The following is a 57671-nucleotide window of genomic DNA, read 5'->3' as shown; positions in this document are numbered from 1 at the left end:
CAAATAAAGAATCTAAATAAGCAGTTAAATGATCAAACGCATCATCGTTAACTTCAATAGGTTTAAAATGAGTATGTAAGTGTTCACTATAAAGCGCAAAAATATGCCGAATAATGTCTTCTTTATTTTTAAAATGATAGTAAAGGTTACCCGGGCTCATCCCTAAATGTGATGCAATGTGATTGGTTGATATTGCACGCTCACCGTGTTCGTTAAATAACGAAATACTGGTGTGTATTATTTTATCCTTAGTATTCATATGCGACGACTCAAATTAACTTATAAACTACTTTACACTAAATAACAGTCCTGCAGTATAAACAAATCAGGTTGGTTTAAATACCATCATAATTTACTATTTTAAAAACACGCTTAGCTGATTTGTGCCACAAACACTGATAGACTACTTAAAAAATAATAGTTAGTGAAATCTATGAACGTTACGGCAATCTACCCGGGTACATTCGACCCCTTAACTAATGGTCATACCGACCTCATTCAGCGTGCAGCTAAAATGTTTAGCACGGTTATTGTTGCTATTGCACATAACCCCACTAAAAAGCCGTGTTTTAGTCTAGAAGAGCGAGTTAGCTTAGCCAACAGCATTTTAGGGCATTTGAGTAATGTAAAAGTGATTGGTTTTTCAGGTTTACTTGCCGATTTAGCTTTTGAGCATAAAGCCGATGTACTTATTCGCGGTATTAGAGCAGTGTCTGACTTTGATTACGAATTTCAGCTTGCGAACATGAACCGCCGCCTGAACCCCGATTTAGAAAGTGTATTTTTAACACCTTCTGAGCGTAATTCGTTTATATCATCCACCTTAGTTAAAGAAGTGGCTCGCCATAATGGCGATGTAAGCGAGTTTGTAAGCCCACTTGTAGTGGATGCTTTAAAACAAAGATTAGGTGGCGAGGTAAGCTAAATAAACACAATGAGCGCACGTTGGTGCGCTAATATACCTAACTACTTTTTAGCCATAGCGTGTAATTCATTGCGGTTAAACAAAGCGCGTTTAAGCTTTATCAAGCCTAAAATATCTTTATTTATAATTAATACAAGTGCCATTGTGAAATCGCTAAAATACATACCAAAAGTATATACGGTCCAAAACCACCAATAGTAAAGTGTACCCTGTATAACAATGTCGTAATGCATACCTAAAAATAAGCAGGCATTACAGCTTAGTCCTATAATTAAATAATAAAAGGACGTAAGTATGGTTTGCTTGGTGAAATTACGCCACAAAAGTAAAACGAGGAGAGTTACAGCATCATAATAAAAATAATTTAAGTGTGGCGTTGCAACAAGTGGGTCCATGAGCAAACTAGCTGTGTAGGATGCCATCATAATAAATGAAAGCTGTGCCCTGCTTTTATCTGGCTTATTAATACTTGCCGATAAATTGTACAAAAAGGCAATAAGAAAAAACCACGTAAACAAAACAGCTACGTTGTACCCTAAATCAACAAGCTCCCAAAGGATATCAGCCACCTTGCTTCGCCCTCATAATAAAGCCTGTTAATTTATCCATAACATACACAAACCTTAAAAAATCCTTTTTTACGAAAAAAATACTAATCATAATGATATCCATCATATTAATAACAATTGTATAAACAGACCAAAACCACCACGGTTCGTAGTTACCACGTACAAACACATCTATATTCATAGCTAAAAACAATAACGAATTGATGCTCAAGCCAAATAATAAGTAAGTAGATATGCATTTTTCAGGTAAGTAATACCGCAGAAAAAAAATAAAAAATAACGTGACTACGTCATAACAAAATAACTCTATGTAAGTAATATCATAAATATCAATAAAGAAGCTAAAGCAATAAGATATGGCCATAACTAAAGATAGCCATACAGCCTGTTTCGATGGATTGTTAATGCTAGTTGTTAATGAATATAAAAAGGCCATTAAAAAGCCCCACTGTACTAACACACCGATATAAACTGAAATCTCTGGAGGGATTAGAACATTATTCACTATCGCGGTTTCTTAGCACATAGCGAGCAAATAAGGTTTTTGAAAAAAATAATTTTTAAGAAATCTCTATTGATAAACAACACTAAAATCATGCTTAGATCTAATACTAATACTACCGTCACATAAAAATCATAAAACCACCAATGAGTGTAGTTCTGTAAAATATGACGATCTAAATACATACCCAGAGCTAAACACATATTTATACTAAGCCCAAATATAAGGTAGTCATAAGCAATTGTTTTTTCTTTAATATATAGGTTCTGCACAAGTAGCAAAATAACAAGGGTTATAGCATCTAATGAAGCAATATCAAAATAAGTAACTGTTTGAAAGTTGAAGAACATTCCTGGAAAATATGAAACAGCCATTATAAGCGAAAGAACAACTAATGCCTTAAAGCGTGAGTTAATAGACGAAACTAACGAGTATAAAAATGCCATGAGAAAACCCCATTGCATGATAATACTTAAAGTATGTGCAAAGCTTATATCTGAGATAAAAGAAATAAACCCCATCTTACAAGCAAGCTCGGTGAATAAAGCTCTCGAAATTCATTAAAACAACCATTTACTGCACAACCTGACTTAACATTAAACTTTTTAACAATTCTAATTAATTACAAAACTCTATTGAAGATCCGACTTTTTAAATTAACAAGACCTAAAAAATCTCGATTTATAAAGCACGCTATGATCATGCAAATATTTGCACACCCTACCACAACCGTAAATACTGACCAAAACCACCAATATTCATAATATTTTGATAAGGTCATATCTAGATGCATTAAAAAACTAAAAATAACATTAATGCATAGCCCTGTAGTGACATAATAATACGCTACCGGGTATGATTTAAATTTGAAACGCTTTAAAAAGAGTAGAGCAAGTAATGTACATGCATCTAATAAAATAAAATCTAAATAAGTAGTTTGCCCATAATCAGTAAACAAACTTCCCGAATAGCAAATACACATAACAAGTGAGATATACACAAGCTCTTTATCTGACTTGTTAATCGAGTTTGCTAATGCATGCAAAAATGCAAACAAAAAACCCCACTGTACAATTGCTCCAAGATAAATTGCGTAATTATAACTTACTGTCATTTTCCCCTCTATTTAAAATAACGGGTTGAGGGGGATTTACCATTCGGTGGTTAATCACTAATGAAAGTATCATTAATACATCGATAACATTTACACCAATGGAGTAGACACTCCAGTACCACCATGGCTCAAAGTTATACAAAATGTATATGTCATAATACAGAATCATTGTAAGTACAGCGTTACTTGTTAACGCCAGAACGAGAAACAGAAAAACTTTAGTACGGTTAAAAGCATTAAAAAATTGTAATGTGAACAGCGCCAAAATCGTAATAAAATCGTATAAAGCCCAATTAAGATATAAATTGTCTAACAGTTTTAGATAGCTGCTGAAAATATATGAACAGAGCATTAGCGCAGATAGATAAACTGGAGATTTATATTCTTTATTTATGCTAGAAACTAAACAATAGAGGAAGGCCATTAAAAAGCCCCACTGGGAGAAAGCCGCTACATAATCCATTAGGGCTTCGGATAAGTACATTTAAGCTATATTATGGGCTGCGGTTTTGAAGATTTAAACAAACCAAATAGCTTATTTTTGAGCCTGTGGAGGCCTAAGAAGTCTCTATCTACAATTAAGGCAACTATCATTAATATATCTATGATACTAACAGCAAAACCATATATATCCCATAAGAGCCATGTATCGCGATTATTAAATATAAACACATCTAAATGCATAGCTAACAGTAGACACATGTTTATACTTAAACCAGTGATTAAATAAGCAAAAGAAATGGTTACTTTTTTAATTATTTTATATGTAGTAAGTAGAAGTGCTATTGTAATGGCATCATAGAGAGCCCAATCGAGGTAAGTAAGTTCATTTATAGATATCCATGTTAAGGAATAATCAGATACGCCATAGGAGACCATCATGATAAATGAACTTATTAGCAATGTTGTTTCTCTTTTTACTCCTAAGCTGTAAACAAATAGGTTGAATAAAAAAGCCATAGAGAATGCCCAAAAATTTAGGGCAGATAGAGAAAAGTATCCAAAGAAATCAGTTAAAAACATTAAAATCCCATAGTCATTACTTCGGGCGTGGATTTCCACCCGGTAAAATTATTCCTGATCTCTGTAGATCATTACTAGAAGCACTCATCGCCTCTTGAGAGAAACTTACTGTATCAGATTGTAGGGTTTTAGGGCTAGCAATTTGTTCCGCTGCAGGCTGTAATTGTTGTGTTTTATTGTATGCTTGCATTTGTAATTGGCTATTAGCTGAAACTTGCATGTGATTGATCCTTGTAAAAGTTTTAATATTTTTTGGCGCAACTTATAATCACACCATCATGTAGGTAATTGCATTACCTGTTTTAAGCAGTGATAGCTATTTTGCTATCTGACTTATACAAAGCAACCAGCGTGCCAATATTTTTTGACATCTATAAAATATGTGCTACTAACACGCATTTATCAAAACTAAACTGAAATCCTTATTAAACATCAAGCTCATCTGACCAGTGTATTATACACATAAAAAAACGCACAGGGGTAACCGTACGTTTTTTATATCCAGGGAATTTAAGCCACGTATTTACACGGGATCTCCGCACGTGTACTTGGCTTTAAAATATATTCCATTGCTACTTCGTCGCAGTTTTCTTTACGAAGGCAAAGCTCGCAATCTTTCATTACTTTTTCTGGTAACGATTCTTTGCTACAAAAAGTAAAACGTTGCTGTTCAAAAAAATCTGGCACGCGGGTTAATACAATCACGCGATTAAGCGCCAATTTTTTGGCTTTTGCTAATAAGTGCTCTACAAGCTGCCTACCCTGCCCCGTTACCACACTTTGTGGATCTATGCCTAAAGAACGAATTTCAGCAAGCCCCGTATCGTAAATGTACAGTGATGCACAGCCCGACACTTTGCCGTCTATTTCTGTTACTGCAAATTCGTTAATTGAATGGACCATGTCGCTTTTTGCACGCGGCAAGTTTTCGCCAACGGTTGCCCAGTGCTGTATAAGCCGAGCAATATCTTCAACATCATCTAAATTTGCATCACGAACCGTTATTTGCAGTTTTTTTTTGGCGTCTTTTACTGCTTTAGTCACTTGTTCAACAGAGGTGCCGCCAAGGGCTTGACGCGCTTTAATACAGGCATCTATTTCAAGTACCGGGTAAACGTCATCTTCAAATACGTCATTAACTGATTTGTACTGCTCAAGCGAAAGCTCCTCTAGGGTTTTACCTTCGCTTATAGCAAGCTGCACAAGTACACCCACTATGTGGTGGCCTTCTCTAAATGGCACACCTTTAGCTACTAAATAGTCTGCAAGCTCAGTTGCATTAGCATGGCCACCTTTTGCCGCTGCGAGTGTTTTATCGCCGTTTACTTTTACGCCTTTAATACACGCTTGCGCCATGTGAATACAGGCAAGCCATGTTGGCATGGCGTCAAAAAGGCCTTCTTTGTCTTCTTGCATATCTTTATTGTACGCAAGAGGAAGTGCTTTTAAGGTCATCATCATGGCGCTAAATGCGCCAAATACACGGCCAGTTTTACCACGAATAAGCTCTAGCGCATCAGGGTTCTTTTTTTGCGGCATTAACGATGAGCCAGAGGTAACATTATCAGCAAGCTCTATAAATCCGGCTTCACCAGAATTATAAAATATTAAATCTTCAGCCATACGCGATAAATGAATCATCGAAATAGACGCACAGCTTAAAAGCTCTACTACAAAATCACGGTCAGATACGCCATCAAGGCTGTTTTTAGTTGCGCCAGTAAAGCCTAGGCCTTGCGCCAACGCTTGGCGATCAATTGGGTATGCAGTACCAGCGAGTGCACCACTGCCTAGAGGGCAAAAATTAAAACGCGCTTTGGCATCTTGTAGGCGGCTTTCATCACGCTCTAGCATTTCTACGTAAGCCATACACCAGTGGCTAAACAATACCGGTTGGGCACGTTGTAAGTGAGTGTAGCCTGGCAATATAGTGCCCAACTCGCGCTCAGCTAACGCCACAAACTCAGCTTTTAGTGCAGCAATAGCACCCAGTAGATGATCGGCAGTATCGCGGCACCATAATCTAAAGTCGGTGGCTACTTGGTCATTACGGCTTCGGCCTGTGTGTAGCTTTTTAGCTAAATCGCCTACTTTTTCGATAAGTGCAGCTTCTACGTGCGAGTGAATGTCTTCTGCGCCTGAGGTTGCTACTGCTTGTGGATCTGCTTTTACTTCTTCAAGCAGTTCATTAAGTGCTGCAACTAACTGTGTGTGCTCATCGCTTGTAAGTACATTTACTTGCTCAAGCGCACCTGCCCATGCCACAGAGCCAATAATATCTTGCTCTGCTAACTGATAATCGAACGGAAGTGAGTCGTTAAATTGTTTAAACGCCTCATCTGGACCCGTAGAAAAACGTCCGCCCCATAATGCCATGAAATCTCTCCAAACCCTGTAATGCCCCTTATACAAGGGGCTATAAATAATTTACTTTTTAGCCATTGCTGAAATTCTGCTCGAAAGCGAGAATAAACGAATAAAGCCTTCAGCATGTGACTGATCATATACGTCGTCTTCACCAAAGGTAGCAAAGTCTTCGCTGTATAAGCTATTAGGTGATTTTTTCTGAACGGCGGTTACTTGGCCTTTGTAAAGCTTAAGTACAACTTCACCTGTTGCTAGTGTAGAAAGCGCTTCTGCACCGGCTAAAATAGAGTCTTTTAGTGGTGTAAACCAACGACCGTCATAAACTAAATGCGAAAATTCACCGCCCAGTACTTCTTTCCACTTACGGCTTGATTTATCAAGCACTAGCTCGTCAATGGCTTGCAGTGCCGCCATAATCACGGTACCGCCTGGTGTTTCGTAACAGCCGCGCGATTTCATGCCCACTAAACGGTTTTCTACAATATCTACACGGCCAACACCATGTGGCGCAGCAATGTTGTTTAATTTAACTAAACAGTCGTAAGGTTTAAGCTGCTCACCATTTACCGCAACCACTTCGCCTTCAACAACTTTTAGAGTTACTAGCTCTGATTTATCGGGTGCTTGCTCTGGTGAGTTAGTCCACGTCCACACTTGGTCGCTCGGCTCACACCATGGGTCTTCAAGCTCGCCACCTTCGTGCGAAATATGCCACGCATTAGCATCACGGCTGTAAATTTTTGTTGCAGAAGCAGAACACGGAATATCACGCTCAGCTAAGTAATCTAATAATGATTCACGGCTTGATAAGCCCCACTCACGCCACGGTGCAATAACTTTTAAATCAGGTGCAAGCGCTGCAAAGCACGACTCAAAACGAACTTGGTCGTTACCCTTACCAGTACAACCATGCGAAAGTGCATCAGCACCTACTTTACGTGCAATTTCAACTTGCGCTTTAGCAATAATAGGACGCGCCATTGACGTACCTAATAAATACGTACCTTCGTAAATAGAACCCGTTTTAAGCGTTGGGTAAATGTAGTCACTTACCATTTCATCTTTTAAGTCAACTACGTAACACTCTGATGCACCTGATGCGATAGCTTTTTCTTCTACGCCTTCAAGCTCTTCAGCGCCTTGGCCTACATCGGCAACAAAGGCAATAACCTCACAACCGTAGTTTTCTTTTAACCATGGCACGATAGCTGAAGTATCAAGACCACCTGAATAGGCTAAAACGACTTTTTTAATTGAACTCATAGGTGTTCCTTAACAAAATTTGGATTTAGTAATGTAACTAGCAGAGCATTTTGCGCATGCATGCGATTTTCTGCTTGTTGAATAATTTTTGATGCTGGGCCATCCATTACCTCAGAGGTAATTTCAAACTCACGGTGTGCCGGTTGGCAATGTAATACCGTAGTCGCACCTGTTTGTTCTAGCAATGCTTGGTTTAGCTGATATGGCATGTATTTTTCTTTAACTTGCTCAAGCGGCGTATCATCGCCCATAGACACCCAGGTATCTGCATATACAACGTTTGCGCCTACAGCCGCCTCTACACGGTCGCTTACCATGACTGATGCACCGTTCATTGCCGCTATTTGCTCGGCCTTTTTAAGAATTTGCGAATCAGGCGAGCTGCCTTTTGGTGTAACAGCAACAAAATCAGTACCTAGCGTTGCCGCTAATAACATAAGTGAATGAGTAACGTTGTTACCTTCACCTAAGTAAGCCACTTTAAGCTCACTCACATCGCCATGTACTTCTTGTAGTGTTAAAAAGTCAGCCAATACTTGGCACGGGTGATATAAATCACACAAGCTATTAACCACAGGCACAGAAGAGTACTCACCTAGCGTTGTTAATGTGCTGTGCTGATTAACACGCGCTACAATCCCATCAGCCCATGTAGAAATATTCAGCGCGAAGTCTTTTACCGATTCACGTGCACCCATAGCGCCATTTTGCTGGTCTAAATATACAGCGTGACCACCTAAGCGATTAATACCAATATCAAACGATAAACGCGTACGTAAGCTTTGCTTTTCAAATAAGGTAACAACTGACTTGCCTGCTAGTACTTGGCTGTATTTCTCTGGATTTGCTTTTAAATCACGCGCAAGCTTTAATAAATTAAGTGCGCCTTGTTGGTCTAATTCTAGACCCGTTAAAAAATTCTCTAACATGGTAACCCTATGGTGTAATCTTTGTTCCGACATGCTCGCCTTGTAGCAAAGCAGTTAAGTTTTCTGGCTTTTGCCAGCTGGAAATATACACACCTCGTCGTAAATGTTGGGCAGCGTGTAGGCTGGTCTTCACTTTGACCTCCATCCCGCCCAAAATCACTCCTTCATCAATTAAAGTATCAATGTGTTTTGTGTCAAGTTGATGTAGCGGTTGTTTATTTGCATCAAGTACCGCCTCTACATCGGTCATAAATATAAGTTCTGCGTTTAAGTTGCTCGCAATCGCTGCCGCAGCTTCATCGGCATTGACGTTGTACCAATTGCCTTGCTCATCAAAGCCGATTGAGCTCACAATAGGTAAGCGACCAAGCTTAAGTAAATCATTCACTATTGAATCATCATTACTTGTGCATTTACCTACTTGACCAAGTGCTTTTAGTTTTTGCGACGCCATCACACCGGCTTCATAAAGGCTTAAACCAACAGGTTTATGCCCTGCATTAATAGCTTGGCTTACCAGCTGCTTATTTGCACAGCCAGCCAACGCCCCCACTATGTAAGGCATTTGCTCACTTGGGCTAATACGTAAGCCTTGGTGTTTTGCACTAGCAAATCCAGCTTGTTGTAGCCAGGTATCAACTAACGAGCCGCCACCATGCACTATTACAAACTGATTATTTTGATCTGTGCTTAATACATCAAACAACGCTTTTGCTGCGTTTTCAGAGTTAAGTACAGCACCACCTAATTTAATTACCCACGTTTTAGTGCTCATTAAAAGGCTCCCTTTAAACCCGTTGTATGATCTAAATTCATAGATAAGTTAATGCACTGCAATGCTTGGCCTGCAGCGCCTTTTAATAAATTATCTATGGCTGCCATAACAATTAACTGCGAGCCTTGTTGCTGCCAACCAATATCAACGTACGGCTGTTTAGCTACACCTTTAATAGAGGGTATTTTATCGCCTAGCAAACGAATCAATGGCTCGTTTTCAAGTACTTTATAAGCATCAGAAACGTTTTCCTTGGTAACGTTTGGCTTAAGCTGTACATAGATAGTTTCTAAAATCCCACGCGGAAAATTACCTAAGTGCGGTGTAAATAACACCTTGTGTCCCAGGTGCTGTTCGATTTCTGGTCCATGGCGGTGGTTAAATAAACCATACGGGGCAAGCGATACTTCACAAAAGTGAGTACCTACGCTGGCTTTGCGCCCAGCACCAGTTACACCAGAAACCGCATTAATAATTACTTTTTCATCACTTAACAATCCAGCCTGCTGCAGTGGTTTTAACGCATTAAGTGCGGCTGTAGGGTAACAACCTGCCACAGCAACAAGTTGTGCGCTTGCTATGGCATCACTATTCCACTCAGCTAACCCGTAAGCCGCTTCACTTAATAGCTCAGGGTGTTGGTGCTCAAAGCCATAGTAAGTGACGTAGTCGTCATTACTAGCAAGGCGGTAGCCGCCAGATAAATCAAATACTTTTTTACCCATGGCTAAAAATTGTGGGGCTAAATCAACACTTACTTTATGATCAGTACATAAACAGATGAAATCAGCGCTTGCGCTAATATCATCAAACGCAGAGTCACTTAGAGGTAATAATGGCAAGTCCAGTAATCCGTTATGCTCTGGGTATAAATCACTTAATAATTTATGTTTATCTAAACTTCCCTCAGACACATAACAACCTGATAAAGTTAAATTAGGATGCTTAGCAACTAAACTTGCTAATTCTGCGCCGCTGTAACCGCTTGCGCCAATAATCACTACATTCATTTGTTACTCGATTATAAATTTACTACTAAATAGGGATGGTGTTCGCTTACACTAGCTTAGATGCTAGCTAATACTTTTCTTAATGAATTGTTGATTATCGTCGCATTATCTTCATGGCTATACTTAATATATTTATGCTTAAAAAGTGAATTGATATTCATCATAAATACTTTTATATTGTTATGCAATTAAATTGAATAATTATTTTGGATTTTTTTATGTCTTTGCCGTCATTTATCTCAATGTACCAACAACTCATTGCTGCCCCCTCTATTAGTGCAATAGAGGATGATCTTTGTATGAGTAATAAAGGGGTAATAGAGTTACTTGCACAGTGGTGTGAAAGCCTTGGTTTTACATGCGAAATTATAGAATTAGAAGGCGGTAAAGGCCGATACAATTTATTAGCTAAACGCGGCCAAGGTGATGGCGGTTTAATGCTTGCAGGGCACACCGATACTGTACCGTTTGATGATAGCCGCTGGAACCACAACCCGTTTAAACTAACAGAGCACAATAATAAATTGTATGGATTAGGCAGCATTGATATGAAAGGCTTTTTTGCTTTTGTGCTGCAAGCAATTAGTGAACTTGATGAAAAGCAACAATCTCAGCCTATTTTAATACTTGCCACTGCCGATGAAGAAACCACCATGGCGGGTGCACAGCAAATTTGCAAGCACCCTAATTTAAAACCTGCTCGCTGTATAATTGGCGAACCTACTGATATGACTCCTGTATTTACCCACAAGGGGCATATGAGTACCGCTATAAGAGTGGTAGGCCGTTCAGGTCATAGCTCCGATCCCGAACGTGGACTTAACGCCATCGAAGTCATGCATAAAGTGATTACAAAATTGCTGATCTTAAAAGAGCAGTTAAAGAATAAATATTCAATTGAACATTTTGAAATACCTTACCCTACTTTAAACTTAGGCAATATTCATGGTGGAGATAACGCAAACCGCATTTGTGGGTGCTGCGAAATGCACATAGATATGCGCCCACTCCCGGGGTTAAGCATTAAAGACCTACAAGCTTTGCTTATTGATGCCACCCGCGATATAAACGCGCAATACCCAAACGCAGTAAGTGTGATTGATTTACACGACCCCATTCCTGCTTTTAGTGGTAGCACCGACAGCGCACTCGTTAAAATGGCAGAAAAAATTGCAGGAGAGAAAGCTGTTGCCGTTAACTATTGCACGGAGGCGCCGTTTATCCAGCAACTTGGCTGTGAAACAATAGTCATGGGGCCTGGCTCTATTAATCAAGCTCACCAACCCGATGAGTTTTTAGCAATGGAGAAAATAAACCCATCGCAAAAAATTATAACTGACATTATTAAAGCAAACTGCTTTAACGCTTAAAAAAGACTGTATTAAAAACTAATAGCAAAAATAACAAAGGCGCCCAATGGCGCCTTTGCTTTAGTAATACCTATGCGTTACTGCATATACTTACTTAAGTACTTTTTAAATACAGGGTCTGTTTTTGCAAGCTCTTTTTGCTCAGCTAAAATCTCTTTTAATATAACCCCCGATGTTAGCGGGTTAGCCAATACAACTCTAAATACCACTGTCGGTTGATTGTCATACTTTGAAGGTGTTAAACGAGTCCGCGATACAAACGAGCGCCCTGATTCACGTTGGCGTTTTTGCATACTGGCAGTGAAGCGGTTAAGCGACGCGAAAATTTCTAATCGTGTTGCGGCATCCGCTTGGGCTATAGCCTGCTTAATTTGTTTAGGCACATAACGGTATGTAAGTAAACACAACTCAGGCTCAGAAATCAGCTCAAAGTCTTCATCGGCTTTAATTAAATCTGCAAAGTAATGTGCTTTTTTGATACTACGATCAATCAGCATTTCGTACCCTTTACGACCAATTACACGTAAGCAAGCATGTACTAACATAGCCATACCAGGGCGGCTGCCTTCGAGTGTATGGCTTCCCAAATCTTTTGAGCCCTTACGTAATATGTACTCTGCATGGTGCTCTATTGCATCCGTAGCGGTTGGGTCTTTAAATAACACCAAGCCTGCGCCCATTGGCACATACATTTGTTTGTGCGCATCAATGGTGATTGAATCTGCGCGCTCAATTCCTTTTAGTAAAGGGCGATGCGTTTGCGATAAAAGCGTAGCCCCACCCCACGCGGCATCTACATGAAAGTGGCAATTTATTTCTTGCGCTAAGTCGGCCATATCATCAAGAGGGTCGATATTGCCGGTTTCGGTAGTCCCTGCAACCCCAACAATGGCCATAACTTTTATGCCTTGCGATTCAAGCTCTAAGGCTTTTTCGCGCATGGCATTCACATCAACCTTGTTATTTTCGCAGGTTTTTACACCCATTAAGTTTTCACGGCCGATGCCTAGTAAGTCAATTGATTTACCTAAAGAATAATGCCCTCGCTCAGACACTAAAACCGCTAGCCCTTTGTAGCCATAATGCAGCATACCGGCTACGAGCCCTTGAGCGGCAATGCCTTTAAAGCTGCCGTCGGGTTTTAATAAGCGGTTACGTGCAATCCACAGGGCCGTTATGTTTGCAACTGTTCCACCGGAGCAAAAAGCGCCGAGTGATGTTTTAGCGCTGTGCATCCATTTAGAATAAAACGACTCATCTTGCGAGTAAGCTAAATGATGCATCATGCCTAGTACTTGGCGCTCTAGCGGGGTAAATGCTTTTGAGGTTTCTATTTTTACTAGGTTTTGATTAAGCCCCACCATTAACTTTGACAGCGGCAGTAAAAAATGCGGAAGCGCCGATGTCATATGACCAATAAAGCTAGGCGCAGCCGTGTGCACCGAATGGGCAACTAGCTGCTCCATAATATCTTGGGCGTAAGCAGATACAAACGTTGGGTTTTCTGGGATCACCGCAGCCTGAAAATCTTTTTCAATTTCATGTAATGGTTTTTCAATTGCCGCTATATTTTCGTTTAAAAACCCTGCTAAATTACTCGAAATTTCAAGCTCAATTTTGCTTAAAGTTGAGTCTGGCGCTTCAGGTACAGTAAATATACGCTTAAGGCTTTCTTTAGAGGCGACGGCACAACGCTTTTGATCCATCTTTATACCTAGTGTGTGTAGCTAAAACACGCGTTTAACAGTTAAAAATGCCAAACTATGGCGCTATTATAAGCAGCGTGCTTCTTTTAAAAATTGCGCTAACTTTACTGCAATATAAGTAAAATGTCTCCCTTTAAGCCATAAAAGCGGCAAAACGGATGACAAATATTGTAAAAAAATTTCAATAATAGGATTTTATTAAAAAGTCACATTTTAGTTTTGGGCAAATTACATTTATGCGTATACTTAACATGTGTAACAATAAGGGACAAGTATGCTCACAGGGAAATTAAAAGGGAAGTGGTTTATAGCTGGCTTTACATTGTTTTTGGTCAGTTTATTAGTCTATGTTTATTACACCTATAGCTCTGCACGTAGTGAAATAATGCGCGCAGTAGATGAGCGTCTTCTAAATGCAGCCACTAGCGTAAAACATATTTTAGGGCAAAGTTACCACGATAGAATTAGCCAAGGCTACGATATTGGTTTTTCGGTTTACCAAACTAAAAGCAAACAACTCTCAGAGCTTGCACAAGCGCTTGATATAGCTTATGTGTATTCGATGGTTATGCGCGATAACAAAGTTTATTTTACCTCATCCAGTTACACCAAAGACGATCAAGAAAACGCACGTGTTACGCAATTTCTCGACTTATACCCAGAGGCCACCGACATCAACAAGGGCGCGTTTTATTCTACCGAGCCTGTTTTTGAGCAATCAAGCGACCAATGGGGTGATTTTAAAACTGTTTTTATTCCCTTCGTAGATAAATATGGTACTACCTTCATTACAGGTGCCGACATAACCTTAGATGATTTAAATAAAAAACTTCAATACAGCGTCACTAAAGCCATAATAACGGCGTGCTTTTTCTTTTTTATTGCGGTACTGGTTGCGGCCATTTATATATATTTGTTAAAGCGTACCCTAGCAACCGATGCCAGTACTGGCTTTGCTAATCACATTGCGCTTGAGTACTTTATTAAAAAGAGCCATTCACACCACATGCAACTTGCCATTATTTGGGTGAACGAAATTGAAGATATTAATAGCTTTTATGGCACTCAAATTGGCGACAACGTAATGAAAAGCTTGCTCAGTCATTATCAAAGTCGCAGTCCACAAAACTGTAAAGTGTACCGGCTTGCCACCAATAAAATTGCAATTCTTGCACCTAAAAACTTCAAAAATAGCGAACTGAACGATTTAGTCGAATCGTATAACGCGAATAGCCCTGTATTAACAAATCCGTTTATTTATATAACTTACTGTGCTGGTATTGCCAGCGGTAATAAATCGTTATTGATTGAAAATGCACATATTGCAACACTTCAGGCTAAGCATGGCCGTGGTAAGATCATTAGCTACTCAAAAGTAATGAGTGATGTGAAAAATCAGTATCAGTATAATGTAAGCCTTGCTAAAGAAGTGCAAGAAGCGTTTGATAACAACCGCATAGTGCCTTATTTTCAAGCTATGTTTAACACCACCAATAATGAAATAGTCCATTACCAATGTTTGGCCAGAATGGTAACTAAAAGTGGTGAAATTTTAAAACCCGACTCATTTTTAAACGTAGTGAGCCGCTCAAGAATGGGTGGACTATTAACCCGCACGCTATTTAGCCAATGTATAGAACGCTTTAGAAAAACAGATATACGCTGGTGCTTAAATATAAGTGACAAGGATATTCTCGATCCAAGTTTGAGTGAATACATTTCCAACGAGCTTAAACGTTACCCTCACCCAGAAAACATAACGCTTGGCCTTTTTGAGTCACACGCTATTACTCACTTTTTAGAGGTTAAAACGTTTATTTCTATGGTAAAAACTAAAGGGGTAAATGTCATTATTACTGGTTTTGGCAGCGGTTATTCAAATATTTCGAATGTGCTAAAGCTTGAAGTAAACGGTATAAAACTCGACGGCGCATTAGTAAAACAGGCCGTAAGCGATGAAAATATAGCATTATTTATTGAGCATACAGTTAATGCTGCAAAGCAACTTGGTTTAACGCTCATGGCAGAGTCGGTAGAAAATATAAGTATTGAAAATGCACTTAAAAATGTCGATGTGGCGCTAATGCAAGGTAATTATTTTGCTTACCCAACGCCACATGTTAACTCCCCTAGCCAAGAGGAAGTAGTCGTTTAAAGGTCAATCACTAAACGGTGGCTTTGTTGGCCGCTAGCCCAGTATTTACGTTCAAACGGAGTAATTGCTTCGTTTGACTCATACTGGGTTACCTCACAAGGCTTACCCGCAAGCTCAAGCGCTCTGGCAAATTCTTTTACATAAATATCCCAGTTACTTCGCACCTCTAAGCGACCACCTAGCTTAACAATAAACGGAAAAATAGCCGCACCATGCCACCTACGCTGAATATGCTTAGACTTAGGCCAAGGGTTAGGATAAAGCAAATAATGATGAGTAGGCTGCCAATTAGCAGCCACAGCTAAACGCCAAAAGTCGTTTAAGTCAGCTTGTACTAAAATATACTGGCCGCTGTCTGTTTGTTTATACTCAACATCGTGCTTATCTAAGCGGTGTGATGATTTATCTATACCAATAATTAACGCATCTGGATGGCGCTTAGCTAAATTGGCGCTACTTTCTCCTACCCCACAGCAGGAGTCTAAAATAAGCGGGCCATTAAACGCTTTCACTTGCTCATTTACTTCATCAAACGCTTTTTGAGTATGCTCAGCAATAGGCTTTTTAAACTCTGCGTTTAAATGCTTGTTAACGATTTCATCAAGCTTTTCGTGTATACCCGCTTGATTAGATACAATACGACGTGAATTTGCATCGCTCATTAATGTCTAAGCCCCACACCTTTTTTAATTAATGTTAGTGCTAAAGTAAATAGCACCGTAATAAATACTAATATAACACCAAGCGCGACGCTTAAATCAACATCCGACACACCTAAAAAGCCATAACGAAACGCATTAACCATATAAATAATTGGGTTTATTTGCGATACATTTTGCCAAAACTCTGGCAGTAGCGTAATTGAATAAAATACGCCGCCTAAGTATGTTAGTGGCGTTAAAATAAAGGTTGGGATAATACTAATATCGTCAAAACTATTGGCGTAAATAGCGTTAATTAAACCACCTAGTGCAAACACCGCTGAGGTTAAAATTACCGTTGCCATAATTACAAATATATTATGTATTTGAATATCCACAAACAACAGCGATACACAGGTAACAATAAAGCCCACCATCATGCCGCGGGTCATACCACCGCCCATATAGCCCAGTACAATGATGTAATTAGGCACAGGCGCAACTAGTAACTCTTCAATACTTTTTTGAAACTTGGTTGAATAAAAACTAGAAGCAACATTAGAATATGAGTTGGTAATAACCGACATCATTATTAGCCCCGGAACAATAAATTCCATGTAGCTAAAGCCGCCCATTTCACCGATGCGCGAACCTATTAAATTACCAAAAATAACAAAGTACAAACTCATCGTAATCGCCGGCGGTACTAAGGTTTGCACCCAAATACGTAAAAAACGAATACACTCTTTAATCCATAAACTCTTTAAGGCTACGCCATATTTAAACATTTATTCGCCCCGCCCTTGCTCTAATAATCCTACAAATAACTCTTCTAATCTGTTTGCTTTATTACGCATACTCAAAACAGTGTTACCTTGCTCGGTTAGCGCGCTAAAAACTGCGTTTAACCCTTGAGATTTAGCCACTTCAACTTCTATGGTGTGCTCGTCAGGCATGCTAAACGAGTACCCTTCAAGGGTGACTGGCTGCGCTGGCTGTTTTAAATCAAGTACAAAGGTTTCTTTATCAAGCTTTGCAAGTAATGCTTTTATTGTGGTGTTTTCTACAATGCGACCAGTATCAATAATGGCAATATTTTTACACAGTAGTTCGGCTTCTTCGAGGTAATGCGTGGTTAAAATAATCGTTACGCCTTGTTCATTTATTTGGCGTAAAAAGTCCCACATTGAACGGCGCAGCTCTATATCAACCCCCGCAGTGGGCTCATCTAATATTAGTAGCTTTGGCTCATGCATTAATGCGCGGGCAATCATTAAACGACGTTTCATGCCCCCTGAAAGTGTGCGTGCTTGCTTGTCTTTTTTCTCAAGTAAACCAAGTTGAGCTAAGTACTTATCGGCACGCTTATGCGCTTCACTGCGGGTAACGCCATAGTAGCCAGCTTGGTTTACTAGTATTTGGCCAAGCGTTTCAAACTGACTAAAGTTAAACTCTTGTGGTACAAGTCCTAAATGCGCTTTAGCAGCTTCAAGGTCGGTATCGATGTTGTGACCAAACACCTCCACCTTTCCTTGGGTTTTATTGACTAGTGAAGAAATAACACCAATAGTGGTGGATTTACCTGCGCCATTTGGGCCAAGCAAGGCAAAAAAGTCGCCTTCAAAAACTTGTAAATCAACCCCTTTTACGGCCTCTACGCCATTATTATAAACCTTGGTTAGGCCTTCTATATTTAAAGCAACATTTTGCTTATCCATTATTTACCCTCACCATAACCCCAACGTTTAGTTAGGTTATGTTCAATGTTTAAATGATCTAAAATTCGCGCCACCATAAAATCAACTAAGTCTTGAATGCTCTGTGGCTGGTGATAAAAGCCAGGTGCTGCTGGCATAATAGTGACCCCTAAACGCGCAAGCTTTAACATATTTTCAAGATGAATTTCGCTAAAGGGGGTTTCACGTGGTACTAAAATTAGTTGGCCTCGCTCTTTAATAACCACATCAGCTGCACGCTCGAGTAGGTTATCAGATGCCCCTAGTGCAATAGCTGATACAGAGCCCGCACTACATGGGCATACCACCATTTTTTTAGGGGCCGCAGAGCCTGAAGCAACGGGGCTAAACCAATTATCTTTACCAAATACTTTTAACTGCTCTGGCTTGGCATTAAATAAAGCGCTTAACTGCTCGGTTGCTTTATCTTCATTAGCTGAGAGTTTAATGTTTGACTCAGTATCGAGCACCACGCGCGCAGCACTTGATATAAGTACATACACTTGAAATTGCTGAGCGAGTAATACTTCAAGCAATCTTAAACCGTAAGGCGCGCCTGAAGCACCACTAAACGCCAGTGTAATTTTATCTTTGTACTGCACATTATTCTCCGCTGTATTTTTTAGCTAAACCATCAACTAAGTGTTGATGTAAGCCATTAAAGCCGCCATTGCTCATAATTAATATGTGCTGATTTGGCATGATATTTTCAAGCACAGTGTCAATAATCATTTGCGTACTATTAAAACACTGCATACCGGCATTATCGGCTTGCGCTTTTAGAGACCAATTTAGGTTATCTGGCTCAAATAGCAGCACGTCATCGGCATCACTTAACGAAGCAAGTAGCGTATGTTGGTGTACACCCATCTTCATGGTGTTTGAGCGAGGCTCTAAAATAGCAATAATTTTTTCATCGCCCACTTTTGCACGTAACCCCGCAAGGGTGGTTTTTATTGCTGTTGGGTGGTGTGCAAAATCGTCGTACACTTTAATGTTATTTATATCGGCTTTAAGCTCCATACGCCGTTTAGGGCTAATAAACTCTTCAAGCGCTGCAATGCTATGATCTACGGCTATACCAACATGGCGCGCTGCCGCGATAGCCATAATGGCATTTTTAACATTATGCTCGCCTATTGCCTGCCAATTAACTGTGCCTTGAAGTTCATTGTTTAAAAGCACATTAAATTGACTACCATCAGCGCTTAATAAGTCATAATGCCAATCACCATTTAGGGTTTCGCTTTCGCTCCAGAGCCCTTGCTTAATAACATCATTAAGCGCTAAATCGTCTTTAGGCCAAATCACTTTGCCACTGTGAGGTAATGTACGCATTAAGTGATGAAATTGTTTTTTTATTGCGTTTAAATCTTCAAAAATATCGGCGTGATCAAACTCAAGGTTATTTAAAATGAGCGTTCGTGGTAGGTAATGTACAAATTTACTGCGCTTATCAAAAAACGCAGTATCGTATTCATCCGCTTCTATTACAAAAAAGGGCGTTTCACCCACTTTAGCTGACACACCAAAGTTTTGTACTATGCCACCAATTAAAAACCCTGGCTTTAAGCCTGCATACTCTAATATCCACGCCAGCATACTTGCGGTAGTGGTTTTGCCATGCGTGCCAGCCACCGCAAGCACCCAAGCATTTTGCAACAGGTTATGTTTAAGCCACTCTGGCCCCGATGTATACGGTAAGCCCTTATCTAACACATACTCTACACAGGGGTTACCTCGGCTCATGGCATTACCAATAACAACTATATCAGGCGCAGGCTCTAACTGTGCAACATCGTAACCTTGGGTTAGCTCTATACCTAACTGCTCAAGTTGAGTGCTCATCGGCGGGTAAACATTTTGATCAGAGCCAGTTACTTTATGGCCAAGTGATTTAGCAATCGCCGCAATACCGCCCATAAAGGTGCCGCAAATGCCTAATATATGAATATGCATAACTTTTTAAATCCTTTGGTACTTCGCACGTCTGTGAAGTTTTATGGCGCTATAATGCCAAATTTTAGGCTTAATGACTACGCGCGTCTCGTCAATTCATTGATGCTAAATCTGCGTTATCAAAATAAAAAAGCCCTCCAACCTAAGTAAGAGGGCTTGTTCGTATTAATTTAAATTACAGCGTTAAAAATACAATTAAACCAACACCCAGTAACAATCTATAAATTACAAACGGCAGCATACCCATTCGTTCTATCACTTTTAAAAACATGAAAATACAGGCGTACGCCGATAAAAACGAAAGGACTACACCTAAAATTAATGTACTCCAATCAACTACATGCTCGCCTAAAGCCAGCTCTATTGTGTAATAAAGGCCCATCATAGAAATAATAGGTATAGCAAGTAAAAACGAAAAACGGGCTGCGCTTTGTTTGTTCATGCCCAGCAATAAACCCGCTGTCATGGTAATGCCTGAGCGAGAAGTTCCTGGGATCATCGCCACCGCTTGAGCAAAGCCAATAAGCAGCGCTGTTTTCCAGTTAAGCTGGTAAATTGTTTTCATTTGCTTACCTTTGGCATCGGCGTACCAAAGTAATAAACCAAAAATAATAGTCGTGGCCGCTATAACCCAGGCACTGCGCAGGTACAGCTCAACAATGTCTTTTAGCAATAAGCCTAGTATCGCAGCTGGTACAGTCCCCAGTATAATCCACCAGCCAAGTTTACTGTCATCGGTGGTACCTTGAGTACCAAACGATTTAAACCAGGCGCTAAGAATATCAGCCACTTCTTTACGAAAATAAATAACAACCGCTATCAACGTACCAACATGTACAGCTACATCAAAAGCAAGGCCTTGGTCTTCCCACCCCAAAATTTGCGAGGGTAAAATTAAGTGAGCGGAGCTCGAAATAGGTAAAAACTCAGTAAATCCTTGTATCAGGGCTAAAATAATTATTTCTAAAATACTCATGGGTTAGAAAACTCCACCTTCCATAGTTTTTGTTGAGGGTTATTATACTCACTCCATATCGCAGCAATGGTTTGCTTTGCAACGGGGTGATAAAAATTGGGGGCTACTTCACAAAGAGGCTGAAGCACAAAAGCGTTTTTAGTAATTTCATCGCGAGGTAATTGTGCTGGCGAGTCGCAAATAACGTCATCGTAAAAAAGTAGATCTAAATCGAGCGTACGGGGACTAAATTTTTTATCGTCCGCTTTACGCCCGTTATCACGCTCAATTTGTTTTAATAATTTACATACACGTTCAAGCGGCATTGATGTGGTAGCAGCCACCACCGAGTTATAAAAGTTATTACCTTTAAACCCTACCGCTTCGCTTTCAAACACAGATGAGTGCACAATATCTGTGAAATGTTGCTTGAGCGCATCAAGCGCACAACGAATATAATGCGCTTTGTTTATATTTGAGCCTAGGCTGATATAAATTTGCGCCATTTAGCTCATTGCCTTAGTGCGTGTTATTTCTACACCTACCGTGTTTGCTTGCGCCACAGCGGCTGGTTTGCTCACTCTAATTGTTACTTGGGGTGTATTAAATTCGGTTAATATAATAGTCGCTAATTGCTCTACCAAGGTTTCAAGTAGCTCAACCGGCTTAGCCGTAGCGTGTTCAATCACCCGTTCACTTACTTTTGCGTAATCCAGTGCTAAATTTATGTCATCATTTGCTGCTGCAGGCTTTATATCGCTGAGCATTTCAATATCAAAATAAAGGCTTTGTTTACTTTCTTTTTCAAAGTCGTATACGCCAATAATGGTGTCGACGTGTAGTTGAGATATAAAAACCTTATCCATTGATACTCCAAATAACTATAAACACCCTCAAAACATACAATGCATTGATTAAATTAATACTGTATATGCTTTAAGCAGTGTTTAAATATGTAAAAATTACTTCTACAATAGCCATATAGCTAGATTAACTGCAAAATACAGCAGTTAATAATTTTCACGATAAATTGTGCCGCCAATAATAGCGTAAAAGTGCTATCGATGGGTATAGCAATTAAAAAATAAGGGACTTTGTGTTAGCCATTTTACTGTTTGTTTTAGCCTACTTATTAGGGTCGATTTCATCGGCCATATTAGTGTCTCGGCTATTCAAACTGCCAGACCCTCGCAACAGCGGTTCAAATAACCCTGGCGCCACTAATGTGTACCGTTTAGGTGGGCCTTTTCCTGCGTGCTTAGTATTAATATTTGATATTTTAAAAGGCACCATCCCCGTATGGGGCGCTTATTTTTTAGATTTAACCCCCTTATCACTTGGTTTGGTCGCCGTCGCCGCATGTTTAGGGCATATGTACCCACTATTTTTTAGTTTTAAAGGCGGTAAAGCGGTAGCCACTGCATTTGGCTCATTATTGCCGATTGGTTTATCGCTGGCGGGGCTATTAATAAGTACCTGGATTATTGTAGTTGCTGTGACCCGCTTTTCTTCATTAGGCGCCTTGGTCACGGTGTCGCTTGCGCCACTGTATACGTGGTTGATTAAACCGCTTTACACCCTACCGGTAACCTTTATTACCGTGCTAATTATATTTCGTCATCGCACTAATATTATTCGCCTTTTTAAAGGGGAAGAACCAAAAGTGGGCGCTAAAAAAGCGCCCACTGATAAAAAAAATAATAATTAATGCTAAATCGCTTCTAAGCTGTCTATTGGCCAACGCGGTTTGGTTTTCATGTCGAGGGTGGCAAATTGGCCGGCTTTTAAGCGCTGCATACCGGCGTAGGCAATCATTGCGCCATTATCTGTACAAAACTCAGTACGCGGGTAGTAAACTTGTCCTTTCATGCCCTGCATAACACGCTCAAGCTGTAAACGCAGCTGTGTATTAGCACTCACTCCACCAGCAATCACTAAACGTTTTATCCCAGTGTGTTTAAGGGCACGCTTACATTTAATAACTAGTGTATCAATCACTGCGGTTTGAAACGCATGGGCGATATCTGCTTTGGTTTGTGCATCATCATCACTTTCGCGAATCGCGATAGAAGCCGCAGTTTTTAGACCACTAAAGCTAAAATCAAGACCAGGCTTGTCGGTCATCGGGCGTGGAAAAACAAACCGTTTTGCAACACCTTGCTCAGCCATTTTAGCTAATCGAGGGCCGCCAGGGTAATCAAGCCCTAACAGCTTAGCCGTTTTATCAAATGCTTCACCAGCAGCATCGTCAACAGACTCACCTAATACTTCGTACTGACCTATACCGGCGACTTTTACCATCATGGTATGACCGCCCGATACGAGCAACGCAATAAAGGGAAATTCTGGCACATTTTCTTCAAGCATAGGCGCAAGTAAATGCCCTTCCATGTGATGTACGGCTACAGCTGGAATATCCCAGCCATAGGCTAAAGAGCGGCCAATAGAGGTGCCTACCAATAACGCCCCTACTAAACCAGGGCCTGCAGTGTATGCAATGCCATCTAAATCTTCAGGGCCGCACCCCGCTTGAGCAAACGCAGCATCAATAAGTGGCAGTGTTTTACGAACGTGATCGCGCGATGCAAGCTCAGGTACGACACCACCATAATCTGCATGTACTTTTACTTGACTGTATAACTGGTGAGCCAATAAGCCTTTTTCATCATCGTAAATTGCAATACCGGTTTCATCACACGATGACTCAATGCCTAAAATTCGCACTGTACTTCTCCTGCCTTTTTAAACTTTACTTAATGTATTATAACGCCAAGCCAATGTTGGTTTGCCCATCTGCAATAGCTTGTTTTTTTAGTGCCTTCACGTTTTCAGAAGTTACGCGGCCCATATTTTCTACAAAGTCGATTAGCTCACTCAATACTTCAATTTCATATTGCATTAATGGGTGTTCTCGTACGGCTTTATTATCGGCTACTTCACCTTCAACTGTCATTTGGTATTCAATAAAACGCGCCACTGTAGCTTGGGATATTTTACTAACGCTAATAAATTCTTGCTCGTCTTGCCCCATCAAACCATGCATTAGGCTTAAAAGCGAGGTAGCAGCATCTATTGCGGGGTAAGTGCCAAACATATCAAAGTCGGCAAGCTCGGGGACATTTGGCTCAATTTTTTCTACTTGTTTTTCGAGATCTATTTTACTTTTGGGTAGTAATATTTTTTCCCAGCAAACATTTAACGCACTGCGTAATAAGGCTGCATCACCAAAACCGGTGGCTTCACTAAATAAACCATAATTAGGTAACATACGCTCAATTAAAGCACTTGCTAACACCGCTTTTTGTAAGTAGTTTAGCTCTCTAATACGTTGAAAGTTATTCGCTTTTGTCATTTCTTAACGTCTCACATGACCAACAAAAATCAAATGTTGATCCATTATGCTCATTACAGTTAGGGCATACCCAATCTGGAGCGGATTGTTTTACTTGTTGGTAGTTTACCAATATTTCGCGCGCGTGGCGCTCTTTTATCGAATAAACCTGCACACTAACTTGGGTTTGTTCAAAGGGAATTTCGCCCAAGGCGCCTTGAAGCATTTCACCTTGAATTTGGCACTCAATTCCCGCGCTTAATAACAGCCCTTTGATTATATTTGCCTCTAATGTGTTATCTGCTTTGTAGATCGTTACCCACTGAAAGGCTTGGTGCGTATTATGAGTATTAATATTTTGCAATTATCACCTCAATTATTTTATGTTTACAATATCCTACGATACTCTACTAAAGTGTATAGCAGGTAACTTTTTAGGACATAACAATGACACTTACTACCCCAGGTTTACTTTTCCCAGCAATCTCACTGCTGCTTCTTGCATACACAAACCGCTTTTTAGTATTAGCGCAATTAATCCGAGAACTAAATTCAAGAGAAGGCGAGTCTATTCGCCCCGTAGTCGTAGCGCAAATAACGAACTTAAGAAAACGCATCAAGCTAATACGCACCATGCAAGTATATGGTGTAGCCTCTTTTTTATTATGTACGCTATCGATGTTTGCCTTATTTATTGAATTTAATACCACGGGCATTATTTTATTTGGAGTAAGCTTAGCGTGCTTAAGCCTGTCGTTATTAACGTCGTTATTTGAAATTCATATTTCGTGCGACGCTATAGAGATAGAGCTACAAAGTATTGAAGATAAGCCCCTCAGTAGCCGCATAACTAAAAACTTTACGAATAAAAATAATAAGTCTTAGCGGTTTATTTTTCTAAAACCATAAACAATAAAAAAGTATTGGCAGACTTGATACTTTAAGTTGCTATGCATCATATCATTACAAATCACTAAGTAAGATTTTCGTATAGCCTTTTTTCTGGCATACTTTTTTATTAATTGATGCTAAATTATGTCTAAAGTATTACTTTTGTACGCTACAAAGAGCCTAAGTTGTTGTATTTAATATTACTTGCTCATTTAACTTAGTTTAAAATAGAGTAATAAATCACTATAACTAAGCCTAATTGGTAATACTTTTAAATGCGTCTGCTCTTTAAATAATACTAAAAGAGGGATATGCTGAGGCAAATATGTCATAAATTTGCAAACACAGTTATATATTAGGCTTCGCTTATAAGCGCTTGAATCTAATATTATTGATGTTCGCGGCACACGCGACTTACTTATAAAAAGGGACTATAAAGTGAGATTTGAACAGTTAGAACAATTTGTAGCGCTTGGTGTGCTACGCCACTTCAGACAAGCAGCCGAACAAACTCAAATAAGCACATCAGCGCTCACACGTAGCATTCAAACCTTAGAAGACGAAATGGGGTACGAACTGGTGAAACGCTCAACCCGTTCAGTCAAATTAACACCCGAAGGTGAGCTGTTTCTTGATTACGCCAAAAACACCCTTGCCGAACTTGAGCATACAAAAAAAAGAATTTCTCAATCTGTTAATGGCAATTCAGATGAAAAATTAGTGATTGGCTATACCAATAAAGCCAGTAGTGTAGTGCCCGTATCATGCGGACAGTTTTTAGCGCAATACCCACATGTAAAAATAGAAATGCAATTGCAAGAACAACATGAACTTGCAAGAAAGCTCCAAGAGGGTGAAATTGATATTAGTGTTTATTCGCAGGCTATTAATAGCATCGGCAGCGACATACACCTACCGGACCAACTGGTGTTGTTTGTTTCTAAACACCACCCGCTAGCGAATAAAAGCGATATCAGCAAACACGACCTAGACAGTTACCCTATGTATGGCTGTTTTTCTCAGTCTAAACAAGTTCAAAGCATGCTTAACGAAGCTATCGATATGCTCAACAAATCAGCGAGTATTAAAGTAGGTAGCATTGAGCAAGTAATGTCAGGGCTGGTTAAGTCAGATCACTTTGCTATTGCAAGTATTGAACACGCCAATACGCTTGCTGAGCACACAGAGCTTGTACAGTTAAAAACAAATAAAGACTTAAGCCACGAACAACTTGTTGTACAAACAAGTCAACAAGCAGCGGTTGGCGAACACATTGACCATTTATTATCGCTTATCAAAAAAGCATCTACCGCGATTAATTAATCCAAGGAAAATAGCATTCAGCGCTGCCCTTAAGCTTTTAAGGGCAGCCCGTTTAGTCAATATTTCACTGTTCTACTCTTCTTTTTGCTAAGGCCTGCAGCACAGCAGCCTAACCTCAAAAGCACTTTTCGTTTATATGCTTACGTGGGAGGTTTTTTATTTGCTTTAGTAGCGCAGCACAAACCATTAGCTATTAAATTTTTTTAGGCTACACTGTCGCACCTTTTTTAATCAACTGACATGAATGAACACACTTTTTAGTCCTGATGTTTATTTAGATGCAATAAAAACCCACGGCTATGTTGTTATCCCTAACGCACTTATTAATGAGCTAGTAGAGAGTTTAATGACCAATTGCCACCGTATAAACCCGCATTTTAGCCTTGCAGGTATTGGCCGCTTAAACGATTTAAAAATAGATAAAACTATCCGTAAAGATAAAACCTATTGGTTTGATGGCAGCTCTCAAGCCCAACTAACTTATCAAACTCTAATGGAAAGTATAAAAACAACATTTAATCGTCAGTTTTTTTATGGGGTTATTTGACTACGAATGCCATTATGCAAAATATACAAATGGGGATTTTTATAAAAAGCACTTAGATGCGTTTAAAGGGCGTTCTAACCGCGTATTTACAACAGTACTTTATTTAAATACGCCCGAGCAAGGTGGCGAGCTTGTTATATACAAACCAAAAAGTAACCACATAGAAATAATAATTAAACCCACCGCAGGGACACTCGTTATGTTTGAAAGCGAGCGATTTGCACACGAGGTATTACCTGCCATTAATGAGCGTTACTCTATTACTGGCTGGTTTAGAAAGAACGCGTCAATAAGTGGGGTAATTGACCCGCCACGATAAAAAAACATAGCCACAACAACTAGTGGCTATGCTGAGGTTAAATTAATAACGTTGAGATGAAATTAACGCGCAAATACAAATGACAAGAACAAGCCAATAAAAATGGCTAATCCAACATAGTGATTATTTAAAAACGCTTTAAAACATGCATCACGCGCACGTTTATGAATAAGCACTTGCTGATAAATAAGTAACCCAGCGGCAGTACATAAACCAGCAACAAACGCCAAGCCTAGCTGATTAATTAAGCCAATAAGTGCCAACAGCGCTATAAAATTTGCGTTTAATAAAAATATAATGTGACGGTCGTATTTACCAAACAAAATAGCAGTAGATTTAACCCCTATTTTTAAATCATCATCCCTGTCGACCATGGCATACATAGTATCGTACGCTACCGTCCAACAAATATTTGCGGTAAATAACAGCCATGCCTGCAGCGGCAATGTGTCAATTGATGCCATATATGCCATAGGTATTGCCCAACCAAATGCAGCGCCTAAGACCACCTGTGGAAGGTGCGTATAACGTTTCATAAATGGGTAGCAAAAAGCCAGTGCCAACGCCCCAAACGACAATAAAATAGTGTTGATGCTAAGTAGCAATACTAGTACAAAGGCGATGGCTATGAGTAATACAAATAAACTCAATGCTTCACCGGCACTTACTTGTCCGGTGGCTAAAGGACGCCCTGCTGTACGCTTAACTGAGCCGTCTATTTTTCTATCAGCAAAATCATTTATAACGCAGCCAGCACTGCGCATAACAATTACGCCTAAGGTAAATACAATAAAGTTAACTAGACTAGGCATACCATTGTTTGCAAGCCATAGCGCCCAATAAGTAGGCCACAGTAATAATAATGTACCTATAGGCTTATCAACGCGCATAAGTTGAATATAAAAAGGGCTATGCTGTAATTGCAAAGGGGCTAATTTCATGAGTACAAATAGGCTCCGGGTAAAAATACTTCGCACACTAAAAAGTGGTAATCATTAATAGAAAACACACTACGGCGGCCTAGTAACGGGCGCATGGTTAAATTCAACTCTTTAACAAGTGACTGCAGTGCATGCTCTGAGTCAAAGCGTCCTACTTCAATATTGCTGCGGGTAAGTTCAGGGTGTTGAAAAATAACATCGCCTAAAGGGCGTGCCCCCATATTATGCAGTGTTGTTTGTGTACTTGGCAGCCAGCTTTGGGCATACACCATAGGTGCATTGTCACACAATAAAAGCACCTCACGCTTAAGTGCTTTATTTGTGTTTGAACCAAGTAATTGCTGCTGTGCATCGCTTAAAGTAAAAGTTTGCTCATTAAGCACTTTTACACTAAAACTTTGTGCATTACTTTTCAATTTAGCGGTTAACGAATGTGGCTCAAATAGCCACTCTTGTTCTAACTCAGATAAGTTATTTACCAAAGATGCACATTGCCAATTGGCAGATATAGAAAGCGGAAATGTAATCACAATAGCTCAATAAAATAAAAACCGAGACGATGATAACATTGCCAAAGCATTTGAAAAAGTGATGTTTTACTGCCGATAAATAATTGTAGAAGCTGTTTATTAAGCGCTATTAAGTATAAACTATTTGTATTAAGAAAATGGAAACACACTAAAGATGAAAAAAATAGTATACGCAGGTTTTTTAGCACTATGCCTAAGCTGTTTTAGCTTCTGGGCAAAAGCACAATCCACAGTGGGTTATTTTGGTTTTGAGCCAGATATAATTACCAATTACATAGGTGCCTCAAGTAAGAAAATGGGCTATGTACGCGTGACTATAGACTTAATGCTTAGCAATAACGCAGACATTGCAATTGTAGAGCATCACACTCCACTTTTACGCGATGCATTAGTAGAAATACTCTCAAAAGAGCCTGAAGAAAAAATAAAGTCGCTTACTGGGCGTGAAGAAATTAGAGCAAAGTGTGCTGAAAAATTAAAAAGCCTGTTAAAAGAAGAAACAGGCCAAGAGATTATCCGTGAAGTATTATTTACTAAGTACTTATACCACTAAGCTCACGCTTTTTTAGCATTAAATAAATGAGCGGTTACGGCGTAAGCCATGCCGCTTAAAAGCCCACCTAAATGTGCCCAATTAGCCATACCAACAAATAAAACATCTGCAAAGCCAAGTATTAGCCAAATTAACATAAAGCCAACAATCGCTGTGCTCACTAGCGCAGGCTGCTTAGGGTTTAAATAGCCGTGAATCCAACAAAAGCCCAATAACCCATACACAACACCGCTTAACCCGCCGAAATTGGGGCCCACTATTATAAACTGGGCCCAGTTACTAATCAGTGCAGTAACCACAAATAATCCGACTAAACTGAGCTTACCGCATTGTTTTTCAATATTATCGCCAAGCGACATCCACCAAATTAGGTTAAATACAATGTGCATTGCACTAAAATGAACAAGTGCCGGCGTAAACCAGTTCAGTGGTTGGCTCGGGTTAAACTGCAAAGCAGTGTATATTTGCTCAAAACCACCCAATAAAAATGCAAAGTAAATAGCAACGCTTACAATACTGACGGTTTTATTCAGCCAGCTTAGTGCTTTAAAGCGCGCCACTAAATTAAGCGACTGCCCTTGGTACGTTAAGCCAGATTGTGTGCTGCCAACATCCCAAGAGGCTTGTTGATAGCGCTGATGATTTGGGTTTTGTACAAACTCAGCCCATAGCGGTTGCACCTGATGAAAATGTTCAGGCTTAACGCTTATAACCACATTGCTGCCATCAGGTGAGTGTAACTGCCCTTCTAAGCCTTGGCTTTTTAAGTAGTCTATAAACCCTTGCGCAGCGCGTGGGTTATTTAAGCTACCTAATTCAATCATCGCTCTACTTGCTCGCTGTAAGCCGCTTCCCAAGCAGTAAAGCCACCATCCATGCTGTAAACATCTTCAAAACCCTGCTCGACTAGGTAGCTCGCCGCTCCTTGTGAGCTCATACCGTGGTAGCAAACAATAATAATGGGCTGATCAAACTCTTTTTCCATCATAAATTGAGCTATATTGGCATTTGAAAGCGCTTCAGAGCCAGGGATATGCCCTGCTTGGTACGAGTTAGGATCGCGTATATCTGCAATTACTACGTCTTCTTTATCAAGTAGCTCATGTGTTTGTTCTATAGATATATGTTTAAAAGCCATTAAAATCTCTTTATAAATTAAATAAAAAAAGGCGGCCACAGCCGCCCTTCTTGTAATTTTGTAGAATTAATCCCAGTTTAAAATTACTTTTCCTGACTGACCTGAGATCATCATATCAAAGCCAGCTTGGAAGTCATCTACAGAATACTGATGCGTAATAATTGGATCTAAATTAAGACCAGACTGAATCAAACTTGCCATTTTGTACCAAGTTTCAAACATCTCGCGGCCATATATACCTTTTATTACTAAGCCCTTAAAAATTACTTGGTTCCAATCTACTGCCATGTCTGAAGGTGGAATGCCTAACATGGCAATTTTACCACCGTGGTTCATGTTATTTAGCATAGAATTGAATGCGCTTGGTACGCCTGACATTTCAAGGCCTATATCAAAACCTTCTGTCATGCCCAGGTCATTCATTACATCTTCTAACTTATCATTGGCAACGTTAACGGCACGAGTAGCGCCCATTTTACGCGCAAGCTCAAGACGGTATTCGTTAACATCGGTAATCACAACATGGCGAGCCCCCACGTGCTTCGCTACGGCTGCTGCCATAATACCAATTGGCCCTGCTCCCGTAATAAGTACATCTTCGCCCACTAAATCAAACGATAAAGCAGTGTGCACTGCATTGCCAAACGGGTCAAAAATAGACGCCAACTCATCAGAAATATTGTCGGGAATTTTAAACGCATTAAAGGCAGGAATCACTAAGTACTCTGCAAATGCACCTTCACGGTTAACGCCCACGCCGGTGGTATTTCGGCATAGATGTACACGACCAGCACGACAGTTGCGACAATGCCCACAGGTAATATGACCTTCGCCAGATACGCGATCACCCACAGCAAAGCCGCGTACTTCTTGGCCCATATCAACCACTTCACCTACGTATTCGTGGCCAACAACCATAGGCGTAGGAATAGTTTTACTCGCCCATTCGTCCCATTTGTAAATATGAACGTCGGTGCCGCAAATTGCCGTTTTACGAATTTTAATAAGTAAATCGTTATGGCCAACTTCAGGCTTTGGCGCATCTGTCATCCAGATACCCGGCTCTGCTTTTAATTTAGATAATGCTTTCATAGTTAACACTCAACTAAAAACCGAGGACTGACCTCGGCTTATAAAAATTTAAATTACACCCATTTCTTTACCAATACGGGTAAAGGCTGCAATAGCGGTATCTAGCTGTTCAATGCTATGTGCAGCAGAGATTTGTGTACGAATGCGCGCTTGACCTTTTGGCACAACGGGGAACGAAAACCCAGTTACATAAATGCCTTCTGCAAGTAGCTTGTCTGCCATTAGTGACGCTACTTTTGCATCGCCAAGCATGACAGGAATAATGGCATGATCTTTACCCGCACAAGTAAAGCCAGCAGCTTCCATTTGCTCACGAAAATATTTTGCATTAGACCAAAGTTTAGCGCGTAACTCGCCACCATTTTCAAGCATTTCGAGCACTTTAATAGACGCTGTCACAATTGAAGGCGCTAAGGAATTTGAAAATAAATAAGGACGAGAACGCTGACGCAGCCATTCAACAATCTCTTTTTTACCCGATGTATAACCGCCTGATGCACCGCCCAGCGCCTTACCTAGCGTACCGGTAATAATATCTACACGGTCAAGCACATTACAGTACTCAGGGGTGCCTTTACCATTTTCGCCAACAAAGCCTACTGCATGCGAGTCATCAACCATTACTAATGCATCGTACTTATCAGCCAAATCGCACACAGCCTCAAGGTTACAAATTACACCATCCATTGAAAACACGCCGTCGGTGGCTATTAATTTTGTTTTAGCGCCGGCTTCATCAGCTGCAATTAATTGTTTTTCAAGATCCACCATGTCGTTATTAGCATAACGAAAGCGTTTAGCTTTACATAAGCGAACACCATCAATAATTGATGCGTGATTGAGAGAGTCAGAAATAATAGCATCTTCAGCGCCTAAAATAGTTTCAAATAGGCCCGCGTTAGCATCAAAACAAGACGAATATAAAATGGTGTCTTCGGTTTCTAAAAACTCACTAATTTTTTGCTCTAGTGTTTTATGGATATCTTGCGTGCCACAGATAAAACGTACTGAGGCAACACCAAAGCCATGGTCGTCTAAACCATCTTGCGCAGCTTTAATTAATTCTGGGCTATTTGCTAAACCTAAGTAGTTGTTAGCACAAAAATTAATAACTTTATCGCCAGACGCAACCTCTATCTGAGCTTGTTGCTGCGAGGTAATAATACGCTCACTTTTATACAAACCTTGCGCTTTAACGTCTTCGATTTGCTCTTGTAGTTGGCTAAAAAAAGCAGATGCTCTCATCTGTAGTCTCCAATTAAATGAACGGGTAAACAACAACATTAAAGCCACTGTTTATGATGGGATGTATTGTAAAAGTTTAACGCGTAAAATGCACGGTTTGCAGTTCATCGCAAACACCCGAATTGGCAGGAACTCCTGCCACTTTACAGATGAATAAGAAGGCTCAATCTAAAGAGTGATAACTGTCGGTAAATCACGTATCGAGTTAATCACGAGATCAGCATGTTGTTTGGCACTTTCATCTATATGCTGGCCTGAACGCACCAAAACACGCGTTGCAATATGTGCTTTTTCTGCCGCTTGCATATCGCTGAGTTTATCCCCCACCATAACACTGCTAGAAGGGTGAATACTATGCTCTTGCATAGCTTGTAACAGCATACCTGGCGCTGGTTTTCTGCACTGACATTGTTTTAAATATTGCGCTAGCGCTTTTTTGGGGTGGTGCGGGCAAAAGTACACATCTGTAATTTTAATATTATGCTCACTAAATTGAGTTTTCATCCACTGTGTTAACGCTAAGAAGTCTTCTTCAGTGTAGTAACCACGGCCTATTCCCGATTGATTAGTCACTATAATAATTTTATAACCTGCATCATAAAATGCTTTACAGGCACTAAACACACCCTCTATGAATTCAAATTTTTCACTTTGATATACATAGCCATGATCAATATTTACCACGCCATCGCGGTCTAAAAAAAGCGCTTTGTTTTTTTCTTGTACACTCATTTGATAAGCTCTTTTTGTACCACATGGTCAAACATAGCTTTAACACTGTCTACGGTTATTTGGCTCATTAAGTCATCGCCCTTAACGCGCGTCCCCCAAGGCAATTGTTGCGCTGTTTTACCCGTTTGCTTTAGCAGATTTTGATGATATACCTCAACTACATAGTCTTGATATAAATAAGGGCCTGTACGTGCAGGATTAGAATGCGCATATAAACCAATAACCGGCGTACTTACCGTTACCGCCATATGTGCAGGGCCAGTATCGGGAGCGAGTACTATATCAGCGCGCTTAAGCACACATAGCAGCTCTTTAAGTTTTGTTTTACCTACTAAGTTTAAAATAGTGCAGTGACTGTGTTTTATAATTTGGTTAGCTAAATTAATCTCAAGCTCAGTTGGGCCGCCCGTTAGTACCACGTTAAAGCCCTGATCATGCGCGTAATCAGCAAGCGCTGCGTAGCGCTCAGGCAGCCAGTTGCGCTGGGCTTTACTGGCCGCAGGCGATATCACCAATAGTTTACCTGACAAATACGCAGGCCCTAACAACTCATCTGCTTTTCTCTCATCCGCTAAGGTATAAGGCATATCCCAGGTAGGTGAATAGTTTTTAACACCAATGGCCTGCGCAAAGCCTTTAAACCCCTCTAACACATGCGCTTCTTTTTGTGGGGCTATTCGTTTATTTATAAACAAGCTGTGTAATTCTTTTGAACGAGCCCAATCAAAGCCTATTTTCACTTTAGCCGGAATACAGCGCGCAACAAAGCCAGCTCTTAATGCAACTTGCATATTAAGTAGCACATCAAACTGTTGCCCTTTAAAAGAATGTTTTAATTTTTTAAGTGCATCTTTACCTTGTTTTTTATCAAAAACCACCAGCTCAACCCCAGGTAAGTCGGCAAGCAACATAGCCTCTACTTTGCCCATAACCCAGGTTATTTTTGCATTGGGGTGTGTTTTTTGAATCGCTTGTACAGCACTAACAGCATGACAAACATCACCAATGGCAGAGAGTCTTAAAATACAAATTGAGGAGTAATTAGGCACTTGAGTCATGCGTTCCATTTGGCTTTAAATAATAGACTGCGATCTTAAATTATACTCGCGCTAATGCAAGCACTTATGCTGCGCTATAAAACACGTTAATATACACGTATTATTGAATTACTTTAACGAGCTATGTTTAAAACACTAACGCAAGGCAAACACACTATTTTAAGCCACCCCGATTATACTAACGAGGTTAATTTAAATTGGTTTGATGCAGGTTACTGGCAACAACAAAATAAAATAGTCGGCGCTAAAAAAGGCCGTGCCACAGCCTGGTTTTTTAAACACGATAATTTAACCGCTGTACTTAGACACTACTGGCGAGGTGGTTTAGTGGGTAAGTTATTAAGCGATCAATACCTTTACCCTGGCCTTGAAAGCACCCGCGTGTATAAAGAGTTCAGCTTAATGATAAGGCTTATTGAGCTTGGTTTAAATGTGCCAAAACCCATTGCCGCTAAAGTAACAACCACAGGCTTAATTTATCGTGGTGATATAATTACTGAGGCTATAAAAGGGGCTAAAAGCCTGCTCGATATCTTAATTGAACGCCCAATAACGGGCGATGAGCTAAAGCGCATTGCCAGTACTGTGGCTCTCTTTCACTCAAAAGGCGTGTATCACGCGGATTTAAATATAAATAATATTTTATTTAATGAAACGGGTGACGTTTATATTATCGACTTTGATCGCGGTGAAATAAAACCATTAAATAAACAGTGGCAACAAAGTAATATGGCTCGTTTAGAGCGCTCATTTTTAAAAGAGCAAGGACGCAACAACGCATTTTATTGGCAAGATAATGACTGGCAAACATTATTAACGCTTTATAAAAGCCAGTTAACCACACAAAGCTAGGTATTGCTTAGCAACTTGGTCGGCCGTTACCTTTTGTAAAATATCGGCATTAGCTACATTAGGCTTAGTGTTTAAAACCAGCTCAATTTTAGCTGCTAGCTCATCGCTATTCCCTACCGGCGCTAAATATTTGGCTAAGTCGTTTGTTAAAATTTCACTCGGCCCAAACGTGCAGTTAGTACTTACCACTGGCGTACCCACAGCGAGTGCCTCAATTAACACAGTGGGGAGCCCTTCAAAATCAGAGCTTAAAACTAACGCCTCGGCCTGCTTTATCCAGTTATACGGATTTTGTTCAAACCCAGGCACTATAAGTTGCTCCTCAATACCATGCGCTTTGGCAAGCTTAAATGCTTTACTAGGCTTATTGCATAGAAGGACTAATTTGTATTTTTTATCAAGCTTTGCAAATGCCGCAAATAAAATATCATGGCGCTTTTGTTTAGCTAACCGCCCTACATGAATAATATACGGCGATTGCGGAATTTGCGCATTCACCTCATTTGAGAGCCGCTTTATATCCTCTAAATTAAAGGGATTATAAATAGTGGTGATGGCGCTTGGGCTAATTAAACGCCCTTGAGTAATTTCGTGCTCTACCCCTTTAGACACGCACACCAAAGATTTTCCGTTTAAGTTTTGCTTTGACTTTTTAAGGTAGTGATAAGATAGCGGGCCTAACTTTTTTTGCCTAGCAAGCTCTGCATTAACAGAGTTATGCATAACAAAGTGAACATTTTTAATCTGGCTTTTAGCCAATAAGTTATTGCTTCTGTCTAAATTGCTAAGTACTAAATCTATGGGGCCAGTTTGTTTTTGTTTTTTATTAAACCACGCTTCTAGCTTTGCTACACTTTTATTTATTTTCCAAAAACGATCCACTTTAGTGGCTTTATCGGTGAACAAACTTTCAACCTTAATACTCGCAGGGATAGTGTATTCATATTTATTAGCCAGCGATAAAATAGTCACGCTATGCGCTTTTATTAACTGCTGAGCAAGGGTTAGCATCACTTTTTCGGCGCCGCCACCCGCTAACGAGTCTATTACAATCACTATATTCATCTATCGGCAACCATTAGCATGCTTTTAACCCCTTGCGTTATTTCTTCATAGCTATGCGTGCTTTCAAGCAAAGCGTATTTTTCTAATAGCTGGTTAAAATCAGGCTCTATTAGCAAAGCACTGACTTTATTTACTATGTCTTGAATTTCAAAGTTCGCTTTAATTACCACACCGGTTGTGGTGCAACTTGCTAAGCGCTGTGTTTGATCTTTTGAAATAGCACAGGCTACAGCAGGTGTTTTAACCGCAATGGCTTGCAATAGGGTGTCGCCAGCACTTAACAGTGCGAACTTTGCTTGTTCCATAAGCGACAAAAACTCACTATTTTCTAGCGTATTTAAATTTAAAACCGCATTTGATACTGGCAACGCTTTATTATAGTTAGGGCCAAATACCACCACTGCTTTTAACCCTGTTTGTAATGAAACCTGCTCTGCGGCGGCAAAAAATACATCTGCACAGTTTTGGTTATCTAGCATGTGGCCGCCAGAGCCTGCACTCACAATAAAGTAGCCTTGTTCATCAAGCTGATATTTTTTTAACACCTGTTTGGTATCGCACGCTGATGAAAATGCTATGTAAGGGCCCACATTTTTAGGCATAGCCAAAGAAAACATATCTATTTTAGCTCTTTCAGCCCAGCTCAGAGGTTCAATGCAATAATCGGGCTGTACCACCCAATGGCTATCAATTAAATTAATACGGTTAAGCTTTAACCCTTTCGCTCTTTTTTTGGCATGTTGAGAAATAAACACCACTTTGGCGCCCACTTTTTTGGCCGCTTTCATGTGAGCTGCGCGCCCTGCACAGTCAAATATAACAATGTCAGGTTTAAAATCAGCGATAACTTCACACACTTTATCGCGCTCTTTAGTTGCAGAGCGCTCAAGCAAGGTGGCATCAAATGGGCAGTTTTTAGCGTAGGCCGTGTGTTTATTTAAAACAAAATGGATACTAAGTGAACCTGGGCATTCACTTTCTAAGCTTTGAGCTAGCAACAACGAGCGCATGTATTCGCCTATTCCTTGTGGCGATGATACGGGTATGAATAAAAGTCGTTTGTTGCTCATTGCATTCTCTATTTCCTATTTGCGCAGCAGTATACCAACCCCATAGTTTTTACGATAGCTAGGTTACATTTTTATACACAAATTTAACGCCATAAAATAAATTATTTACTGCAATAGGCTTGCTAGATTGGTAAACTTAGTCGTAATCTTAATCACAAGGATCTGAACTTTGCGAAACAGAATTTTTCTACTCTCTTCTCTTTTTTGCGCTATGAGCGCATCAGTAACAGCAGAGCCCTGGGTAAAGCCAGACGATTACGGACTCAGAGCCGATATACAACAGCTGGCTGATGCCGGTGTTATTTTAGCGCCTGTAACCACCTACCCGCTAATGTGGAAAAGTTTTATTGGGGAGTTAGAATCGAGCAAGCTTGAGCTTTTATCTCCCAGCCTGCAAGATGCATTACTTCGTGTAAAACATCGTTATAAGTCAGAAAACAGTAGCTCGCACAGTGTACAACTCTCAGCGTTTGCTGCATCAGACCCAATTATAGCCACCAGCTTTGGAGCAACCAACACACAGGAGTCTGAGCTTTCTGCGGCCTACGCCTACCTAGGCGATAACTTTGCAGCAAAGGTAGCCGTTAATTACCGAAACGATGGTAAACAATGCTTAGTTGATGGCAAAACAACCAATGATATAGCCACTAACGAACAGGCGCTTGAAGAGTGTAACGATACCTCATTTGACGATAGCTACTTAGCCTACCGCTTAGGCAATTGGATTTTTAGAGCCGGTGCCGTAGAGCAGTTTTGGGGCCCGGGTGTTGATAACAGCTTAATTATGTCAGGTAATGCAAAGCCACTGCCAGCACTGAGTGTAACCCGTGAGCAAAGCACAGCGTTTGAAACGCCTTGGTTAAGTTGGCTTGGCCAATGGAGCTTTACCGCGCAAATGGCAAAGCTGGAATCAACCCGCGTTATTCCTGATGCATTACTTTGGAGTAGCCGTGTTAACTTTCGCCCGATTCAACAGCTTGAAGTTGCTTTAAGTTGGTCTGCACAGTGGGCTGGCGAAGGCCAACCAAGCTCGGCAGGTGATTTTATTGATGTAATTACTGGGCAAACAAATTGTATTGATGGCAATGAAAATTGCGATAGTTCCCTAGAGTCTAAAATCGGTAATCAGCTTGCTGGCATAGATGTGCGTTGGTCTGACACTTTATTTAGTCATCCTTATGCCATTTACGCAAGTACAATTGGCGAAGATGCCAGCTCGCAATTTAAACCAGCCGACAGAGCATACTTATTTGGCGTACAAACTACGCAGCGCATTTACAATCAAAATGTGCTCGTTAACGTTGAATACATAGACACAGGTGTATCGTGCTCGGCCGAGTCAACCAATGAAAACTGCTACTACGAACACTCAGATTATAATTCGGGCTATCGTTACCATGGCCGCACTATTGGCTCAACCTATGATAACGATGCACAGTCAGTCGTGTTAACACTACTTGGCCAACTTTCAAATGGCGATGACTGGCAAGTAAAGCTGCGTAGCGTTGATTACAACAGCGATAATCGCGATCGCTACCCTAACAACCCAGACTTAGGTAATACAATTACCAAAACTGGTTATAACTCAAAACAAGTTGAGCTTCGTTACAGACAACTTGCAATGGGTGGGCGCTTAACGCTCGGTGCTTTTGCATCAAACAATGATGGCGCTGAAAACGACACTTCAGCGTTTGCTAAATACGAATATAATTTTTAAACCCTATATTTAAAAATAGCATTTAGAAGTTAGTATTTAGAACAAAAAAGGGTTGAAAACGCAGTTTTCAACCCTTTTTTGTTCGCTAAGCAAATGTTATTGCTTAATTTTTCTAATTACTTTAGATGTAGAACAACCATCTAAAAATGTCAGCACTTCTACTTTACCGCCATGGCGTAGCACATGATCAGCCCCTGCTATTTGCTCTACAGTGTAATCCCCCCCTTTAACTAAAATATCGGGGCTTATTTGCTCGATTAATTTAGCCGGTGTGTCTTTTTCATCCTCGCTGCCAAAGGGAATGACCCAATCAACAGAGGCAAGTGCACTTAACACCATTGCGCGCTCATCAAGTGGGTTTATCGGGCGTTCAGGGCCTTTTAAACGCGTAATTGAATCATCATTGTTTAGCCCCACAACGAGCCTATCCCCGCGCGCTTTGGCTTGTGCTAAATAGCGTACGTGGCCTGCGTGTAAAATATCAAAACAGCCATTGGTAAACACTATCGTTTCGCCGTTTTGCTTAGCAAATTCAATATGTTGCAGTACATCGTCAAACGGCGTTTGGTAGTGCTCGCCATTGGTGTGTAAGTATTGGCCAAGCTTTTGGCTTAGCTCTTCTGGTGACACTGTTGCCGCACCCAATTTACTTACTACAATGCCTGCCGCTAAATTGGCAATTTCTACCGCATCTTTGGGGGCCATACCTGCACCGAGCATCACGGCAAGCGTGGCTATAACAGTATCGCCTGCGCCAGTTACATCGCTTACTTCTAACTGCTGAGCCGCAAAGTCATGTTTTTCATCGGCATTAATTAATGACATTCCCTGCTCTGAGCGTGTAAGTAGCATGGATTTAATACCATTTTTGCTAATTAGTTCACGGGCGCTTTGCGCTAAAATTTCTTCAGAGCCTGTTTTACCACCTGCTAAATTGAACTCGTGTAAATTTGGGGTAATGTAGTCTGCGCCTTCGTATAAGTGTAAATCGGGCGACTTAGGATCAATCAGTACAGTTTTACCTGCGGCTTTAGCAACGCTCACCATCTCCTTAATTAAGCTTAACGAGCCTTTGCTGTAATCAGAAAATACCACAAAGTCGTATTCATCAAGTACTAGCTCTAAGCGGTTTAATAACAGCTGGCTATGCTGCTCGCTAAAGGTTTCTTCTAAATCTAGGCGCACAAGTTGTTGATGGCGGCTAATAACACGCATTTTAGAAATAGTCGGTAAATCACAAACACTCACAAGTTGAGAACTTATTTTCTCACCTTTTAAAATGGTTTCTAAAATTTGCCCGCTTTCATCTTCACCAATTAAACCAAGTAGCCCTACTTTTGCATCAAGTCTAGCAATGTTTTTTGCCACATTGGCAGCGCCACCTGCTTTATCTTCAAACTTACTTACTTTTACAACCGGTACCGGAGCCTCAGGCGAAATACGTCCTGTATCGCCATACCAGTAACGGTCTAGCATAACATCGCCCACAACTAAAATACGCGCTTTAGATAAGTTTTTTAATAGCGATAAATCCATTACTGCTGCTCCGCAACAACCATATCGATGGCTTCACACAACCAATGACCAATAAACATATGTGCCTCTTGGATACGGGCTGTTTCATCATTTTTTATAATAATGGGCAATTTAGCAATGTCTTTTACTTTACCGCCCTCGCGTCCGGTTAAGGCAACTGTAAATGCACCAATTTTGTTGGCTGCTTCAAGCGCTAGATTAATATTGGCGCTGGTACCTGAGGTTGTTAAACCAATCACTAAATCCTCAGGTTTACATAAAGCCTGAACTTGGCGCTCAAATACCGTATCAAAGTGGTAATCGTTACTGTGCGCAGTCAGGATTGAGGTATCTGTAGTGAGTGCGATAGAAGCTAATGGGCCACGCTCTAATTTATAACGCACTACAAACTCAGCTGCTAAATGCTGCGCATCAGCTGCACTGCCACCGTTACCAAACCAAATAACCTTACCACCAGCTTGCAATGCACTGTGGCACGCTTCTAATAATTGCATAGACTCTTGATGATAAGCCTCCATCGTTTCAAATAAGGCTTGATGACGGTTTAAACTTTCAACGTAGCTTGTTGCCACAGAATCGATAATTGACATGAAAAATTCCTCTAGGAACTGAAATGGCAGGAAAAAATTAAATCCATTATTCCATAGTTTTATTTAGTTGTGTGTATTTTATGGGAATATAGCTGAACTGAATTATAATTTCGTGCTTCACATGTTCAGAAATTATCACTTTCGCGTTAAACTAGCGCCACTTACCTTAATAAAAGTTCAGTATGGCACGCATTTTTTACTCACTCGCTTTAATTTTAATTAGCCCACTGATTGTATTTTACTTATATGTACTAAGAGGTAAAAAAAATAAAGGCTACCGCGCACACTTTAAAGAGCGCTTTGGTTTTATTAGCAAACACTTATTTAATAATAGCGCTAAACCGGTTGTGTTCCACTGCGCTTCTGTAGGTGAGGTGCTTGCAGCAGCGCCACTTATTAAAGCACTGCAAAAACAACACCCGCAGCTTAATATACTTATTACCTGCAATACCCCTACCGGGCGTGCGCAAATTAGCGAACAATTTAAACATACCGTGGCATCTTGTTATTTACCTATTGACTTTGCAGGTTCAAGCGCTCGATTTTTAAAGCGTATAAACCCACAAGCACTGTGTATTTTAGAAACTGAGCTGTGGCCTAACTTAATGGCCATAAGCCATAAAAAAAATATTCCGGTATTAGTGCTTAATGCTCGACTAAGCGAAAAGTCGCAGCAAGGGTATCAAAAGGTGGCAGGGTTAACGCAAATAATTATGCGTTCAATTTCAGTACTTGCAAGCCATAATATAAATGATGCGAAGCGGTTTATTGAACTTGGTTTACCTTCTTCAAAAAGCCATGTTACAGGCTCAATAAAGTTCGACATTACGCCAAGCGACGAACAACTAACTAAAGTGGCAAATCTTAAAACCGAGTATAAAACCAAAGAACGTTTTGTATGGGTGGCAGGCTCTACCCACCCGCTTGAACATGAAATGATATTAAACGCACATCAGCAGCTATTAAAAAAATACCCTAATGCCCTTTTAATTATTGCACCGCGCCACCCCGAACAGTTTGATAAAGTGGCCGACACGTTAGCTCAAAGCGCCCTTAGTTTTAGTCGTCGCAGCAACAATAACTATCAAAACGAGCACGTGCTATTAGCTGATACATTGGGCGAGCTACAGTGTTTATATGGCGCAGCGAATGTAAGTTACATAGGCGGCAGTTTAATTCGCCGCGGCGGGCACAACCCACTTGAAGCTGCTGCTTTTTCAGTTGGTGTTATTACAGGCCCACATACGTATAATTTTGATCATATCTACCCTGAGCTAATTAAACTTAAAGGGGCTGTCGTTGTTGAAAATACCGATGAGCTTGCTAAACAATTAATTAATTTAAGCCAAAACACCAAAGCGTGCCAAAGCTTAGGAATTAAAGCGCAGCAATGTGTAGTAAAAAACCAAGGCGCCATTGAAAAAACATTAACCATTATAAATCAGTATTTAGAGCCAAAAGCATGACTCATCAAGCAATTGCCCAAACCCGCGAGTGGGTATCATCTGTTATTGTAAAATATAACTTTTGCCCATTTGCCCGCAAAGAAGTAGAAAACAACTGTATTCATTATGTGCTTAGCCCAGCAACAAAAGTTGATGACGCTGTAATGGACATGCTAGATCAGTGTGTGCAGCTTGATCAAAACCCCGAGCGCGAAACCACATTAATACTGTTTGATAACGGCTTTAGCGATTTTGAAGACTTTTTAGATTTAGTCGATTTAGCCAATGCCTTACTGGTAGCGCAAGGTTTTGAAGGTAAATACCAAATTGCTAATTTTCACCCTGACTACGTGTTTGCCGACAGCGATGAAGATGATGCGGCAAATTACACCAACCGAGCCCCCTACCCTACACTGCATTTAATACGCGAACTGAGTATGAGCGAAGCGCTTGATAACTATAATGAGCCTGAATCTATACCAGAACACAATATAAAGCTTGCAAGGCGAAAAGGCATCGACTTTTGGCAGCAACTTTTAGCAAACATAAAAAAACGAGCGCCTAAACGCTCGATTTTAAAGTAACAAATTCAATACTACTTTTTAACCCAGTTCCCATTCACTTCAATATAGTGGCCACTTTTGGTCTTTTCGATTGTTTTAGCTGCAGCGAGTGCTTCGACTTGTGCCAGTGATAAGTCGTTCTTTTTAGCCAGCTTTAAATACTGTGCTTTGCGTTTAGCATTAATTTCCTCAACCACTGCTTTTGCCTCGCTGTTTTGTACAACAAGCCCTAAGTAACCTGAGCTATCTTCACCCACTAAGCCTTGATTTTTAGCATCATCTAAACTAATCGCCCACGCCGAAAACGACATACACACTGCACCAATTAAAGTGGCAATACTTAATTTATTTTTTATAGTCATCATTTAGCTCCTAAAATAATTCGCTGTCGTCACTGAACAGGGTATCGAGTTCTTTATCCACCTTTACACGAATTTCATGATCTACTTTTACATTAAGGTTGATAGTTATTGGCTCTTTAGCTGCTACTTCTACTCTGTGTGTACATGCGCTCAATGCGCTAATAGCAGCAAGGGCAATGATTGCCTTAATGCTTAACGAATTTTTCATCATTAGTTTCCTTTTTGAGAATATTGCTGCTCAACTTTTTGTGTTATTTCGTCGCTCAGCCTAAGCGCTCTTAGTAACGTAAACACGTTTTCTTCGTGGTTATAATTAAAGTTAACTTGCTGCTGCTCTGGCTCATTAAAACCTTGTAAGTTAACACCTAAGTTTAACCAGCCATCACTTTTAAGCACCACTGTACTGTTAAGCTTTTGTATATCAAGATTTTTGAGTAAGCCAAGTACAGGTTGTAACTCTTGTTGCTGACGCATAACGGCGTCAAACGCTTCGTTATTACTAATAATAAGCTTACCTTGGCCTTGGTTGACTAGGCTACCATTTTTTACCTCAACCCCTGTTTCATCAAAATAAAATGGCAACGACCCTTTTAACCTACCAGTGAGGGTAATACCCGACTTATCGTCAAGCGTTATTAATTTACTAGCATCAACATTTTCAAACGTAACATATGCTGTTTGCTGCGGTTTTAAAAGCGAGTATTTATCTAATTCAAATACCCCACCAAACATATTGCCAACTATATTAAAGGCTTGCGCACTATTATTTACCACTTCTATTTTGCCATTAATATTATTAACTACCGCGCCCGCTCTTAATTCATTAACGTTAAAGGTAGTAGGGGCAACATTAAGCTGCCCTGAATCGTACTGCCCACTAAATTGCGTACTAAACTGATTAGCTAAGTAATCGTTGTAAAGCGCGCTGGTATCACCAACAGTTAAATTAAAATCGCCTTTTTGTAAATTAACATCGCCACTAATACGCCCGCCAAACTCGCCTTGAGTGAGTTGAGCTAATGGCTCAAATTGGCTAATAATCGAATTTAACGAAAGCACACTTTGCTGCGGTATAATCACTTCAAACGGATGCGCTACTTTTGAAACATGGTGATTAGCCACCAGCTCTACACCATTTATAAGTACATGATGCGACGCTTTAAGCGCGCGACTTTGCAGCCCTGTTGACGTTACGTTTATTGTATTTAAATCGACATTTGGGCTTGTCAGTGTGTTTATTTGAGTGCTTGCATTTAAGTGAGCAAATAACTCTCCCACACCTAAGTTTGCCCTGACACTAAGGGTGTTATTAATACCGGTAAGTTTAAATTCGTTGTATTGCACGCTATTAAGCTTACTTTTAAGCGTTACTTTTGCATCGAGCTTTTCATTCATGCTTGCTTCAAGGTTACCTGTGTAGCCGTTAAGAGCGCTGCCATAAGCAGCTGCGCTATCAAAGCTAAACTCAATACGTGCGTTACCTACGGGCTTAAAGTCAATAAGCTGAGTAACTGTAAAATCCCCTGCGGCTTTTACATTATTAGCCTCAGCCGGTAAAAAATCAGGCAAAGCAGTAAGCGCAATATCGTAATTGCCACTTAGTTGTTCATTTTCAAGCTGCGTATTTAGCACTACAGCCTTTATATCATCAGTGTGTAGCTGCGCTTTAAGCTGCGTGCGCGCACTTTGTAATGGCGCAGCCGTATTTATAAACGTATCTGTAAACGTTATATCTATATTTTGCTTGGCTTGCTCTGCGCTTTTGAGCGTTATTAACGGTAAAGATAGAGTGTTATGTTCAGCACTAATTGGTTTAGCTAAAGCCCATTGCCAATTAAGTGGTAGCTGCTTTACAGCAAATGACTTGTAGGCACTTTCAGGAATAAGAGTTTGGCAGTTATTACTAAGTTTTACATTGTTTTTAAGCGTGCTTGGGTCAAGCTCAAGGTTTTGGTTATTTAAATGATAGGTAGCACTTAGCACACCTTTTGAGCTGTTTGTTATATCACAGCTTTGTATTTTATAGTCATACTGGGCTTGTAATTCACCAGTAAGGCTTGCCTCTACTCCGTTAAAGCTAAATGCCTGCGCTGAATCAAAGCTAAGCCCATTTAATAACGCGTTATCGGTTTTAAGTAACTGTTTAAGTAATTCATCATTAACTTTAAGCTGCCCTTGTACCTTATTATTGTAAAGCGTTGCACTTGCGTTTAAATCACCATTGACTACAAAGTGGTTAAGCTTAGGCTCGGTAATATTTAGCACAAGCGGGCGCTTTAAAAGCGCACTGTTTATACTTAGTTGCTCAACTGTAATTGTTGGTCTTTTTTCAGGAAGGGCTAAATCTAAAATTGTTGCAGGGCTGCTTTCTTTATCACTTTGTGGAAACGGATTGACATTAAGCGCCGCTTGCTTAATTTCAACATGGCGAGTATTTGCGGTAATGCTTGTAACAACAAGCTCTTGATTTTGATAACTTAAACACGCTTTTTGTACGTGCACATTTAATTCACTCGTAAGCGAAAAGTCTAGACAACTTAAAGTAACGCCTGCTTTTTCAAGCGCAGGTGCTACAGCCCATTGTAATAGTGGCAAACGAAATACATAGCCAAGCAAAACTATACTTAGCAATACAGCACCCATAATTAAACTAACGCGCTTTAACATACTATCCTTATAAGCTTTTATTCATACCTTACAAACTATCGTAATTTTAAATCTACGCAATCAAAAAAGGCTGCACAGTGCAGCCTTTTTTATTTTACAGCTAGATTATGAATCTAACTTGTATATGTCATTTTTAACCGACATTTTTACGTGCATTGCGGAACATACGCATCCACGGGCTATCCTCTTTCCACTCATCTGGGTGCCACGAGTTAGCAACAGTGCGGAATACACGCTCAGGGTGCGGCATCATTACAGTGGCACGGCCATCAGTAGAGGTAATACCGGTAATACCTTCTGGTGAACCATTTGGGTTAGCCGGGTATTGTGTTGTCGGGTTACCGTAGTTATCTACAAATTTAACCGCAACAGTGCCGCTGTCAAGCGCAGCTTGAGTGGCAGCATCATTTGCAAACTCAGCATGGCCTTCACCATGTGATACAGCAATTGGCATACGCGACCCAGCCATGCCATTAAAGAACACTGACGGGCTTTCTTGTATTTCAACTAAGCTAAAGCGTGCTTCAAAACGCTCTGACTTATTTGTTACAAAACGTGGCCAATGCTCAGTCCCCGGAATTAACTCTTTCAACGTTGATAACATTTGACAACCATTACACACACCTAAGCTAAAGGTGTCTTCACGGTGGAAGAAGTTTTTAAACTGTTCACGTGCCATATCGTTAAACAATATAGACTTAGCCCAGCCTTCACCGGCACCTAATACGTCACCGTAAGAGAAACCGCCACATGCCACTAAGCCTTTAAATTGCTCAAGGGTTAAACGTCCTTCGAGGATATCGCTCATGTGTACATCAACAGCGGCAAAACCAGCACGGTTAAACGCAGCAGCCATTTCTAAATGCGAGTTAACGCCTTGCTCACGTAAAATAGCCATTTGCGGCTTAGCGCCCGTTGCAATGTAAGGTGCTGCTATATCTTCGTTTAAATCAAAGTTAAGTTTTACGTTTAAGCCTGGATCTTTTGCATCAAACTTGGCATCAAACTCCTGCTTTGCACAATCAGGGTTATCACGACGTGCTTGCATTTGGTACGTTGTTTCGGCCCAAATTGTACGAAGCTCAGTACGAGTATGATTAAGCACTGTTTGCTCACCACGGTTAAACACAATGCTATCGTCACTATTAAGCGAGCCAATCACGTGGCTAATTGCAGCCACACCATGTTGCTCAAATACAGCATTTACGGCCTCTAAATCGCTGTTAGCAACTTGAATCACCGCGCCAAGCTCTTCGTTATATAGTGCTTCTAGGTCTGTCCCTGTTAAACCAGCTAAATCAACAGTCACTCCGGTGTGCCCTGCAAATGCCATTTCAGTTATGGTAGTAAATAAACCACCGTCTGAGCGGTCATGATAAGCAAGTAGCTTGCTATCCGCGACAAGTGCTTGCATGGCATTGAAAAAGCCTTTAAGTAGCTCAGGGCTGTCAACATCTGGCGTAACATCACCAAGCTGCTTGTAAACTTGTGCAAGGCTTGATGCACCCATTCGGTTTTTACCTGCACCTAAGTCAACTAAAATAAGCGATGTATCGCCTTTATCAGTACGTAACTGCGGAGTCACTGTTTTACGCACGTCGTCAACACGGCCAAAGGCAGTAATAATAAGTGACAAGGGCGACGTTACCGATTGCTCAGTTGCATCATCCTCGTTTTTCCATGTCGTTTTCATCGACATAGAGTCTTTACCTACAGGTATAGTTAAACCAAGCGCAGGACAAAGCTCTTCGCCTACCGCTTTTACAGCTTCATAAAGGCCTGCATCTTCACCTGGATGACCGGCTGCAGCCATCCAGTTAGCCGAAAGCTTAATGTTCTCAAGGCTGCCAATGTTGGCACAGGCAATATTGGTTAGTGACTCTGCCACAGCTAAACGTGCCGATGCACCGAAGTTTAATAGTGCAGCCGGCGTGCGCTCACCCAGTGACATCGCTTCACCGTGGTAAGTGTCGTACGTTGCTGCGGTAACTGCACAGTTAGCCACAGGTACTTGCCAAGGACCCACCATTTGATCCCGTGCTACTAAACCGGTAACCGAGCGATCGCCAATGGTAATTAAGAATGTTTTTTCTGCAATTGTCGGTAAGCGTAATAAACGCTGAGCCGCCTGTGCTATATCAATTGACTCTGCATCAATTGCCTTGCCGGTAACTTGCTTTGAAGTTACATCACGATGCATTTTAGGTGCTTTACCTAGTAATACATCAAGCGGTAAATCAACAGGGCTGTTATCAAAGTGACTGTCGGCAACAGTTAAGTGGCGCTCTTCTGTGGCTTCACCTATTACTGCGTACTGCGCACGTTCGCGCTTACAAATGGCTTCAAAACGATCAAAGTCTTCAACAGCAACAGCCAGTACATAACGTTCTTGCGATTCGTTACACCAAATTTCGTGCGGGGCCATGCCCGGCTCATCGTTAGGAATATCACGTAGTTGGAATTTACCACCACGGCCACCATCATCTACAAGCTCAGGGAATGCATTAGATAAGCCACCGGCGCCTACATCGTGAATAAAGGCAATTGGGTTTTTATCCCCTAGTTGCCAACACTTATCAATCACTTCTTGGCAACGGCGTTCCATCTCTGGGTTTTCACGCTGTACAGATGCAAAATCTAAGTCTTCGTTAGATTGACCCGATGCCATGCTTGATGCAGCACCGCCGCCTAAGCCAATATTCATTGCAGGGCCACCTAGTGCAATAAGTTTTGCACCTACTGGAATATCCCCTTTTTGCACATGATCAGCACGAATATTACCTAAACCACCGGCAAGCATAATAGGCTTGTGGTAACCGCGCACCTCTTCACCGTTGTGGCTTGTTACTTTTTCTTCGTAGGTACGGAAGTACCCTAATAAGTTAGGACGGCCAAACTCGTTATTAAATGCCGCGCCACCTAAAGGACCGTCCATCATAATATCAAGGGCATTTACGATACGGTTAGGCTTTCCAAAGTCGCTCTCCCACGGTTGCTCGTAACCCGGAATACGTAAGTTAGAAACCGTAAAACCAACTAAACCCGCTTTTGGCTTAGAGCCGCGGCCCGTTGCGCCTTCATCACGAATTTCACCACCCGAGCCTGTAGCCGCACCAGAAAATGGTGCAATCGCTGTTGGGTGGTTATGGGTTTCTACCTTCATTAAAATTTCTATGTCTTCTTGATGATACGCATATTCACCTTGCGCATTCGGGAAAAAGCGACCCGCTTTTGAGCCCTTCATTACTGCTGCGTTATCTTTGTACGCCGACAGTACATTTTCAGGGTTGTGCTCAAATGTATTTTTGATCATTTTAAACAGCGATTTAGGCTGCTCAATACCATCAATTGTCCAATCAGCGTTAAATATTTTATGACGACAATGCTCTGAGTTTGCTTGGGCAAACATAAATAACTCTATGTCGTTAGGGTTACGGCCTAACTTTTTAAAGTTTTCTACTAGGTAGTCAATCTCGTCATCAGCAAGCGCAAAACCTTGTTCAACGTTTGCAGCAGCTAATGCTTCGCGTCCACCACCTAAAATGTCAACTGATGACATTTCACGAGGCGAGTCGTTACGGAATAATTGTGCCGCCGAAGCAAGCTCGCTATGCGTTGCCTCAGTCATACGGTCGTGTAATAAAGCCGCTACCTGCGCAAGTTGCTCTGCACTTAGCTCACCTTCTACGTAATAAGCAATACCGCGCTCAACACGGTGAACCTGTTTAAGACCACAGTTATGTGCTATGTCGGTTGCTTTAGATGCCCATGGTGAAATGGTGCCAGGGCGAGGTGTAACTAAAATAAGAGTGCCAGCTGGGGTATGCTCGGCAATAGTTGGGCCATAAGTAAGTAGCTTTTCAAGCTTAGTTTGCTCATCAACACTCAAAGGCGAGGTTAAATCGGCAAAATGTGCATACTCGGCATATACATTGGTGACTGGAAGTTGCGATAGTTTGCAACGCGCTAAAATTTTATTAACTCTGAACTCTGAAAGTGCTGGTGCACCACGAAGGATCAACATAGATAATTTCATCCGGGGTTAGGGATTGAACGATATTTTAGGCGGGCATTATAGTCTAAGTAGCACTCAGTTTTAACTCCAAATTGCGCTTTTCAGAAAATTAACTTTTTATTTATATAAACAGCTGCAAAATTACCAATAAAAGCTAAACGCTAAGTGACGCCATAGTGAAGTTTTGGTATAACGGGGTATGAGCTTTATGGGGCGGTTAATGTTGAAAGAAAAGCTAATAATTATCATCACTTTAGTTATGTTGTTGTGCGCCTGTAATATGCAGGAGCAACAAACTCAACTTGCCCAAATTAAAGCACAAAATAAAATACGTGTAGGTACGCTTGCCAGTGCCAGCAACTACTACCAAGCAGTGCAGGGCGAGCAAGGCTTTGAATACGAGCTTTCGCAAGCCTTTGCCGACTACCTGGGTGTTGAGCTAGAAATAGTGCCGTTTTTTAATTTATCCGATATGTTTGAGCGCCTTGAAAGTGGTGATTTAGATATAATAGCCTCAGGCCTTACCTACAACAAAGTACGTGCACAACAATACCGCTATGGCCCCACTTACAGAACAATTAGCCAAAAGTTGGTTTATAAACAGGGTCGAGTTCGCCCACGTGAATTTGACGACCTGGATGGAAACTTTACCGTTATAGCCAAAAGTAGCCACTCTTTAACCTTACAAAAAATAAAAAAGAGCAACCCAGATTTAACCTGGCAAGAAACCGAAGAGCTCGACGAAGAGGAGCTTTTACAAGCCGTTATTGATGGCGAAATAGACTACACCCTCGCTGACTCACACACGCTTTCACTATTTAGACGTTACCACCCAAATTTAAGTATTGGCTTTTCAGTTACCCGAAATGACCCCATAGCCTGGATACTGAATAAATCAAAAGATGATTCGCTTTATGCATTGCTAGTGCCTTTTTTTGGTGAGGTAAAGCAAAGTAACCAATTGTATGTGCTTGAAGAAAAGTACTTTGGACACGTACGCCAATTCAACTACGTTAATACGCTTGCATACATAGAGGCTATAAAAGAAACACTCCCCACATACAGACCTTGGTTTGAGCAATATGCAGGCAGCCTAGACTGGCGCTTACTTGCCGCACTTAGTTATCAAGAGTCTATGTGGAACCCACGTGCTAAATCGCCTACGGGTGTACGAGGCATTATGATGCTTACACGTAGTACTGCTAAACAGGTGGGCGTGACTAATAGATTAGAGCCAGAGCAAAACATCCGCGGTGGCGCTAAATACTTAGCTAAGCTTGTTAAACGCATCCCCGATAGAATCCCGCAGCCTGATAGAACTTGGCTTGCACTGGCAGCCTATAATGTAGGCTGGGGGCATGTTAACGACGCGCGCATTATTACCGAACAACAAGGGGCGAGCCCTGATAAATGGGCCGATGTTAAAAAGCGCTTACCACTTTTAATCAAAAAACGTTATTACCGTAAAACCCGTTACGGTTATGCGCGTGGCGATGTTGCGGTAAAATATGTTGATAATATTCGCAGATATTACGATGCACTTGTTTGGCTTGATGAAAATAATGCCTTAGCGCCAGAGCCTGAAACACCTAAAGTTGAAAAAGCGGCTCAGCCAAGCAAAGAGCCTGTAAACAACGATAAAACCGAGCCTACCCCTTCGCTTTCACCTGAAGAAAAAAGTAAGCAAGGTGAAAATAACACGCAGCAGTCTCAGTAAAGGGTTTATATTTACATTTTTTAATTGGCTGCTCATGCATGTTAAACATTAAATGTGAGCATTACACACTTAACTTTGCGTTTTAATGAGCGCTAATTTTTCCTTCAAGATTAACCACTGCGATAACTAAATTAAAAATCTGTTTACTTGTCATGAAATGATCACTAATGTGTGTTTATAGTATATTTACCTGATTTTTAATATATATCTTGTGCCTTTCTCACTCTCACGCATTAGGAGAACACATGCTAAAACGTAGACGCACACAAAAACTAAAACGCAATATTATTCATTCGACAGCCACCAGACGTCGTATAATGCTACGTAACTTACATAAAAAAATTATTTGGCGTCGTCGTATGTTTGCTATGCAGCAAATGATAGAAGCAGACTCAGAGGCTGCTAACTAGCCACTAATTTGACGAGCCGCTTTTTTAGCCGCTTTAATTTGCTCTCGGCGTTGTTTAAAAAACGCCGAAATAGTACTACCACAGGTTTGTCCAAGCACCCCACCTAATACTTCTACCTGATGGTTCAGCCTCGGCTCTTGCAATAAGTTCATAATAGATCCAGCCGAGCCCGTTTTAGCATCGGGCGCACCATACACCAAACGCTTTATTCTACTGTGCACTAACAGCCCAGCACACATAGAGCACGGTTCTAACGTAACGTACAAGGTGCAATCAATTAAACGGTAATTATTTAAAGCTCTTCCTCCTTCTCGCACTGCAATCATTTCAGCGTGCGCAGAAGGGTCGTTATCAGTAATTGAACGATTATACCCTGCAGCAATAAGTGTGTTGTCTTTGACAAGGACTGCTCCCACCGGAATTTCGCCCAATTGCTGCGCTTTATTGGCATACACCAATGCTTGCTCCATCCAATACTCATCGCTTTTAAGATCGTTCATAGTACTTACTTTAAATAAATTTTCTGTCGCTATTATATCAATTTGCTTGTTTAAAATGCGAAATTGAATAAATTATTGCAAAAATAAAACAAAATAATGTGGTTTATCGTGGCTCATAGAGTGTGATTTACGCTATAATCTCACGCTTTTTTTATTTAGCTCACAACACAGGTAGCAAATGAAATTTCCTGGACGCCGCAGACATAAACATTATTTTCCAGTGGAAGCTAAAGATCCACTTACTAATCAACTAAACGCCACTGAGCGATTACAGCGTAGTTACATTACGGGAATCGATCAGATCGTTGTTGATATTGAAGCCAAAGTCGATCAGGCTTTTTTAGACGAGTTTCAACTTCGCCGTGGTATGTCGCAAGTTATTGATAGCGATATTACCAACGCCCTATACGACCGTTTAAAATTAAACAATATGGTTGATTACGAGTTTGCCGGTGGCACCATTGGTAACACAATGCATAACTACTCAGTACTTGCAGACGATCGCTCAGTATTGCTTGGTGTTATGAGTGAAAACATAAAAATAGGCAGCTATGCCTATCGCTTTTTATGTAACACATCAAGTCGCGTTGATTTAGACTATTTACAACCTGTAGATGGGCCTATTGGCCGTTGCTTTACCTTAATTGATGAAACTGGCGAGCGTACATTCGCGATTAGTGCTGGTTTAATGAATCATTTAAAGCCTGAGTCTATCGATAAACACTTAATCGAGCAATCTTCTGCCCTTGTGATCAGCGCCTACCTGATGCGTACACAGGGTGATGAAACAATGACTGAAGCAACCCTACAAGCAGTTAAATACGCTAACGATGCAGGTGTACCGGTAGTTTTAACACTGGGCACTAAGTTTTTAATTGAACAAGATCCAACCTGGTGGGCTAACTTTGTAAACGAGCATGTAGATATACTCGCCATGAACGAAGAAGAAGGACTGGCAATTACTGGCTTTGAAGACCCGCTATTAGCCGCAGACAAGGCACTTGACTGGGTCGACTTGGTTATTTGTACCGCCGGCGAAAAAGGCTTATTTATGGCCGGTTATGTTGATGAAAGCTTTAAACGGGCAACCGAGTATCCCCTATTACCGGGGGCAATTGCCGATTTCAATCGCTATGAATTTTCTCGCGCAATGAAAAAATCCGATTGCAAAAACCCGATAAAAGCCTATAGCCACACTGCGCCATTCATGGGTGGGCCTGATTCAATCAAAAATACCAATGGTGCTGGCGATTGTGCGTTAGCTGCCGTTTTACACGATTTATCAGCAAACGTTTATCATAAATTAAATGTCGCCAATTCAGCAAAGCACGAACAAAAGGCCATTACTTATTCTTCTCTTGCACAAATTAGTAAATACGCTAACCGCGCGAGCTACGAGGTATTAGTACAGCACTCGCCACGTTTATCTCGTGGCCTACCAGAGCGCGAAGACTGCCTAGAGCAAGTGTATTGGGACCAATAAATAGGGAGCTATACGTACTCCCTATTGCGGTATTTTAGAAAATCGAAATATCGAGCTTTTTAGATAGCAGCTCTAACGCTGCTATCCCCGCTACCGAATTACCAAATTCATTAAGCCCAGGTGAATATACAGCCACCGTAAACTTACCCGGTAAAACTGCTAATATAGTGCCTGACACACCCGATTTACCCGGCATACCTACTCTGTAGCCAAAATCTCCTGCTGCATCATACAAGCCACTAGTAAATAAAAGCGAATTTAGTTGTTTATTCTGACGGCTACTTAAAACACGTTTACCCGAGCTGTAATCAACGCCTTTATTTGCTAAAAAGTTATACGCTCTAGCTAACTCAATACAGTTAAGTTCGATTGCACAAAAATTAAAGTAAGACCAAAGTACATCATCTACGTCATTCTCAAAATTACCAAACGACTTCATTAAATGCGCCATTGCCGCATTTCTATGCCTAAACTCGTACTCAGAATTGGCCACTTTTTTATCAATCACTATTGCACTATTACCTGAGAGTAACCTAAACGTTTCAAGCATTGAGTGGCGAGGTGCAGATAATCGACTGTACAAAGCATCACACGTCACAATCGCACCTGCATTAATAAAAGGATTACGCGGTACACCTTTTTCGAACTCTAACTGTGTAAGAGAGTTAAACGCGGTTCCAGAGGGCTCTTTGCCTACTCGATGCCATAGCTCATCACCATAGCGCTGCAGGGCCATTGTAAGTGTCATCACTTTAGAAACTGACTGAATAGTGAAACGTTTGCTGCAATCCCCCGCACAAATGGTTTCACCATCAGTGGTATAAATAGCAATAGAAAACTGCTCGCTAGAAATCTCAGCAAGTGCAGGAATGTAGTCTGCAACCTTACCTTGTGATAACAAAGGGCGCACTTCGTGCGCTATTTCATCTAGTACAGTTTGGTAGTCAGCAGTGGGCAATTGACACCTCTATTTTAGCATTACAAAAATTTGATTTTAACACGCACAACTTCTGCACGCCTAGTTATGTTACATGAATAAAATAGCAGATAAGCATGAACTTAATATTTATTTACAAAGTGGTATTTTCTATATCAAAGCAATACTAATCCGCGATAAGCCTTAATCATTTTGCGGGGCTATGAAAAACTGGTTACACTCAGCATGATGTGTGCCGTGACTTTGCCTATAATGGCTTAGCTTTTTATAAGGATATGAATGTTATGGCTCAAAGAATTTACAAGGGCGGGCATTACAAAGACTGAGTTAGAATGAGATCTTGGCTTTTTATTAAACCCAGACAGCAAAAAACCCGTTACATCGCTGTAACGGGTTTCTTTAATTTGAATCCTAGCAATGTCGTAGTGCCCACAGCGGTGGAGAGTCACATAGCAAATGCAACACTATCTTTGCGTCGGGGCGGCCTTCCGCGGGGCTCGCCTTCGAGCTGTTTTGTTTGACTACTGAGTTTGGCATGGGCTCTTGGTTATTTACTAAACCCCAGACAGCAAAAAGCCCGTTACATCGCTGTAACGGGTTTCTTTAATTTGAATTCTGGCAATGTCGTAGTGCCCACAGCGGTGGAGAGTCACATAGCAAATGCTACATTATCATTGGTCAGGCTCATCTTAGAGCTGTTTTGTTTGATGTATAGAATACAGATACCGCGGCATGCAGATGCGGCCACTACTGAATTCGGTATGGGGGACTGGCTATTTATACCATTCCGCATAAAGATTAAATCAATTTAATCCATTCCCGATTGCACATTTTCTTCACTCGATCTGGTATCGAAATAAAGTGATTCCATGCCTTTGAAACCTCATCGACAATTTCGTCATAGCCCGAAAACACTCTATTGGATAAACAATGTTGTCGTATCCAGCTCCATACTTGCTCTATTGGATTTAGCTCGGGTGAATAAGGTGGAAGCTTTATCAGGGTTAGGTTTTTAAATTCTGTAGCTGTATCGTATGTGTGCCAGCCTGCGCCATCTATTATCACTACAGCATGCCTTCCAACAGGTGTCGCGTGTGATATCTGACGCATGTGCTGCGTCATTGCTTCTTTATTTACAAATGGGCTTACTAACGCTTCTGTCTGGCCTGTGGCTGGACATACCGCGCCAAATAAGTATCCATAGTCAAATTGCTGTTGTTTTACAATCCGTGGCCGAGTGCCTGTTTCAGCCCAAATACGCGTAGTCGGATTTTGCTGGCCAAATCGTGCTTCATCCTGAAACCATACGTCGATACGATCAAGAGGAAGGTGCCCTGGTGTGTGAAGGATCGTTTCCAGTTGGAAGTTTTTTAAAAGCTTCTTGGCTCTGTAATGATTGTTTTGGGTGTTTAGAGCGACTTGTGATCCAACTAAAGCCAAGGTGCTTTAGAATTTTATAGACATGATTTAAGTGGTAATGAACGCCAAATTCAGTGCTAATGTAATGCACAATGTCTTCACCAGTAAGGCGGCCGCCTTGAAGTTCTGTATAAGTGCGCTTTATAAATTCAGACAGCTGTTCAAGTTGTTGCTGTTGCAATCTTGATGGGCGCCCTTGAATAGGCTTATTGTCTAAACCATCCAGCCCATGCTCTAGATAACTAGAAACCCATTTATTAACACTACTTCGTGCTGTGTTAAGACGTTTTGCAATATCGGTTCTGCTATTACCCTCATAAAATAATGACACTGCGAGCAATCGCATGCGCTTTCGTGCGTTTGGTTCTTTTCGTGAAAGCGCCAAAAGTTGTTCAGATATATTTGGGTTCAATGTTATTAACCGGTGATTTTATATAGCCTATATTAGATCAGATATTTAAGCGGAATGGTATTACTAACCCTCAGACAACAAAAAACCCGTTACATCGCTGTAACGGGTTTCTTTAATTTGAATCCTGGCAATGTCCTACTTTCACATAGCAAATGCTACACTATCATCGGCGCTGTTTCGTTTCACTACTGAGTTCGGCATGGGGTCAGGTG

Annotated in this window: 56 protein-coding genes and 1 pseudogene (1 of these 57 running past the window's edge); 15 read left to right on the top strand and 42 right to left on the bottom strand. The window is 40.8% G+C overall.

Annotation, left to right across the window (positions count from 1 at the left end):
• Positions 1-259, bottom strand: the 5' portion of a protein-coding gene (locus AN391_RS08055; RefSeq protein ID WP_055014930.1) for a TetR/AcrR family transcriptional regulator. Its footprint begins 395 nt before the window's first position; only the first 259 of its 654 coding nucleotides appear in the window; it begins with the start codon at positions 257-259; its stop codon lies off the left edge, out of view.
• 174 nt (positions 260-433) lie between these two features.
• Between AN391_RS08055 and coaD the strand changes: the two genes are divergently transcribed.
• Positions 434-925 (top strand): pantetheine-phosphate adenylyltransferase, encoded by a 492-nt coding sequence (gene coaD, locus AN391_RS08050; protein WP_055014929.1) that lies wholly within the window; start codon positions 434-436, stop codon positions 923-925.
• 41 nt (positions 926-966) lie between these two features.
• Here the strand turns inward: coaD and AN391_RS08045 are convergent, their stop codons facing one another.
• The 10 genes from AN391_RS08045 to argC form a co-directional block, all read right to left on the bottom strand.
• Positions 967-1494: a hypothetical protein gene (locus tag AN391_RS08045; RefSeq protein ID WP_055014928.1), complete on the bottom strand. Its 528-nt coding sequence runs from the start codon at positions 1492-1494 to the stop codon at positions 967-969.
• Positions 1487-1999 (bottom strand): hypothetical protein, encoded by a 513-nt coding sequence (locus tag AN391_RS08040; RefSeq protein WP_055014927.1) that lies wholly within the window; start codon positions 1997-1999, stop codon positions 1487-1489. Before AN391_RS08040 ends, AN391_RS08045 begins: the two co-directional genes overlap by 8 nt.
• On the bottom strand, positions 1999-2442 hold the full coding sequence (locus tag AN391_RS08035; protein ID WP_082429314.1) for a hypothetical protein: 444 nt from the start codon (positions 2440-2442) through the stop codon (positions 1999-2001). Before AN391_RS08035 ends, AN391_RS08040 begins: the two co-directional genes overlap by 1 nt.
• A gap of 1157 nt (positions 2443-3599) precedes the next feature.
• Positions 3600-4133, bottom strand: coding sequence for a hypothetical protein (locus tag AN391_RS08020; RefSeq protein ID WP_055014923.1), 534 nt, complete (start codon positions 4131-4133; stop codon positions 3600-3602).
• A gap of 16 nt (positions 4134-4149) precedes the next feature.
• Entirely contained in the window at positions 4150-4353 is a 204-nt protein-coding gene (locus AN391_RS08015; RefSeq protein ID WP_055014922.1) for a hypothetical protein, read from the bottom strand.
• A gap of 290 nt (positions 4354-4643) precedes the next feature.
• Positions 4644-6509, bottom strand: a complete 1866-nt coding sequence (gene argH, locus AN391_RS08010; RefSeq protein WP_055014921.1) for an argininosuccinate lyase — start codon at positions 6507-6509, stop codon at positions 4644-4646.
• A 51-nt stretch (positions 6510-6560) separates the two neighbouring features.
• Positions 6561-7763, bottom strand: coding sequence for an argininosuccinate synthase (locus tag AN391_RS08005; protein WP_055014920.1), 1203 nt, complete (start codon positions 7761-7763; stop codon positions 6561-6563).
• Entirely contained in the window at positions 7760-8692 is a 933-nt protein-coding gene (locus tag AN391_RS08000) for an ornithine carbamoyltransferase (RefSeq protein WP_055014919.1), read from the bottom strand. The genes AN391_RS08005 and AN391_RS08000 overlap by 4 nt, the downstream gene beginning before the upstream one ends.
• 7 nt (positions 8693-8699) lie before the next feature.
• Positions 8700-9467: an acetylglutamate kinase gene (argB, locus tag AN391_RS07995; protein ID WP_055014918.1), complete on the bottom strand. Its 768-nt coding sequence runs from the start codon at positions 9465-9467 to the stop codon at positions 8700-8702.
• Positions 9467-10477: an N-acetyl-gamma-glutamyl-phosphate reductase gene (gene argC, locus AN391_RS07990; protein ID WP_055014917.1), complete on the bottom strand. Its 1011-nt coding sequence runs from the start codon at positions 10475-10477 to the stop codon at positions 9467-9469. Before argC ends, argB begins: the two co-directional genes overlap by 1 nt.
• 218 nt (positions 10478-10695) lie before the next feature.
• Between argC and argE the strand changes: the two genes are divergently transcribed.
• Positions 10696-11847: an acetylornithine deacetylase gene (gene argE, locus AN391_RS07985; RefSeq protein WP_055014916.1), complete on the top strand. Its 1152-nt coding sequence runs from the start codon at positions 10696-10698 to the stop codon at positions 11845-11847.
• Between the two features lie 77 nt (positions 11848-11924).
• Here the strand turns inward: argE and panP are convergent, their stop codons facing one another.
• On the bottom strand, positions 11925-13553 hold the full coding sequence (panP, locus tag AN391_RS07980; RefSeq protein WP_055014915.1) for a pyridoxal-dependent aspartate 1-decarboxylase PanP: 1629 nt from the start codon (positions 13551-13553) through the stop codon (positions 11925-11927).
• A gap of 274 nt (positions 13554-13827) precedes the next feature.
• On the opposite strand from panP, the gene AN391_RS07975 reads away from it, so the two are divergent.
• Positions 13828-15708 (top strand): GGDEF domain-containing protein, encoded by a 1881-nt coding sequence (locus tag AN391_RS07975; RefSeq protein ID WP_055014914.1) that lies wholly within the window; start codon positions 13828-13830, stop codon positions 15706-15708.
• On the opposite strand, the gene AN391_RS07970 is transcribed toward AN391_RS07975, so the two are convergent.
• The 8 genes from AN391_RS07970 to folB all read right to left on the bottom strand — a co-directional run bounded on the left by AN391_RS07970 (position 15705) and on the right by folB (position 21865).
• Positions 15705-16370 (bottom strand): tRNA (guanosine(46)-N(7))-methyltransferase TrmB, encoded by a 666-nt coding sequence (locus tag AN391_RS07970; protein ID WP_055014913.1) that lies wholly within the window; start codon positions 16368-16370, stop codon positions 15705-15707. The two genes, AN391_RS07975 and AN391_RS07970, sit on opposite strands and share 4 nt — an antisense overlap.
• Positions 16370-17137, bottom strand: coding sequence for an ABC transporter permease (locus tag AN391_RS07965; protein WP_004588540.1), 768 nt, complete (start codon positions 17135-17137; stop codon positions 16370-16372). The genes AN391_RS07970 and AN391_RS07965 overlap by 1 nt, the downstream gene beginning before the upstream one ends.
• Complete coding sequence (locus tag AN391_RS07960; protein ID WP_055014912.1) at positions 17138-18067, bottom strand: ABC transporter ATP-binding protein; 930 nt, start codon at positions 18065-18067, stop codon at positions 17138-17140.
• A complete protein-coding gene (locus AN391_RS07955) occupies positions 18067-18687 on the bottom strand; it encodes a flavin prenyltransferase UbiX (protein ID WP_055014911.1) in 621 nt (206 codons plus the stop codon). The genes AN391_RS07960 and AN391_RS07955 overlap by 1 nt, the downstream gene beginning before the upstream one ends.
• Before the next feature lies 1 nt (position 18688).
• Complete coding sequence (gene mpl, locus AN391_RS07950; protein ID WP_055014910.1) at positions 18689-20044, bottom strand: UDP-N-acetylmuramate:L-alanyl-gamma-D-glutamyl-meso-diaminopimelate ligase; 1356 nt, start codon at positions 20042-20044, stop codon at positions 18689-18691.
• Between the two features lie 175 nt (positions 20045-20219).
• Entirely contained in the window at positions 20220-21020 is an 801-nt protein-coding gene (locus AN391_RS07945) for an undecaprenyl-diphosphate phosphatase (RefSeq protein ID WP_055014909.1), read from the bottom strand.
• Positions 21017-21505 (bottom strand): 2-amino-4-hydroxy-6-hydroxymethyldihydropteridine diphosphokinase, encoded by a 489-nt coding sequence (gene folK, locus AN391_RS07940; RefSeq protein WP_055014908.1) that lies wholly within the window; start codon positions 21503-21505, stop codon positions 21017-21019. The genes AN391_RS07945 and folK overlap by 4 nt, the downstream gene beginning before the upstream one ends.
• A complete protein-coding gene (gene folB / locus AN391_RS07935) occupies positions 21506-21865 on the bottom strand; it encodes a dihydroneopterin aldolase (protein WP_055014907.1) in 360 nt (119 codons plus the stop codon).
• Positions 21866-22095: 230 nt separating this feature from the next.
• Here folB and plsY point away from each other — a divergent pair, with 230 nt between their 5' ends.
• Positions 22096-22707: a glycerol-3-phosphate 1-O-acyltransferase PlsY gene (plsY, locus tag AN391_RS07930; RefSeq protein WP_055014906.1), complete on the top strand. Its 612-nt coding sequence runs from the start codon at positions 22096-22098 to the stop codon at positions 22705-22707.
• 2 nt (positions 22708-22709) lie between these two features.
• On the opposite strand, the gene tsaD is transcribed toward plsY, so the two are convergent.
• From tsaD to AN391_RS07915, 3 genes are read right to left on the bottom strand one after another with little or no spacing between them, the layout of a single operon-like run.
• Entirely contained in the window at positions 22710-23723 is a 1014-nt protein-coding gene (tsaD, locus tag AN391_RS07925) for a tRNA (adenosine(37)-N6)-threonylcarbamoyltransferase complex transferase subunit TsaD (protein WP_055014905.1), read from the bottom strand.
• 37 nt (positions 23724-23760) lie between these two features.
• Positions 23761-24351 carry a YjaG family protein gene (locus tag AN391_RS07920; protein WP_055014904.1) on the bottom strand — a complete coding sequence of 197 codons (591 nt, stop codon included), beginning with the start codon at positions 24349-24351 and terminating at the stop codon, positions 23761-23763.
• On the bottom strand, positions 24335-24694 hold the full coding sequence (locus AN391_RS07915; protein ID WP_055014903.1) for a DUF2007 domain-containing protein: 360 nt from the start codon (positions 24692-24694) through the stop codon (positions 24335-24337). The genes AN391_RS07920 and AN391_RS07915 overlap by 17 nt, the downstream gene beginning before the upstream one ends.
• A gap of 83 nt (positions 24695-24777) precedes the next feature.
• Between AN391_RS07915 and AN391_RS07910 the strand changes: the two genes are divergently transcribed.
• The 3 genes and pseudogenes from AN391_RS07910 (at position 24778) to AN391_RS07900 (ending at position 27410) form a co-directional block, all read left to right on the top strand.
• Positions 24778-25215 (top strand): DUF2721 domain-containing protein, encoded by a 438-nt coding sequence (locus AN391_RS07910; protein WP_055014902.1) that lies wholly within the window; start codon positions 24778-24780, stop codon positions 25213-25215.
• A 444-nt stretch (positions 25216-25659) separates the two neighbouring features.
• Positions 25660-26544, top strand: a complete 885-nt coding sequence (locus AN391_RS07905) for a LysR family transcriptional regulator (RefSeq protein WP_055014901.1) — start codon at positions 25660-25662, stop codon at positions 26542-26544.
• A 244-nt stretch (positions 26545-26788) separates the two neighbouring features.
• A pseudogene (locus AN391_RS07900) lies at positions 26789-27410 on the top strand (2OG-Fe(II) oxygenase).
• Positions 27411-27472: 62 nt separating this feature from the next.
• Here AN391_RS07900 and ubiA read toward each other — a convergent pair.
• Together ubiA and AN391_RS07890 are read right to left on the bottom strand one after the other, a co-directional pair.
• Entirely contained in the window at positions 27473-28351 is an 879-nt protein-coding gene (gene ubiA / locus AN391_RS07895; protein ID WP_055014900.1) for a 4-hydroxybenzoate octaprenyltransferase, read from the bottom strand.
• The gene (locus AN391_RS07890; RefSeq protein WP_055014899.1) at positions 28348-28881 is read right to left on the bottom strand and encodes a chorismate lyase; all 534 of its coding nucleotides are present in this window, start codon (positions 28879-28881) and stop codon (positions 28348-28350) included. The genes ubiA and AN391_RS07890 overlap by 4 nt, the downstream gene beginning before the upstream one ends.
• A 154-nt stretch (positions 28882-29035) precedes the next feature.
• Between AN391_RS07890 and AN391_RS07885 the strand changes: the two genes are divergently transcribed.
• Positions 29036-29434: a flagellar basal body-associated protein FliL gene (locus tag AN391_RS07885; RefSeq protein ID WP_055014898.1), complete on the top strand. Its 399-nt coding sequence runs from the start codon at positions 29036-29038 to the stop codon at positions 29432-29434.
• A gap of 2 nt (positions 29435-29436) precedes the next feature.
• On the opposite strand, the gene glpG is transcribed toward AN391_RS07885, so the two are convergent.
• The 6 genes from glpG to AN391_RS07855 form a co-directional block, all read right to left on the bottom strand.
• A complete protein-coding gene (gene glpG / locus AN391_RS07880) occupies positions 29437-30258 on the bottom strand; it encodes a rhomboid family intramembrane serine protease GlpG (RefSeq protein ID WP_055014897.1) in 822 nt (273 codons plus the stop codon).
• Complete coding sequence (glpE, locus tag AN391_RS07875; RefSeq protein WP_055014974.1) at positions 30255-30572, bottom strand: thiosulfate sulfurtransferase GlpE; 318 nt, start codon at positions 30570-30572, stop codon at positions 30255-30257. The genes glpG and glpE overlap by 4 nt, the downstream gene beginning before the upstream one ends.
• Before the next feature lie 66 nt (positions 30573-30638).
• On the bottom strand, positions 30639-31664 hold the full coding sequence (tdh, locus tag AN391_RS07870) for an L-threonine 3-dehydrogenase (protein ID WP_055014896.1): 1026 nt from the start codon (positions 31662-31664) through the stop codon (positions 30639-30641).
• A 48-nt stretch (positions 31665-31712) separates the two neighbouring features.
• The gene (locus AN391_RS07865; protein WP_055014895.1) at positions 31713-32909 is read right to left on the bottom strand and encodes a glycine C-acetyltransferase; all 1197 of its coding nucleotides are present in this window, start codon (positions 32907-32909) and stop codon (positions 31713-31715) included.
• Between the two features lie 168 nt (positions 32910-33077).
• A complete protein-coding gene (gene gmhB, locus AN391_RS07860; protein ID WP_055014894.1) occupies positions 33078-33641 on the bottom strand; it encodes a D-glycero-beta-D-manno-heptose 1,7-bisphosphate 7-phosphatase in 564 nt (187 codons plus the stop codon).
• Positions 33638-34699: a glycosyltransferase family 9 protein gene (locus tag AN391_RS07855; RefSeq protein ID WP_055014893.1), complete on the bottom strand. Its 1062-nt coding sequence runs from the start codon at positions 34697-34699 to the stop codon at positions 33638-33640. The genes gmhB and AN391_RS07855 overlap by 4 nt, the downstream gene beginning before the upstream one ends.
• 123 nt (positions 34700-34822) lie before the next feature.
• Here AN391_RS07855 and AN391_RS07850 point away from each other — a divergent pair, with 123 nt between their 5' ends.
• Positions 34823-35551 carry a 3-deoxy-D-manno-octulosonic acid kinase gene (locus AN391_RS07850; RefSeq protein WP_055014892.1) on the top strand — a complete coding sequence of 243 codons (729 nt, stop codon included), beginning with the start codon at positions 34823-34825 and terminating at the stop codon, positions 35549-35551.
• Here AN391_RS07850 and AN391_RS07845 read toward each other — a convergent pair.
• Both AN391_RS07845 and AN391_RS07840 read right to left on the bottom strand, forming a co-directional pair.
• Entirely contained in the window at positions 35534-36616 is a 1083-nt protein-coding gene (locus AN391_RS07845; RefSeq protein ID WP_055014891.1) for a glycosyltransferase, read from the bottom strand. The two genes, AN391_RS07850 and AN391_RS07845, sit on opposite strands and share 18 nt — an antisense overlap.
• Positions 36613-37686, bottom strand: a complete 1074-nt coding sequence (locus tag AN391_RS07840; RefSeq protein WP_055014890.1) for a hypothetical protein — start codon at positions 37684-37686, stop codon at positions 36613-36615. Before AN391_RS07840 ends, AN391_RS07845 begins: the two co-directional genes overlap by 4 nt.
• 211 nt (positions 37687-37897) lie before the next feature.
• Between AN391_RS07840 and AN391_RS07835 the strand changes: the two genes are divergently transcribed.
• Complete coding sequence (locus tag AN391_RS07835; RefSeq protein ID WP_055014889.1) at positions 37898-39403, top strand: capsule assembly Wzi family protein; 1506 nt, start codon at positions 37898-37900, stop codon at positions 39401-39403.
• Between the two features lie 96 nt (positions 39404-39499).
• Here the strand turns inward: AN391_RS07835 and hldE are convergent, their stop codons facing one another.
• Positions 39500-40939 (bottom strand): bifunctional D-glycero-beta-D-manno-heptose-7-phosphate kinase/D-glycero-beta-D-manno-heptose 1-phosphate adenylyltransferase HldE, encoded by a 1440-nt coding sequence (gene hldE / locus AN391_RS07830; RefSeq protein WP_055014888.1) that lies wholly within the window; start codon positions 40937-40939, stop codon positions 39500-39502.
• Complete coding sequence (locus AN391_RS07825) at positions 40939-41529, bottom strand: SIS domain-containing protein (RefSeq protein ID WP_055014887.1); 591 nt, start codon at positions 41527-41529, stop codon at positions 40939-40941. The genes hldE and AN391_RS07825 overlap by 1 nt, the downstream gene beginning before the upstream one ends.
• Before the next feature lie 182 nt (positions 41530-41711).
• Between AN391_RS07825 and waaA the strand changes: the two genes are divergently transcribed.
• Together waaA and AN391_RS07815 are read left to right on the top strand one after the other, a co-directional pair.
• A complete protein-coding gene (waaA, locus tag AN391_RS07820) occupies positions 41712-42995 on the top strand; it encodes a lipid IV(A) 3-deoxy-D-manno-octulosonic acid transferase (RefSeq protein ID WP_055014886.1) in 1284 nt (427 codons plus the stop codon).
• A complete protein-coding gene (locus AN391_RS07815) occupies positions 42992-43558 on the top strand; it encodes a DUF1415 domain-containing protein (RefSeq protein WP_055014885.1) in 567 nt (188 codons plus the stop codon). Before waaA ends, AN391_RS07815 begins: the two co-directional genes overlap by 4 nt.
• A gap of 11 nt (positions 43559-43569) precedes the next feature.
• Here AN391_RS07815 and AN391_RS07810 read toward each other — a convergent pair whose 3' ends face one another.
• The 4 genes from AN391_RS07810 to purL form a co-directional block, all read right to left on the bottom strand.
• Positions 43570-43899 carry a YdbL family protein gene (locus tag AN391_RS07810; RefSeq protein ID WP_055014884.1) on the bottom strand — a complete coding sequence of 110 codons (330 nt, stop codon included), beginning with the start codon at positions 43897-43899 and terminating at the stop codon, positions 43570-43572.
• Between the two features lie 10 nt (positions 43900-43909).
• Entirely contained in the window at positions 43910-44107 is a 198-nt protein-coding gene (locus AN391_RS07805) for a YnbE family lipoprotein (RefSeq protein WP_010556932.1), read from the bottom strand.
• Positions 44108-44109: 2 nt separating this feature from the next.
• Entirely contained in the window at positions 44110-46566 is a 2457-nt protein-coding gene (locus AN391_RS07800) for a YdbH domain-containing protein (protein WP_055014883.1), read from the bottom strand.
• A gap of 133 nt (positions 46567-46699) precedes the next feature.
• On the bottom strand, positions 46700-50590 hold the full coding sequence (purL, locus tag AN391_RS07795) for a phosphoribosylformylglycinamidine synthase (protein ID WP_055014882.1): 3891 nt from the start codon (positions 50588-50590) through the stop codon (positions 46700-46702).
• A 211-nt stretch (positions 50591-50801) separates the two neighbouring features.
• Here purL and mltF point away from each other — a divergent pair, with 211 nt between their 5' ends.
• Together mltF and AN391_RS20675 are read left to right on the top strand one after the other, a co-directional pair.
• Complete coding sequence (gene mltF, locus AN391_RS07790) at positions 50802-52298, top strand: membrane-bound lytic murein transglycosylase MltF (protein ID WP_055014881.1); 1497 nt, start codon at positions 50802-50804, stop codon at positions 52296-52298.
• Positions 52299-52543: 245 nt separating this feature from the next.
• On the top strand, positions 52544-52708 hold the full coding sequence (locus tag AN391_RS20675) for a hypothetical protein (protein ID WP_162838352.1): 165 nt from the start codon (positions 52544-52546) through the stop codon (positions 52706-52708).
• Here the strand turns inward: AN391_RS20675 and tadA are convergent.
• Positions 52705-53208 carry a tRNA adenosine(34) deaminase TadA gene (tadA, locus tag AN391_RS07785; protein ID WP_055014880.1) on the bottom strand — a complete coding sequence of 168 codons (504 nt, stop codon included), beginning with the start codon at positions 53206-53208 and terminating at the stop codon, positions 52705-52707. The two genes, AN391_RS20675 and tadA, sit on opposite strands and share 4 nt — an antisense overlap.
• Positions 53209-53386: 178 nt before the next feature.
• Between tadA and AN391_RS07780 the strand changes: the two genes are divergently transcribed.
• A complete protein-coding gene (locus tag AN391_RS07780) occupies positions 53387-54691 on the top strand; it encodes an inosine/guanosine kinase (RefSeq protein ID WP_055014879.1) in 1305 nt (434 codons plus the stop codon).
• Positions 54692-54725: 34 nt separating this feature from the next.
• Here the strand turns inward: AN391_RS07780 and glsB are convergent, their stop codons facing one another.
• A complete protein-coding gene (glsB, locus tag AN391_RS07775; RefSeq protein ID WP_055014878.1) occupies positions 54726-55649 on the bottom strand; it encodes a glutaminase B in 924 nt (307 codons plus the stop codon).
• 777 nt (positions 55650-56426) lie between these two features.
• Positions 56427-57393 (bottom strand): IS630 family transposase gene (locus AN391_RS20370; RefSeq protein ID WP_408003230.1). Its coding sequence is split into 2 segments (ribosomal slippage): positions 56427-56993 and positions 56995-57393, totalling 966 coding nucleotides; the frame shifts between segments, so codons are not numbered across the junction.
• Between the last annotated feature and the right edge of the window lie 278 nt (positions 57394-57671).

Origin of the sequence: Pseudoalteromonas sp. P1-13-1a, assembly GCF_001401875.1 — a bacterium.
In the GTDB taxonomy this organism is placed as follows: domain Bacteria; phylum Pseudomonadota; class Gammaproteobacteria; order Enterobacterales; family Alteromonadaceae; genus Pseudoalteromonas.
The sequence above is the reverse complement of the archived record's forward strand: the minus strand, read 5'-3'. Positions and strand labels throughout refer to the sequence as shown.

What these genes read in the sequence shown, in the direction of transcription:
- AN391_RS07810 (WP_055014884.1), bottom strand. Translation starts at nt 43,899, where the DNA reads ATGACTATAAAAAATAAATTAAGTATTGCCACTTTAATTGGTGCAGTG.
- AN391_RS08005 (WP_055014920.1), bottom strand. Translation starts at nt 7,763, where the DNA reads ATGAGTTCAATTAAAAAAGTCGTTTTAGCCTATTCAGGTGGTCTTGAT.
- AN391_RS07910 (WP_055014902.1), top strand. Translation starts at nt 24,778, where the DNA reads ATGACACTTACTACCCCAGGTTTACTTTTCCCAGCAATCTCACTGCTG.
- AN391_RS07815 (WP_055014885.1), top strand. Translation starts at nt 42,992, where the DNA reads ATGACTCATCAAGCAATTGCCCAAACCCGCGAGTGGGTATCATCTGTT.
- AN391_RS07965 (WP_004588540.1), bottom strand. Translation starts at nt 17,137, where the DNA reads ATGTTTAAATATGGCGTAGCCTTAAAGAGTTTATGGATTAAAGAGTGT.
- panP (WP_055014915.1), bottom strand. Translation starts at nt 13,553, where the DNA reads ATGGATCAAAAGCGTTGTGCCGTCGCCTCTAAAGAAAGCCTTAAGCGT.
- AN391_RS08035 (WP_082429314.1), bottom strand. Translation starts at nt 2,442, where the DNA reads ATGGCATTTTTATACTCGTTAGTTTCGTCTATTAACTCACGCTTTAAG.
- glpG (WP_055014897.1), bottom strand. Translation starts at nt 30,258, where the DNA reads ATGATTGAATTAGGTAGCTTAAATAACCCACGCGCTGCGCAAGGGTTT.
- argE (WP_055014916.1), top strand. Translation starts at nt 10,696, where the DNA reads ATGTCTTTGCCGTCATTTATCTCAATGTACCAACAACTCATTGCTGCC.
- folB (WP_055014907.1), bottom strand. Translation starts at nt 21,865, where the DNA reads ATGGATAAGGTTTTTATATCTCAACTACACGTCGACACCATTATTGGC.
- mltF (WP_055014881.1), top strand. Translation starts at nt 50,802, where the DNA reads ATGTTGAAAGAAAAGCTAATAATTATCATCACTTTAGTTATGTTGTTG.
- AN391_RS07970 (WP_055014913.1), bottom strand. Translation starts at nt 16,370, where the DNA reads ATGAGCGATGCAAATTCACGTCGTATTGTATCTAATCAAGCGGGTATA.
- AN391_RS07945 (WP_055014909.1), bottom strand. Translation starts at nt 21,020, where the DNA reads ATGAGTATTTTAGAAATAATTATTTTAGCCCTGATACAAGGATTTACT.
- AN391_RS07975 (WP_055014914.1), top strand. Translation starts at nt 13,828, where the DNA reads ATGCTCACAGGGAAATTAAAAGGGAAGTGGTTTATAGCTGGCTTTACA.
- mpl (WP_055014910.1), bottom strand. Translation starts at nt 20,044, where the DNA reads ATGCATATTCATATATTAGGCATTTGCGGCACCTTTATGGGCGGTATT.
- AN391_RS07885 (WP_055014898.1), top strand. Translation starts at nt 29,036, where the DNA reads ATGAAAAAAATAGTATACGCAGGTTTTTTAGCACTATGCCTAAGCTGT.
- gmhB (WP_055014894.1), bottom strand. Translation starts at nt 33,641, where the DNA reads ATGAGTGTACAAGAAAAAAACAAAGCGCTTTTTTTAGACCGCGATGGC.
- tdh (WP_055014896.1), bottom strand. Translation starts at nt 31,664, where the DNA reads ATGAAAGCATTATCTAAATTAAAAGCAGAGCCGGGTATCTGGATGACA.
- AN391_RS07835 (WP_055014889.1), top strand. Translation starts at nt 37,898, where the DNA reads ATGAGCGCATCAGTAACAGCAGAGCCCTGGGTAAAGCCAGACGATTAC.
- AN391_RS08020 (WP_055014923.1), bottom strand. Translation starts at nt 4,133, where the DNA reads ATGTTTTTAACTGATTTCTTTGGATACTTTTCTCTATCTGCCCTAAAT.
- AN391_RS07845 (WP_055014891.1), bottom strand. Translation starts at nt 36,616, where the DNA reads ATGAATATAGTGATTGTAATAGACTCGTTAGCGGGTGGCGGCGCCGAA.
- AN391_RS07865 (WP_055014895.1), bottom strand. Translation starts at nt 32,909, where the DNA reads ATGAGAGCATCTGCTTTTTTTAGCCAACTACAAGAGCAAATCGAAGAC.
- hldE (WP_055014888.1), bottom strand. Translation starts at nt 40,939, where the DNA reads ATGGATTTATCGCTATTAAAAAACTTATCTAAAGCGCGTATTTTAGTT.
- AN391_RS07805 (WP_010556932.1), bottom strand. Translation starts at nt 44,107, where the DNA reads ATGAAAAATTCGTTAAGCATTAAGGCAATCATTGCCCTTGCTGCTATT.
- AN391_RS07920 (WP_055014904.1), bottom strand. Translation starts at nt 24,351, where the DNA reads ATGACAAAAGCGAATAACTTTCAACGTATTAGAGAGCTAAACTACTTA.
- AN391_RS07825 (WP_055014887.1), bottom strand. Translation starts at nt 41,529, where the DNA reads ATGTCAATTATCGATTCTGTGGCAACAAGCTACGTTGAAAGTTTAAAC.
- AN391_RS07780 (WP_055014879.1), top strand. Translation starts at nt 53,387, where the DNA reads ATGAAATTTCCTGGACGCCGCAGACATAAACATTATTTTCCAGTGGAA.
- AN391_RS08015 (WP_055014922.1), bottom strand. Translation starts at nt 4,353, where the DNA reads ATGCAAGTTTCAGCTAATAGCCAATTACAAATGCAAGCATACAATAAA.
- purL (WP_055014882.1), bottom strand. Translation starts at nt 50,590, where the DNA reads ATGTTGATCCTTCGTGGTGCACCAGCACTTTCAGAGTTCAGAGTTAAT.
- argB (WP_055014918.1), bottom strand. Translation starts at nt 9,467, where the DNA reads ATGAGCACTAAAACGTGGGTAATTAAATTAGGTGGTGCTGTACTTAAC.
- AN391_RS07850 (WP_055014892.1), top strand. Translation starts at nt 34,823, where the DNA reads ATGTTTAAAACACTAACGCAAGGCAAACACACTATTTTAAGCCACCCC.
- AN391_RS07960 (WP_055014912.1), bottom strand. Translation starts at nt 18,067, where the DNA reads ATGGATAAGCAAAATGTTGCTTTAAATATAGAAGGCCTAACCAAGGTT.
- tadA (WP_055014880.1), bottom strand. Translation starts at nt 53,208, where the DNA reads ATGAACGATCTTAAAAGCGATGAGTATTGGATGGAGCAAGCATTGGTG.
- coaD (WP_055014929.1), top strand. Translation starts at nt 434, where the DNA reads ATGAACGTTACGGCAATCTACCCGGGTACATTCGACCCCTTAACTAAT.
- argC (WP_055014917.1), bottom strand. Translation starts at nt 10,477, where the DNA reads ATGAATGTAGTGATTATTGGCGCAAGCGGTTACAGCGGCGCAGAATTA.
- folK (WP_055014908.1), bottom strand. Translation starts at nt 21,505, where the DNA reads ATGGCGCAAATTTATATCAGCCTAGGCTCAAATATAAACAAAGCGCAT.
- AN391_RS07840 (WP_055014890.1), bottom strand. Translation starts at nt 37,686, where the DNA reads ATGAGCAACAAACGACTTTTATTCATACCCGTATCATCGCCACAAGGA.
- AN391_RS08000 (WP_055014919.1), bottom strand. Translation starts at nt 8,692, where the DNA reads ATGTTAGAGAATTTTTTAACGGGTCTAGAATTAGACCAACAAGGCGCA.
- glpE (WP_055014974.1), bottom strand. Translation starts at nt 30,572, where the DNA reads ATGGCTTTTAAACATATATCTATAGAACAAACACATGAGCTACTTGAT.
- AN391_RS20675 (WP_162838352.1), top strand. Translation starts at nt 52,544, where the DNA reads ATGCTAAAACGTAGACGCACACAAAAACTAAAACGCAATATTATTCAT.
- AN391_RS07800 (WP_055014883.1), bottom strand. Translation starts at nt 46,566, where the DNA reads ATGTTAAAGCGCGTTAGTTTAATTATGGGTGCTGTATTGCTAAGTATA.
- ubiA (WP_055014900.1), bottom strand. Translation starts at nt 28,351, where the DNA reads ATGAAATTAGCCCCTTTGCAATTACAGCATAGCCCTTTTTATATTCAA.
- argH (WP_055014921.1), bottom strand. Translation starts at nt 6,509, where the DNA reads ATGGCATTATGGGGCGGACGTTTTTCTACGGGTCCAGATGAGGCGTTT.
- waaA (WP_055014886.1), top strand. Translation starts at nt 41,712, where the DNA reads ATGGCACGCATTTTTTACTCACTCGCTTTAATTTTAATTAGCCCACTG.
- AN391_RS07855 (WP_055014893.1), bottom strand. Translation starts at nt 34,699, where the DNA reads ATGACTCAAGTGCCTAATTACTCCTCAATTTGTATTTTAAGACTCTCT.